This window comes from Streptomyces abyssomicinicus, assembly GCF_008974245.1.
Taxonomy (GTDB): Bacteria; Actinomycetota; Actinomycetes; order Streptomycetales; family Streptomycetaceae; genus Streptomyces; species Streptomyces abyssomicinicus.
Genome location: NZ_BBZI01000005.1, coordinates 1,736,903 through 1,793,553, shown reverse-complemented (window position 1 = coordinate 1,793,553; position 56,651 = coordinate 1,736,903). Strand labels below are relative to the sequence as shown.

Annotated in this window: 52 protein-coding genes and 3 pseudogenes (1 of these 55 cut by a window edge); 32 read left to right on the top strand and 23 right to left on the bottom strand. The window is 70.3% G+C overall.

Translation table 11 applies throughout. The annotated features are described in order from the left end of the window. Positions 1-340: 340 nt before the first annotated feature. On the top strand, positions 341-1,171 hold the full coding sequence (locus tag GBN72_RS07645) for a hypothetical protein (RefSeq protein ID WP_151770792.1): 831 nt from the start codon (positions 341-343) through the stop codon (positions 1,169-1,171). A gap of 507 nt (positions 1,172-1,678) precedes the next feature. Continuing rightward, on the top strand, positions 1,679-1,828 hold the full coding sequence (locus GBN72_RS34015; protein WP_164540436.1) for a hypothetical protein: 150 nt from the start codon (positions 1,679-1,681) through the stop codon (positions 1,826-1,828). Between the two features lie 146 nt (positions 1,829-1,974). Here the strand turns inward: GBN72_RS34015 and GBN72_RS07635 are convergent, their stop codons facing one another. Together GBN72_RS07635 and GBN72_RS07630 are read right to left on the bottom strand one after the other, a co-directional pair. Further along, a complete protein-coding gene (locus tag GBN72_RS07635) occupies positions 1,975-3,081 on the bottom strand; it encodes a hypothetical protein (RefSeq protein WP_151770790.1) in 1,107 nt (368 codons plus the stop codon). 798 nt (positions 3,082-3,879) lie between these two features. Beyond that, a complete protein-coding gene (locus GBN72_RS07630; RefSeq protein ID WP_151770789.1) occupies positions 3,880-4,686 on the bottom strand; it encodes a HEAT repeat domain-containing protein in 807 nt (268 codons plus the stop codon). A 3,729-nt stretch (positions 4,687-8,415) separates the two neighbouring features. Between GBN72_RS07630 and GBN72_RS07615 the strand changes: the two genes are divergently transcribed. Further along, on the top strand, positions 8,416-8,721 hold the full coding sequence (locus GBN72_RS07615; RefSeq protein ID WP_151770788.1) for a hypothetical protein: 306 nt from the start codon (positions 8,416-8,418) through the stop codon (positions 8,719-8,721). A gap of 158 nt (positions 8,722-8,879) precedes the next feature. Here the strand turns inward: GBN72_RS07615 and GBN72_RS07610 are convergent, their stop codons facing one another. Further along, positions 8,880-9,971, bottom strand: coding sequence for a tetratricopeptide repeat-containing glycosyltransferase (locus GBN72_RS07610; protein ID WP_246212304.1), 1,092 nt, complete (start codon positions 9,969-9,971; stop codon positions 8,880-8,882). 205 nt (positions 9,972-10,176) lie between these two features. On the opposite strand from GBN72_RS07610, the gene GBN72_RS07605 reads away from it, so the two are divergent. Then, positions 10,177-10,455, top strand: a complete 279-nt coding sequence (locus GBN72_RS07605) for a cupin domain-containing protein (RefSeq protein WP_246212360.1) — start codon at positions 10,177-10,179, stop codon at positions 10,453-10,455. 817 nt (positions 10,456-11,272) lie between these two features. Next, complete coding sequence (locus tag GBN72_RS07595) at positions 11,273-11,863, top strand: DinB family protein (RefSeq protein ID WP_151770786.1); 591 nt, start codon at positions 11,273-11,275, stop codon at positions 11,861-11,863. 98 nt (positions 11,864-11,961) lie between these two features. Here the strand turns inward: GBN72_RS07595 and GBN72_RS07590 are convergent, their stop codons facing one another. After that, complete coding sequence (locus GBN72_RS07590) at positions 11,962-13,104, bottom strand: FAD-dependent oxidoreductase (protein WP_151770785.1); 1,143 nt, start codon at positions 13,102-13,104, stop codon at positions 11,962-11,964. 137 nt (positions 13,105-13,241) lie between these two features. Here GBN72_RS07590 and GBN72_RS07585 point away from each other — a divergent pair, with 137 nt between their 5' ends. From GBN72_RS07585 to GBN72_RS07575, 4 genes are all read left to right on the top strand, one after another. Continuing rightward, positions 13,242-13,850: a TetR/AcrR family transcriptional regulator gene (locus GBN72_RS07585; RefSeq protein ID WP_151770784.1), complete on the top strand. Its 609-nt coding sequence runs from the start codon at positions 13,242-13,244 to the stop codon at positions 13,848-13,850. An 82-nt stretch (positions 13,851-13,932) separates the two neighbouring features. Continuing rightward, positions 13,933-14,070, top strand: a complete 138-nt coding sequence (locus GBN72_RS34010; RefSeq protein ID WP_164540434.1) for a hypothetical protein — start codon at positions 13,933-13,935, stop codon at positions 14,068-14,070. Between the two features lies 1 nt (position 14,071). After that, the gene (locus tag GBN72_RS07580; RefSeq protein ID WP_246212303.1) at positions 14,072-15,316 is read left to right on the top strand and encodes a S1 RNA-binding domain-containing protein; all 1,245 of its coding nucleotides are present in this window, start codon (positions 14,072-14,074) and stop codon (positions 15,314-15,316) included. Between the two features lie 453 nt (positions 15,317-15,769). Next, the gene (locus GBN72_RS07575; protein ID WP_151770783.1) at positions 15,770-16,669 is read left to right on the top strand and encodes a hypothetical protein; all 900 of its coding nucleotides are present in this window, start codon (positions 15,770-15,772) and stop codon (positions 16,667-16,669) included. A 23-nt stretch (positions 16,670-16,692) separates the two neighbouring features. Here GBN72_RS07575 and GBN72_RS07570 read toward each other — a convergent pair whose 3' ends face one another. Then, positions 16,693-17,613, bottom strand: coding sequence for an oxidoreductase (locus GBN72_RS07570; protein WP_151770782.1), 921 nt, complete (start codon positions 17,611-17,613; stop codon positions 16,693-16,695). A 67-nt stretch (positions 17,614-17,680) separates the two neighbouring features. On the opposite strand from GBN72_RS07570, the gene GBN72_RS07565 reads away from it, so the two are divergent. Both GBN72_RS07565 and GBN72_RS07560 read left to right on the top strand, forming a co-directional pair. Beyond that, on the top strand, positions 17,681-18,346 hold the full coding sequence (locus GBN72_RS07565) for a helix-turn-helix domain-containing protein (protein WP_151771011.1): 666 nt from the start codon (positions 17,681-17,683) through the stop codon (positions 18,344-18,346). 263 nt (positions 18,347-18,609) lie between these two features. Continuing rightward, entirely contained in the window at positions 18,610-19,773 is a 1,164-nt protein-coding gene (locus tag GBN72_RS07560) for an esterase-like activity of phytase family protein (RefSeq protein ID WP_246212302.1), read from the top strand. Positions 19,774-19,951: 178 nt separating this feature from the next. Here the strand turns inward: GBN72_RS07560 and GBN72_RS07555 are convergent, their stop codons facing one another. Genes GBN72_RS07555 through GBN72_RS07545 form a run of 3 tightly spaced genes read right to left on the bottom strand, consistent with a single transcriptional unit; the run spans position 19,952 to position 22,328 of the window. Further along, positions 19,952-20,539 carry a TetR/AcrR family transcriptional regulator gene (locus GBN72_RS07555; protein WP_151770781.1) on the bottom strand — a complete coding sequence of 196 codons (588 nt, stop codon included), beginning with the start codon at positions 20,537-20,539 and terminating at the stop codon, positions 19,952-19,954. A 5-nt stretch (positions 20,540-20,544) separates the two neighbouring features. Then, positions 20,545-21,366, bottom strand: a complete 822-nt coding sequence (locus GBN72_RS07550; RefSeq protein WP_151770780.1) for an ABC transporter permease — start codon at positions 21,364-21,366, stop codon at positions 20,545-20,547. After that, positions 21,363-22,328, bottom strand: coding sequence for an ABC transporter ATP-binding protein (locus tag GBN72_RS07545; protein WP_151770779.1), 966 nt, complete (start codon positions 22,326-22,328; stop codon positions 21,363-21,365). Before GBN72_RS07545 ends, GBN72_RS07550 begins: the two co-directional genes overlap by 4 nt. Before the next feature lie 446 nt (positions 22,329-22,774). Here GBN72_RS07545 and GBN72_RS07540 point away from each other — a divergent pair, with 446 nt between their 5' ends. Further along, positions 22,775-23,626: an SAM-dependent methyltransferase gene (locus tag GBN72_RS07540; protein ID WP_151770778.1), complete on the top strand. Its 852-nt coding sequence runs from the start codon at positions 22,775-22,777 to the stop codon at positions 23,624-23,626. 354 nt (positions 23,627-23,980) lie between these two features. On the opposite strand, the gene GBN72_RS07535 is transcribed toward GBN72_RS07540, so the two are convergent. Continuing rightward, the gene (locus GBN72_RS07535; RefSeq protein WP_151771009.1) at positions 23,981-24,310 is read right to left on the bottom strand and encodes a hypothetical protein; all 330 of its coding nucleotides are present in this window, start codon (positions 24,308-24,310) and stop codon (positions 23,981-23,983) included. A 663-nt stretch (positions 24,311-24,973) separates the two neighbouring features. Between GBN72_RS07535 and GBN72_RS34585 the strand changes: the two genes are divergently transcribed. Next, positions 24,974-25,738: a hypothetical protein gene (locus GBN72_RS34585; RefSeq protein ID WP_174887076.1), complete on the top strand. Its 765-nt coding sequence runs from the start codon at positions 24,974-24,976 to the stop codon at positions 25,736-25,738. A gap of 154 nt (positions 25,739-25,892) precedes the next feature. Here GBN72_RS34585 and GBN72_RS07520 read toward each other — a convergent pair whose 3' ends face one another. Beyond that, the gene (locus GBN72_RS07520; RefSeq protein WP_151770777.1) at positions 25,893-27,038 is read right to left on the bottom strand and encodes an MFS transporter; all 1,146 of its coding nucleotides are present in this window, start codon (positions 27,036-27,038) and stop codon (positions 25,893-25,895) included. Positions 27,039-27,076: 38 nt separating this feature from the next. Continuing rightward, a complete protein-coding gene (locus GBN72_RS07515) occupies positions 27,077-27,646 on the bottom strand; it encodes a Chromate resistance protein ChrB (RefSeq protein ID WP_151770776.1) in 570 nt (189 codons plus the stop codon). Between the two features lie 792 nt (positions 27,647-28,438). Between GBN72_RS07515 and GBN72_RS07510 the strand changes: the two genes are divergently transcribed. The 3 genes from GBN72_RS07510 to GBN72_RS07500 are packed head-to-tail and all read left to right on the top strand — an operon-like array spanning position 28,439 to position 30,488. Then, complete coding sequence (locus GBN72_RS07510; protein WP_151770775.1) at positions 28,439-29,320, top strand: DNA topoisomerase subunit B; 882 nt, start codon at positions 28,439-28,441, stop codon at positions 29,318-29,320. After that, positions 29,317-30,087, top strand: coding sequence for an SDR family NAD(P)-dependent oxidoreductase (locus tag GBN72_RS07505; RefSeq protein WP_439959735.1), 771 nt, complete (start codon positions 29,317-29,319; stop codon positions 30,085-30,087). The genes GBN72_RS07510 and GBN72_RS07505 overlap by 4 nt, the downstream gene beginning before the upstream one ends. A gap of 29 nt (positions 30,088-30,116) precedes the next feature. Further along, on the top strand, positions 30,117-30,488 hold the full coding sequence (locus tag GBN72_RS07500) for a MerR family transcriptional regulator (RefSeq protein WP_164540432.1): 372 nt from the start codon (positions 30,117-30,119) through the stop codon (positions 30,486-30,488). Positions 30,489-30,567: 79 nt separating this feature from the next. Here GBN72_RS07500 and GBN72_RS07495 read toward each other — a convergent pair whose 3' ends face one another. Together GBN72_RS07495 and GBN72_RS07490 are read right to left on the bottom strand one after the other, a co-directional pair. Then, positions 30,568-31,671 (bottom strand): alpha/beta hydrolase family protein, encoded by a 1,104-nt coding sequence (locus GBN72_RS07495; protein WP_246212301.1) that lies wholly within the window; start codon positions 31,669-31,671, stop codon positions 30,568-30,570. A gap of 341 nt (positions 31,672-32,012) precedes the next feature. Then, positions 32,013-32,522, bottom strand: coding sequence for a hypothetical protein (locus tag GBN72_RS07490; RefSeq protein WP_151770771.1), 510 nt, complete (start codon positions 32,520-32,522; stop codon positions 32,013-32,015). Positions 32,523-32,909: 387 nt separating this feature from the next. On the opposite strand from GBN72_RS07490, the gene GBN72_RS07485 reads away from it, so the two are divergent. Next, positions 32,910-33,197, top strand: coding sequence for a hypothetical protein (locus GBN72_RS07485; RefSeq protein ID WP_151770770.1), 288 nt, complete (start codon positions 32,910-32,912; stop codon positions 33,195-33,197). Between the two features lie 252 nt (positions 33,198-33,449). On the opposite strand, the gene GBN72_RS07480 is transcribed toward GBN72_RS07485, so the two are convergent. Beyond that, positions 33,450-34,826: a serine hydrolase domain-containing protein gene (locus GBN72_RS07480; protein WP_151770769.1), complete on the bottom strand. Its 1,377-nt coding sequence runs from the start codon at positions 34,824-34,826 to the stop codon at positions 33,450-33,452. A gap of 102 nt (positions 34,827-34,928) precedes the next feature. On the opposite strand from GBN72_RS07480, the gene GBN72_RS07475 reads away from it, so the two are divergent. Further along, positions 34,929-35,624, top strand: a complete 696-nt coding sequence (locus tag GBN72_RS07475; protein ID WP_151770768.1) for a TetR/AcrR family transcriptional regulator — start codon at positions 34,929-34,931, stop codon at positions 35,622-35,624. A 273-nt stretch (positions 35,625-35,897) separates the two neighbouring features. Here GBN72_RS07475 and GBN72_RS07470 read toward each other — a convergent pair whose 3' ends face one another. The 3 genes from GBN72_RS07470 to GBN72_RS07460 form a co-directional block, all read right to left on the bottom strand. Continuing rightward, positions 35,898-36,500 (bottom strand): hypothetical protein, encoded by a 603-nt coding sequence (locus GBN72_RS07470; protein WP_218042020.1) that lies wholly within the window; start codon positions 36,498-36,500, stop codon positions 35,898-35,900. Between the two features lie 217 nt (positions 36,501-36,717). Next, a complete protein-coding gene (locus GBN72_RS07465) occupies positions 36,718-36,909 on the bottom strand; it encodes a helix-turn-helix transcriptional regulator (protein WP_151770767.1) in 192 nt (63 codons plus the stop codon). Next, on the bottom strand, positions 36,906-37,244 hold the full coding sequence (locus tag GBN72_RS07460; RefSeq protein ID WP_151770766.1) for a hypothetical protein: 339 nt from the start codon (positions 37,242-37,244) through the stop codon (positions 36,906-36,908). The genes GBN72_RS07465 and GBN72_RS07460 overlap by 4 nt, the downstream gene beginning before the upstream one ends. A 523-nt stretch (positions 37,245-37,767) precedes the next feature. On the opposite strand from GBN72_RS07460, the pseudogene GBN72_RS34790 reads away from it, so the two are divergent. The 4 genes and pseudogenes from GBN72_RS34790 to GBN72_RS07440 all read left to right on the top strand — a co-directional run. After that, positions 37,768-37,905, top strand: a pseudogene (locus tag GBN72_RS34790) (IS21-like element helper ATPase IstB); the annotation flags it as partial. A 135-nt stretch (positions 37,906-38,040) separates the two neighbouring features. After that, a complete protein-coding gene (locus GBN72_RS07450; protein WP_151770765.1) occupies positions 38,041-39,417 on the top strand; it encodes a tetratricopeptide repeat protein in 1,377 nt (458 codons plus the stop codon). A gap of 282 nt (positions 39,418-39,699) precedes the next feature. Next, the gene (locus tag GBN72_RS07445) at positions 39,700-41,178 is read left to right on the top strand and encodes a Gfo/Idh/MocA family protein (RefSeq protein ID WP_151770764.1); all 1,479 of its coding nucleotides are present in this window, start codon (positions 39,700-39,702) and stop codon (positions 41,176-41,178) included. Positions 41,179-41,231: 53 nt separating this feature from the next. Beyond that, a complete protein-coding gene (locus GBN72_RS07440) occupies positions 41,232-42,173 on the top strand; it encodes a beta-sandwich domain-containing protein (protein WP_151771008.1) in 942 nt (313 codons plus the stop codon). Between the two features lie 66 nt (positions 42,174-42,239). Here GBN72_RS07440 and GBN72_RS07435 read toward each other — a convergent pair whose 3' ends face one another. Then, positions 42,240-43,052 (bottom strand): DeoR/GlpR family DNA-binding transcription regulator, encoded by an 813-nt coding sequence (locus tag GBN72_RS07435; protein WP_151770763.1) that lies wholly within the window; start codon positions 43,050-43,052, stop codon positions 42,240-42,242. Positions 43,053-43,331: 279 nt separating this feature from the next. Here GBN72_RS07435 and GBN72_RS35105 point away from each other — a divergent pair. The 8 genes and pseudogenes from GBN72_RS35105 to GBN72_RS07395 all read left to right on the top strand — a co-directional run. Continuing rightward, positions 43,332-43,499: pseudogene (locus GBN72_RS35105) on the top strand (carbohydrate ABC transporter permease); the annotation flags it as partial. A gap of 56 nt (positions 43,500-43,555) precedes the next feature. Then, positions 43,556-44,506, top strand: coding sequence for an SIS domain-containing protein (locus GBN72_RS07425; protein WP_151770762.1), 951 nt, complete (start codon positions 43,556-43,558; stop codon positions 44,504-44,506). Continuing rightward, on the top strand, positions 44,499-45,197 hold the full coding sequence (locus tag GBN72_RS07420; protein ID WP_151770761.1) for an ROK family protein: 699 nt from the start codon (positions 44,499-44,501) through the stop codon (positions 45,195-45,197). The genes GBN72_RS07425 and GBN72_RS07420 overlap by 8 nt, the downstream gene beginning before the upstream one ends. Further along, entirely contained in the window at positions 45,178-46,020 is an 843-nt protein-coding gene (locus GBN72_RS07415) for a class II fructose-bisphosphate aldolase (protein ID WP_151770760.1), read from the top strand. The genes GBN72_RS07420 and GBN72_RS07415 overlap by 20 nt, the downstream gene beginning before the upstream one ends. A 211-nt stretch (positions 46,021-46,231) precedes the next feature. Next, positions 46,232-47,257 (top strand): DMT family transporter, encoded by a 1,026-nt coding sequence (locus GBN72_RS07410; RefSeq protein ID WP_151770759.1) that lies wholly within the window; start codon positions 46,232-46,234, stop codon positions 47,255-47,257. Positions 47,258-47,260: 3 nt separating this feature from the next. Further along, on the top strand, positions 47,261-48,196 hold the full coding sequence (locus GBN72_RS07405; RefSeq protein WP_151770758.1) for a LysR family transcriptional regulator: 936 nt from the start codon (positions 47,261-47,263) through the stop codon (positions 48,194-48,196). Positions 48,197-48,484: 288 nt separating this feature from the next. Then, positions 48,485-48,625 (top strand): annotated as a pseudogene (locus tag GBN72_RS07400) (response regulator); the annotation flags it as partial. Positions 48,626-48,794: 169 nt separating this feature from the next. Beyond that, positions 48,795-50,246, top strand: coding sequence for an FG-GAP and VCBS repeat-containing protein (locus GBN72_RS07395; protein WP_246212299.1), 1,452 nt, complete (start codon positions 48,795-48,797; stop codon positions 50,244-50,246). A gap of 319 nt (positions 50,247-50,565) precedes the next feature. Here the strand turns inward: GBN72_RS07395 and GBN72_RS35100 are convergent, their stop codons facing one another. Further along, entirely contained in the window at positions 50,566-50,715 is a 150-nt protein-coding gene (locus GBN72_RS35100) for a DUF5946 family protein (RefSeq protein WP_246212298.1), read from the bottom strand. A gap of 186 nt (positions 50,716-50,901) precedes the next feature. On the opposite strand from GBN72_RS35100, the gene GBN72_RS07390 reads away from it, so the two are divergent. Beyond that, positions 50,902-52,263: an MFS transporter gene (locus tag GBN72_RS07390; RefSeq protein ID WP_246212297.1), complete on the top strand. Its 1,362-nt coding sequence runs from the start codon at positions 50,902-50,904 to the stop codon at positions 52,261-52,263. Positions 52,264-52,430: 167 nt separating this feature from the next. On the opposite strand, the gene GBN72_RS07385 is transcribed toward GBN72_RS07390, so the two are convergent. From GBN72_RS07385 to GBN72_RS07375, 3 genes are all read right to left on the bottom strand, one after another. Then, positions 52,431-52,649, bottom strand: a complete 219-nt coding sequence (locus GBN72_RS07385; RefSeq protein WP_151770756.1) for a hypothetical protein — start codon at positions 52,647-52,649, stop codon at positions 52,431-52,433. Between the two features lie 33 nt (positions 52,650-52,682). Beyond that, positions 52,683-53,945, bottom strand: coding sequence for an MFS transporter (locus GBN72_RS07380; protein WP_164540430.1), 1,263 nt, complete (start codon positions 53,943-53,945; stop codon positions 52,683-52,685). 144 nt (positions 53,946-54,089) lie between these two features. Further along, a complete protein-coding gene (locus tag GBN72_RS07375) occupies positions 54,090-54,671 on the bottom strand; it encodes a hypothetical protein (protein WP_151770755.1) in 582 nt (193 codons plus the stop codon). A gap of 522 nt (positions 54,672-55,193) precedes the next feature. Here GBN72_RS07375 and GBN72_RS07365 point away from each other — a divergent pair. After that, the gene (locus GBN72_RS07365; protein ID WP_164540428.1) at positions 55,194-55,547 is read left to right on the top strand and encodes an Imm51 family immunity protein; all 354 of its coding nucleotides are present in this window, start codon (positions 55,194-55,196) and stop codon (positions 55,545-55,547) included. 903 nt (positions 55,548-56,450) lie between these two features. On the opposite strand, the gene GBN72_RS07355 is transcribed toward GBN72_RS07365, so the two are convergent. Beyond that, positions 56,451-56,651, bottom strand: partial view of a hypothetical protein gene (locus GBN72_RS07355; RefSeq protein ID WP_151770753.1) — the 3' end only. 831 nt of this gene lie beyond the right edge of the window; the window shows 201 of its 1,032 coding nt (coding positions 832-1,032); the start codon falls outside the window, past its right edge; it ends in the stop codon at positions 56,451-56,453.

Here is a 56,651-nt window from a genome sequence, read left to right as displayed (position 1 = left end):
AGGTCGACGAGGACGCGCCTTGGGTCCGCAGGCATCCGTGCCGTTCTGGAAGGACTTTATCGGCTGAGACTGCCATCAGCTGGCGTCGGGCGTGGATGATCTCTGCCGTGCCTGGTGTGATCACGGCCTCGAAGCCGTCCTGGACAACCCGTTCATCGGCATGGCCCCGCGCCAGTTCAACCGGGTGGTGCGTGCGCTGCGGCCCGAACAGCGACCGGCTCGTCCACACCGCCCCAAAGTTCGTTACGGGACAGCTACGTGGGACACGGCCCAAATCAATCGAGGAGGGCCAGGCGGCTACGTTCCAACAGCGCATGGCACGAAGGAGAAGGAGTGAGTGATGAGCCTACTGGTGAACGTGTCCCTTGACACCGAGTCCCCAGAGGGCGTGGGGGGTGCGTTGGCGGCATGGTTCGACGCGGCTCTTTCCGGGCCGCTGGCAGAACTCATGGGCGCGGTGCGCGCGGGGAGCGCGTGGCTGTCGGCTGAGAGTCAAACGACGGAGGACGAGCCAGCCAAGAAATTCGCTGTCGAGGCCGATGGCTGGGAGGTCATGCGCTCGGAGTTGCTGGACGTCCCGGAATGTGCGGATGTGATGTTCTTTCGTTATGGCCGGGAACGTCCGTCGGCCCATGTCGAGGGGTCCAGCATCATGTTCCGCAGGCCGAACATGAACTTGCAACTCTGGCTCGGTGACGAGGAAGCACCTTACACGAAGGTGGCGTTCTCCTCGGCCGTGGTCTACTTCCTTGTCGGGGTGCTGGATTCCGTGAATCCCGCCTTCGGCTCCGTCGTGGTCGATGAGCCGATCACGGAGGAGGCGAACCTGGACGCGGTGCTTCGGCGGAAACTGTGGCGGTCGGTGGCCGCAGCCCGCCGACAACTACGCGGTTACTCATGGATCACTGTGTGTCCCGGGGAACTCGCGGACAAACTGGGCGGGGTCTCGTATCTCCAACACTCGGGCGCCTTCCATAAGGTGATCCCGCTTTCTGCCGGCGGTGTTGTCCTGCAAGCGTCTCCGACCCCTGCTGGATATATCGACGGCGTCATGCGCCGTGTGTTCGACGTACTGGCTCCAGTACTCCCCGGGGGGACACCGTGGTTCGAGCCGGCCCGGCCCAAAGTTCGGTACGTGCCGGAGGACGCCGCGTCGCGGGGCGGTCAGTAGCACACTGGCGTGCCCACGTTCGGCGTGACGGCCCCCCAACCTTGTTGGTTGGGACGTCAGGCTCGCACCGCTTCAATAGAGCGTCACTGATCCTGGCCACCAGGCAAGCAAAAGGGGAACACGGTGGGGCTCATACTTTTCCCCGGAGACGGCGACGTGACCAGCCCTGACGCCTCCTGGTCCTACACCGGCTTCCACATGTTCAGGCAGTGGCTGGCCGACACATTGTTAGGAGGCGTTCGGCCCTGCGTTCGTAGCGCCGGGAGGGGGGTGGGGTCACGGCAAGATACCTCCAGTCCCGAGCTGGATGCCGGGGCCTGTGCGACCGACCCCCATGGCCGCGAGTCCCTCACGATCTCCGTCCGGCCCATCGAGGCCGTGATCGTATCTCGGGCCACTGACAACACGGCCGGTCCGAGGACCGACGGCTGCTGAACGTGGACGCGTGCTGACGGGAGCCGGAGCGTGGCGAGGTCTGCGCCCTCCGCGTATGGATGCTGCGCCAAGATGACAGCACGACCGGGGGAAGCGGAGCGGCCGCTGTTGCTGCGCGAGCTTGATGATCCGGAGTGGCTGACGTGGCCGCAGCCCTACCGTGGCGAGACCGGGGCCGACCTCGGTGGTCTGGCGGCCCGCCTCGATGACGACTTGGGCTGACTTGCCGCGCCGGCCCACCATGCAGGCCGCAGCCCGGCCTTCGCCGGCAATGCAGGGGAACTGGTTGCTTACGAGAAGGCACGGGACAGCAGGTATGGCGGGCGCACCGGCTTGGCGGAGGCGGAAGCCCCCTTCGATGACGGGCTCTAGAAGTGGCCGGCCGAGGCGCTTCGCGTGAGGTTCTCGAGGATCGTGCGCACCCATGGGCTGCGCACGGCTGGTAGCCGGACCAAGGTGTGATGGAACGTTGTCCGGTCGGCTTGGAACAGGTGGTGCGGGAGCAGCGGGAGCGGGTCGTCGCGGAGGACGTCCTGGGCTATGCGGCCCGAGGCGGGAACCGGCAAGCTCGGTTCGGGAGAGACCAGCCACAGCCACACCCCCAGCGGCAGGGGCACCAGGTATGCCGGTGCGGTCGGGCCGGCAGGGGTCCAGGTCCGGCCCGTCTGGGGATGGACGGGGACGAGGAGGATGTCGACGCCCGCGTCCGGAGAGGGCTGTCCCGGTCCGGCCAGGCCGGCGCGCCGCTCCACGGTGCCTGCCGGCAGCAAGGCGTCGAGCGCGCGTTGGAACACGTCCGCGGCCAGGCCGTCCGGAACCTTCACCGACTGCCCTTGGGACGCGATGAGCAGGTGGGCGAGCGCATGGCCGACTGCAGCCTCCCATCGCGGACTCCACGACCAGTAGTGGTTCGGCCCCAGCCGTCCTCCCCACGTGGCGATCGGCTCGAACGGGGGCGTTTTCTCCCCCTTCTCCGCCAGTTCCGTCCAGGAGAGGGGCGCGGCGTGGACGCCGTCGACGGGGACGCGGTGCACGACGTCCGAGTCGAGTCGCACCATCTGCCAGAGCGAGCAGTCGTCGATCCTGGTCGCAACGGGGAGGTCGCATGCCTCGCAGGCCATGTTGGGACCGTCGGCCCCGTCGAGACCGCAGCAGGCACCGCCACGCTTCTCGGGAATCAGCCGGGTTCCACGGATATCACCGGGCGCGATGACACTCGCCCCGGGCGTGCCGTCGGACAAGGCGTGGACCGGGGCGTAGATGCCGCGTGCCTCAGCCTCCACGGGATCGATCTCGTCCCACAGCCGCCACGGCCCTCCCCAGGGATCCGGGTCCACGGCAAATGTCCCGGCCTCCATGAGCACCGGAAGCTGCGCCCCGTTCCCGTACTGCTGACGGGCGTGGACCGGCAGCGAGACCTGGGACAGCGGGGTGGTCAACTCGGCGCCACATCCCGCACACACGAAAACGAACAAATGTCCTCCGCCTGTGAAATAGCCACATCTTCGCAGGTCACCGGTGGTCAGCCAATGTGTTTTCCCATCCGTTGCGGGACGGCGGGTGCCGAATGCGCGGGCGGGCCGCGGGACGCGGTCGAGTCGTGTTCACGGCTCCTACCTGGGTTTCCGGCCGATGAGCCCTGCGAGCGACGGAACAGGTTCCGGCTACTCGATGAGCGGAATCCGGGTTGTCGCACCCACGCTCGAAGGAACGCGTCGAGCCGCACGCGGCAGGCCACGGACCGGTCATCGCGGGCCACGACGCCCGGGAGACCCTCGTCGAGGCTCTCCGCGTGGATACTCAGCGTGTGCGGTCCACAGGCGATCACCGAATCCACGGATATGCGAACGGCGTCCAGGTCGAGCAGGCCGTGACCGACCCCGATTCGGTTGTCGTGAAGGCGCGGAGCACGGCAGGTCGGGCCGCGTGTCCAGTGCAGGCCGGGTGGACACCCCGCATGGCAGGGACCACGGGAGCCTCCAGGGCCCGGCAACCGAACCGGGGGGGGAGACCCTCACGACGGCTTGCGCTACGCGGCGCCGTCTCTGCGTCAATGGCTGTGGACATGGGCGGATGGAGGGAACGTGTGGGACGAGGCACTGCTACAGATCAAGAACAACGTCAACAACAGACCGTGACCCACGCGGCGATCTCCATGCGCAGGAAAACGCAGAGACCCTGCGCCCGGGACAGGGCGTCTCCCCTCCCCCGCCGGTGAAGGAGCACCGCCCGAGGGAGGTGTCGGTGTCCATGGATCGCACTACGCCTGCGGCCTACGACAGTGCCTTGGCCGCCTGTTCACGGACGTACCGATCCGGGTCGTCGGCAAGCCGGTTGAGAACCCGCGAAGTATCAGGACGACCCCGCTCCTCCTGGGGGAAGTGCCCCAGAGCGATCGCCACCCATGCCCGCACCCGAGGTCGCTGATCATCGGCTAGAGCGCGAATGTGCGGCAGGGTCTCGGCACGTGCCGCATATCCCAGGGAACCCAGTGCGGAGACCCTCACTTGCTCCGAAGGGTCAAGCAGCAGCCCTACCAGCACCTCGCCGGCCGACGCCGTACCGAGACTGCCCAGCGTGCCGGGCACCACGCTCCGGATCCGCTCGTCGGGATCAGCCGCGGCACGCGTCAGCATCGGGAGGTCGGCGGAGTCGGGGACGAAACCGAGCAGCCATATCGCAGTGCGCCGCACACCGGGGTCGGCATGGTCCGCCCATGGGACGAGGAACGCCCGTGCTGCAGCCGGGTCCTCCCTCGCAAGCACGTGGAGCGTCGTCGTCAGGCTGTCCTGGTCGTCGCCCAGATCGCGGGAGTAGGCCTGGACAAGGGCAGGCAGCGCCGCGCGGCCGACGGTCTCGGCCAGAACGCCGGCGAGCACAGCGCGGGCGTACCAATTCCTTGCCTCCCCCGCGGCGGTCAGGTGCTCCTCCAACCGGGGCAGCAACTGCGGCTCCCAGGAGGCGACGAGCGCCTTCTCCACCTCATGCAGGGCATCCAGGTCGGAATCCTGGTCCGCGAGCCCAGCAGCGAGATCGTCGAGCCGCGCCCCGGCTGAGCTCACCGATCGCCTGCTCTCCATCCCGCCCCCTCCTCGACCGATCCGCCTGCAGCCTGCAGCGTACGGGGCATCGACGACAACGCTGGGAGGAGTTGGACCAGGCCCGACCCAGTTCTCCTCGTCCGCCTCGAGATGGACGGCCCTGACTCTCCACCGGCCCGCGGGCAGCGGAACAGGCGCCCGTTCGGGCAGCCGCCTTCCGGATAGGGGATGCGCAGATCGGCACCGCCTCCACGGAGTCCGTGAGCACGGCCGGCCCGCCCGAAGTGCTCCCCTCGGACGTCCGGCCGTGCTGGTTGCCATCTGGTTGCTGGCCTTTCTCGCCCTCGCAAGGCTCCCCAGGCACGACGGAGGGGCGGGGATCGGTCAAGCGCTCCAGGTTGCCGGGCAGCGGGGCCAGTTGCTCCGGGTCGCGCAGCAACGCCTGATCACGCGGTCTGCGATATCTCCGGACGCCGGTGTTCCGTGACCGCTCGGAGGAACCGCCGGAACCGCTGTCGGCGCGAGTTGGGAGGTCACGGTGCCCGACGGTGCCGCAATGGCGTCGGCTGGTGACGGCGCGCCAGCCGTTGAGGCATTGGAGGCGTTCAGACACCCTTTCAGCCCCTTATTTCTGATTATTCCTATTTACATGCATCAAGGTAGCCATCACCTTCACTCGAAGTGGGAGCGTGCATGAAGCGTCATGTAGGACCGGGACGGATCGGCTGGATGAGGGGAGCGCTCTTGACGAGCGTCTCCAGTTCTCTGCTGTTGTCCGCACTCGCCGGATCAGTCCAGGCCCTCATCCCTGTCCCCACCGGACCCCCACCTCACCACGCCGGCGATCACCGGGGCGACCACCACAAGGGGCATGGTGGGGGCTGCCGACACACCGGCTGCGACGGGCACAACGGCCCTACGGGCCCGGCGGGCCCCGCCGGTCCGGCCGGTCCTGCCGGTGCCACCGGACCGGCGGGGCCCGCCGGTCCGACGGGTCCTACCGGTGGCGCGGGACCGGCTGGGCCTGAGGGTCCTGCCGGCGAGACGGGTGACGCGGGTCCGGCCGGACCCGAAGGCCCTACCGGTCCTCCCGGCCCAGCAGGCGGCCCCACCGGCCCCACCGGCCCTGAAGGCCCCCAGGGCGATACGGGCCCCGGGGGTCCAGCAGGTCCCCAGGGCGCGACCGGCGACACAGGTCCGGAGGGGCCGACGGGCGCGACAGGCCCTGAAGGCCCTGAAGGCGCGACCGGTCCCGAAGGCGCAACGGGCCCGTCCGGCCCGGAAGGCGCCACCGGGCCCACAGGTCCGGAAGGTCCGGAAGGTCCGGAAGGTCCGGAGGGTGCTACGGGGCCGGAGGGGCCTGAAGGCGCCACCGGTGCGACCGGTGCGACGGGGCCCGAAGGCGCCACCGGGGACGCAGGACCGACAGGCCCCATCGGCCCAGAAGGAGCCGAAGGCGCCACCGGCGACACCGGCCCGGCCGGCAGCACAGGCGCGGCCGGCCCGACGGGCCCTGAAGGAGCCGAAGGCGCCACAGGGCCAATGGGTCCAGAGGGCCCCGAAGGCGCGACCGGTCCCGAAGGCGCCACCGGACCCACAGGACCTGAAGGGCCAGAAGGCCCAGAGGGCACCACAGGACCCGAAGGCGCCACCGGCGACACAGGACCGACAGGCCCAACCGGTCCCGAAGGCGCAACCGGTGCAACGGGCGACACCGGTGAAACGGGCCCAACCGGTCCTCAAGGACCCGAAGGCGCAACCGGAGCCACGGGAGCCACGGGACCGGAGGGCGCCGCTGGCGCGACCGGTGACACAGGCCCGACCGGCCCTGAAGGACCCGAAGGCGCAACCGGAGCCACGGGACCCGAAGGACCGGAAGGACCACAGGGCACCGCCGGCGCAACCGGCGACACCGGTGAAACGGGCCCAACCGGTCCTCAAGGACCCGAAGGCGCAACCGGTGCCGTCGGACCGGAAGGACCACAAGGTGTTACCGGCGCGACCGGGCCAGAGGGACCCGAGGGCCCGGAAGGCGCTACGGGGCCGGAGGGTGCGACCGGTCCCGAAGGCACCACCGGAGCCACAGGCCCCGAGGGATCGGAAGGACCGCAGGGCGCCGCTGGCGCAACCGGCGCCACCGGTGACACAGGACCTACGGGCCCCACCGGACCGGAAGGACCCGAAGGCGCCACCGGCGCGACCGGTGACACAGGCCCGACCGGTCCAGAGGGACCCGAAGGCGCAACCGGAGCCACAGGACCGGAAGGACCACAGGGCACCACGGGACCGGAGGGACCTGCAGGCCCCGAAGGCACCACCGGCGACACAGGTGCCACGGGTCCGGCCGGTCCCGAAGGACCCGAAGGCGCCACCGGCGATACGGGACCCACGGGCGCGACGGGTGACACAGGACCCCAGGGACCGGAAGGACCACAGGGCACCGCCGGCGCAACCGGCGACACCGGTGACACAGGTCCGATCGGCCCCCAGGGACCCGAAGGCGCGACCGGCGCGACGGGCGTCACAGGACCGGAGGGGCCAGAGGGCGCCGCGGGCGCAACCGGTGCCACAGGACCGACGGGCCCCACCGGACCGGAAGGACCCGAAGGCGCCACTGGTGCGACCGGCGAAACAGGTGCCACAGGTCCGGAAGGGCCAGCGGGTGCGACCGGTCCCGAAGGTGCAACCGGTGCAACCGGCGCCACCGGTGACACGGGCCCAACCGGTGCCACGGGACCGGAAGGCCCAGAGGGTGCCACCGGCGCGACGGGTCCCGAAGGCGCAACCGGTGCCATCGGACCGGAAGGACCACAAGGTGTTACCGGCGCGACCGGTGACACGGGCCCGACCGGTCCAGAGGGACCCGAAGGCGCAGCCGGAGCCACAGGACCCCAAGGACCGGAAGGACCACAGGGCACCACGGGACCGGAGGGACCTACAGGCCCCGAAGGCGCCACCGGCAATACGGGACCTACAGGCGCATCGGGTGACACAGGACCTACCGGTCCGGAAGGAAGCGAAGGCGCAACCGGAGCCACGGGACCTGAAGGACCCGAGGGCCCTGAAGGCGCCACCGGCGCGACCGGGGCCACGGGACCTAACGGTCCTGAAGGACCGGAGGGCGCAACCGGAGCCACCGGCGACACGGGAGCCATCGGTCCAGAGGGACCCGCGGGCGCAACCGGTGCCACAGGACCGACGGGCCCCACCGGACCGGAAGGACCCGAAGGCGCCACTGGTGCGACCGGCGAAACAGGTGCCACAGGTCCGGAAGGGCCAGCGGGTGCGACCGGTCCCGAAGGCGCAACCGGTGCAAGCGGCGCCACCGGTGAAACGGGCCCAACCGGTGCCACGGGACCGGAAGGCCCAGAGGGTGCCACCGGCGCGACGGGTCCCGAAGGCGCAACCGGTGCCACGGGGCCAACCGGCCCCACCGGTCCGCAAGGAGCTGAAGGCGCGACCGGACCGGCAGGTGCGACAGGCCCCGAGGGACCCGCGGGCCCCGAAGGCGCCACCGGAGCAGCCGGCGCAACCGGCGACACGGGCCCCACCGGTCCTGAAGGACCCGAAGGTACGACCGGAGCCACCGGCGCCACAGGACCGATCGGCCCTGAAGGCCCGGAGGGTGACATCGGTCCCGCAGGCCCCACAGGCCCCGCAGGTGCAACGGGCGCCACAGGTGGAACCGGACCTGCAGGCGCCACAGGCACTTCCGGGCCGACCGGACCGACGGGACCCACGGGTCCGACCGGCCCCGCCGGGGGGCAGATGTTCTACCAGAACTTCGCCGGCCAGCAGAACGTGGGCCCGAATCAGACACAGTTGGTCAACGTGCCCAGCTGCCCGGCCGGGTCACAAATGATCGACTTCGGCGGGTTCCTCGGCACGGGGGACACCACCTCCGAGTTCCGTGGCACGAACGGGTTTACCGGCGGAGGACAGTTGGAGATCAGGAACTCGGGATCCACGACTGTGAGCGTGACGACCTGGACGCTCTGCGGTTCCTCCACGCCCATCGCTGCGGACGCCGAACCCCCGCTCCCCGGCCCTGCCGCGGAAGGGGAGGCGGGCTGACCTGACGGTCGCGTGCGGCGCGGGCGCCGCGCGTCCCTGGCCGAGGTCCGGCCGGGACGCGTGGGGCCCGCCACGTACGCCGCACTTGCCTGTCACGCGAGCCAGCAGCGCGGCTGCGCGGCACGCGCCGAACGCACCGGACGTGCCGCCGCGTACCGTCACCTGCCACGCTTCGCCGCGAGCGCCCGGTTCGCCTCCGCGTGACGCCGGTAGTCGTCCGGAAGGTCGGGGAGGGCCAGCAGCCGCTCACTCGCCTGCTGCGAGGCTCGCGTGTCGCCCACCCAGTACGAGGTGATCGAGAACTCGAAGAGGAGCCCCCAGCTGTAGACCCACGGCTGGACGAAGAGCCAGTCGGCCGGCGCGGCCCGGTTCACGCCGGCCGCCGCGAACGCGTGCGCCGCCTGGTAGTGGCCGCGCTTGCGCAGTCGGGCGGCCAGCTCGTAGCAGGCCTCCAGCCGCTCGGGCCGCGCCTGCCAGGCGCGTACCAAGGTCTCCATCGCCCGCGGCCACTCCTCGTCACCCGCCGCGGCCCGCAGCACTCCGGCCTGGAGCAGCGCGTAGTAGACCTCCTCCTCCCATCCACCCATCGCCGCCCGGCGCTCGTACAGCGCGATCGCCTCCTCCCGCTCGCCCAGGTCGCGCAGTGTCTGCGCGAGATAGAAGACGGCCCGGGAGGAGTCCGGGTCGCGACCGAGTTCGCGGCGGAGCAGGACGGCGTCGCGCGTGAACTTGTCGGAGCGGGACCCGCCGTCCGCCCGGTGGTCGACGACCAGCGCATCGAGGTCGACGGTGGTGTGATCGGCATCGACCGTCAGGTACTCGTGGGTGGAACCCTCGTACCGCCAGGGCATGTCCGCCCTGACGAGACGTTTGACGCGGTACTCGAGCGGGCCGGCGTGGCGCAGCATGTAGGCGTCGGCGGTGAGTTCGGGCAGTGGGGCCTCGCGGCGGAGGACCATGTCCGCGTCCAGGAGGAGGAGGTAGTCGGCCTGGCCCCGGGCGCGACGGAGGTTCGCCGTCCGGTTGTGGCCGAAGTCGACCCACGGTTCCTCGTGGAGTTCGCCGGGAATGTCGTCGAGTACCTTGCGGACCAACTCCTGGGTGCCGTCGGTGGACCCGGTGTCGTCGATGATCCAGGTGTCGATGAGCGGACGTACCGCTTCCAGACACCGCTCGATGACTCCGGACTCGTTCTTCACGATCATGCAGAGGCAGATCGTCGGCCTCTGTCCCTGGTTCGGCCGTGTCATGACACGCTCCCACCGCTCCTGGTTACCGTGCCCGGGAGTCTGACGGGCCGCAGGAAAGGGATGCGGGAGACGCGGCCCGGAGGCCACCCGATCAGGGCCGGGCCAGGACCCGTCCGGCCCAGCTGCCCAGCTGGACGGAGGAGCCCCAGGAGTGCCTCCGCGGCCACTCGTCCTCGTTCTCCGCAGGTCGGGTGAGGGCGGCGGCATCCCTCCAGCCGGGCACGGTCACGGGGCAGATCCGCTGGGCCAGACCGTCTTCGTCACCGAAGGCGTCGGCCTGTGCCAGCGCCGCGGTGGACCCGTCGAGGTCATCCGGCCCGGGGGCCGCGTGCTGTTCGAGGCCGACGAGGAGCACTGGCACGGCGCCGCCCCGAACCGGCTGATGGTCCACCTGGCCATCGACGAGGGCGACGCCGACCACGACGTCGTGCACTGGCTGAGCCCCGTCACCGATGCCGAGTACGCCGCCGCCCCGGCCGTCTGACCTCGCGCCCGTGCCCCGCGCCGCTGTCTGCGCGGCGGCCCTGGAGGTCTTTTCCCCTGACCTGCCGCGCGAGCTGGACACCTCCGGTGTCCTCGGACCGACCGCGGCCGGGACCGGGGCCGGGGCCGGTGACATCCCGCCTACGGCTTCACCGGACAGGTCGTCCTCGTCACCGGCGCCGACCACCGGGCCCGTTCCTCGCATGACGGCGTCCCTCAGAGGACCCCGCGAGGCGAGGCCCGGCCGGTTCGCCCCTCGGGCAGCGCTGATATGAAGGTTCAGTGGTTGATCGGGGTCAGCGGATCCGGCCGGGACAACGTCTCGGACAGCGGCAGCCCATCCCTGACGGCAGCAAGCCGACGCGCGCGCAGTTCGGCGCGCGTCCGCGGACGGAACTTCGGCTCCCTGCCGCACCCACAGGCCGAACGCCCCTCATAGCGCAGGCCTTCAGCCAGCACCGCGGCTACCACGGACCATCCGCGCACGTCCCGCCTCGGTGGCGGAGCGAAGTCGTGACCAGCGCAAATCAGGGACCTGCCGCAGTTCGGGCAGCCATGCTTCCGCTCCGGATCGGCATGCCGCTTGAAGCTGACACGACACGACACGCACGCGTGGTGCAGCTTGTAGGAAGCCGTGGCATAGACGCACACCAGGCGACCGTACCGAGCCGTCCCCTGAACGGGCCACTCCTTATCCTTTCCACGAATCGCCTCGTCCGGCTGCCAGTGACTCCGACCGGCGGAATCGGTGTCCACGGGCTTCCAGGTCATCGAGAGGCCTTGAGACCACGAGCAGCCCCATGGCAGGCTCATGCCGCATGATCGACGACTTCGCGAAAGAGACCTTGCACGGGAGACTGCGGCGGGACCGCAAGGCGCTGCTCTGGAAACTCGACGGCTTGTCCGAATACGACGCCCGCCGGCCTTTGACCGCGACCGGGACCAATCTCCTCGGTCTGGTCAAACACGTGGCCACCGTCGAGGCCAGGTACTTCGGCGAGGTCTTCGACCGCCCTTCCGCGGAACCGTTGCCCCGGTGGCAGGACCACTCCCACGGCAGTGATCTGTGGGCGGCCGAGGACGAGACCCGCGAGCAGCTCATCGGGTACTACCGGCGCACGTGGGAACACGCGGACGCGACGATCGACGCGCTTTCCCTCGACGCCCCCGGCCACGTGCCGTGGTGGCCGGAGCCGCAGCCGAACACGAACCTGTTCGCCGTCCTGGTCCACGTCCTCGGCGAGACGAACCGGCATACAGGGCACGCCGATGTCCTGCGCGAGGGCCTCGACGGCCGGACCGGGATGCGCCCCGAATACGAGGAGCAGATCGACGAGGAAGCCCGTGCGGCCCACTGCGCGAAGATCGAGCAGGCCGCCAGGTCGGCCGCACCCGTCGCGGCCGAGTGAGCGCGTGATGCGCTGGTGTCCGTTCGCTTCGGGGTCAGCCCGACGCATCAGGAGTGGGTGACCGCGAAACAGGGGCTGTCCACGTGCGGGGTGTGTGCTCAGTCGGCGTCGAGATGGCTGGGGTCGAAGGGCTCGTCGGACAGCAGGCCGGCGGCGGCGCCGTCGAGGGCGCTCTGCATCTCGGTGGAGCGGGGCAGCATGGTCTTCTCGTAGGCGCGGATGGCGTCGGCGACCGTGTCGTGACCCGCGACGGCGAGGGCGAGTTCGCAGGCGTCGAGCATCGCGAGGTTCACTCCGACGCCGAGCGGGGGCATGAGGTGGGCGGCGTCGCCCAGCAGGGTGACGGTGGGGTCGGACTCCCAGGTGTGCGGGACGGGCAGGGCGTAGAGCGGGCGGTCCAGGTAAAGGCCGTCGTTGTCGGTGAGGAGTCGGCGCAGGCCCGGTGACCAGTCGCGGTAGCGGTCCAGGAGCAGGGTGCGGATCCGGTCGGTGTCCTGCTCGGTGAGTCCGGCCCGGGCCAGCCAGTCGGCGGGGCCGGCCTGGATGATGTAGACGCGGATGTGCCCGCCGCTGTTGCGCTGGGCGAACAGGCAGCGGTCGCCGTCGGCCGCCATGGCACTGCCGAGGCCGACGATTTCGGCGATCTCCGGGTGCCGGTCGTCGACGTCGTGGAACCACGCTTCGAGGTAGTTGACGCCGATGTGCCGGGGGATGGCGGAGGAGTGGACGCGCCGGACCTTGGACCATGCGCCGTCGGCACCGATGACGAGGTCGGCCTCGACGACGGTGCCGTTGGCGAAGTGCAGCCGCCGGGGACCGTCGGCGGGACCTTCGACGCTCTGCAGGGCGTGGCCCCAGCGCACCGTGCCGGGGGTGAGGGCGTCCAGAAGGAGGTCGCGCAGCTGGCCGCGGTCGATCTCGGGGGCGGAGAGCTGGCCCTCGGCGGGCTCGTGGTGGAAGCGGAGGTTTCCCGTGGCCGCGTCGAACTGCCGCATCTCCTGGCCCTCGGGGCGGGCGAGGCGGAAGAACTCCTCCAGCAGTCCGGCTTCTTTCAGGGCGGCCTGACCGTCGTCGGGGTGCAGGTCGAGGGTGCCGCCCTGGTTGCGGTCGTCGGGGCCGGACGCGCGGTCGTAGACGGTCGCGGCGACGCCGTGCACCTGGAGGACGCGAGCGCAGGTCAGGCCGCCGGGGCCGGCGCCGATGACCGCGATGCGGGGCGCGGGCGTGGGCGTGATGGTCATGGTGGTGCTCCGTTCCTGTGGTCCGGCATGGGGGGCGGGCAGCTCCAAGGGCCCGCCTCAGCAGAAAAGCACACCAGAGAAATAAGTGCAACGAGTTCACTTTTTTGGTCGTTCCACTGATGGTGTAGCCTGTCGCCATGCCCGATGACGGAGACGTCGCCGCCGCGCCGATGGGGCGCCGCGAGCGCAAGAAGGCAGCCACCCGCCAGGCGATCGCCGACGCAGCCCTGCGCCTCTTTCTCGAGCGCGGCTACGACGACGTCGGCATCCGCGAGATCGCGGACGCGGCCGATGTGTCCACCACCACGCTGTTCAAGCACTTCTCCGGCAAGGAGGCCCTGGTCTTCGACCGGCAGGACGAGAGGAAGGCCCTCCAGCTCGCCGCGGTACGGGAGCGCCCTCAGGGCCAGTCCGTCCCGGCCGCCCTGCGTGAGCACGCCCTGCGCAACCGCCGGCTCCGCCCTGGCGACGAGCCCGGCGTCACCGCCTTCCTGGAACTGGTCAACAGCACTCCGGCCCTGCTCGACTACCAGCACGCCACGTGGCTGGAGAACACGGCCGCCCTGGCCCAGGTCATCGCCGAGGAGAGCGGCCTTCCCGCGGACGACCCGGCCTGCACCGCCCTCGCCCACTTCGCCCTCGAAGCACCCCGCGCCGCCCGCCGGCACCACGACAGCACCGAAGCCCTCAACCGCGCCTTCGACCTCCTCGAGAACGGCTGGCAGAGCATTGCCTCACAGGCGTGACAACCGGTAGGCAAAGGTGACTCCGTATGCCGCCCCGCCCGTGCTCATGGAAGCGAGGGCACGATCTGTGTCGGAGCAACGCATGGTCCAGCAGCACCAATCCGGCGAGCACATCGTCGCCGACCTCGTCGGCCCCTCCCTCATCCGCGCCACCGTCGCCCACCGCCTCCTCGAACACCACCAGAACGTACCCGCGCCTTCGACCTCCCGCGGACAGTGACGTGCTGCCCTACGTCCACCGAGTCACCAAGTACGACCCCGCCGACCGCGATCAGCACGGCCACTACACCGGCACCGAGCCCGCGACCAGCGATCACGGACCGGTCGAAGCCGCCTACCTGGAGGCCATCGCCGCCTTCGCCCAGGAGACCGGTGTCGAGCAACTGGCCATCCGTGAGCCGCAGCTCGGCGGCTTGGCCCACTTCGGCCTGGAAGCACCGGTCGACGGTTACGGCCTGGCCGACCTATTCCCGGCCGGCCCCACCGGATTCCACGACGGTGCGCTGGTGCCGGTCGCCGCGGGCCTGGAACTCGTCCGGGTCATGCTCCGCGACAGCGGCGCCTGGTGCCGCCTGGAGGCAGAGGGAGCGTTCACGGTGCACGTCGGCTGGGACCAGTACCTCTACATAGGCAGCAGCCGCCCCTGCGAAGCCGCGCTGACCCGCACCCGCGCGCTCGGGCTGTTCCCCGAACGCCTGGAGAGGTCGCCGTACGACTTCACCCCCGAGGAACCCGCGTACGTGCAGCGCCCGGCCGACGCCGACTTCTGGGCCCGTCTGCACTGGACCGTCAGCACCCACCGCGCCGTGTTCCTGCAGGAGTCCTTCGCCTCCAACACTTCCCGCTGGCACCGCCTCACCCGCGACAACGCCGAGACCGTGCGCGCCCAGCTGGTCCCGCGCTCCCAGTTGGCGGTCTGGCCGGACCTGCTCACCGACGTCGACACGGCTCTGGCGTCGCTGCCCGACGAGGGCCTGGTGGAGATCGTCCTGGAGGACGAGAACGGGCAGATCACCAGCACCGTCGCGGACGAGACCCAGTTCGAGGCAGTGACCTCCCGGCTCGTCAGCGCGCGTGCTGCCGGCACCCTCTCCGTGTATGCCGGTGAGGATCTCCCCCTGTTCACAGCGGTGCTGCCCGACAGCGACGGTGTTCTGCGCGCTCGCTGGCAGACCGAGCCGACGCCCAGCGACCGGGACTGGGCCTTTCTGAAGACCCTGCGGCGCGGCAGGCTCGTCACCGGCACGGTGACGGGCATCGCCGGCTTCGGTGTCACCTTCGTGGACATCGGCGGCTTCACCGCGGTGATCAACATTCCGGAGCTGTCCCGGCGTCCGTTCCATCACCCGTCCGACGTCGTCAGCGTCGGCCAGGAGATCACGGCCGAGATCGTCGACGTCGACATGGTCCGGGAACGGGTGTCCTTGTCGCTGCGAGCGGTACAGGAAGACCGTGGCCGTGGGTAGCACGACGGACCAGGCAGACGGGCAGCGGACCGGTCACCGAAAGCGTGCGAGGCTCGCCGCGGTACAACAGGGGGTCGCGTCGGAGCCAGGAGGCGCCCAGCGCGGCGGGTCGAACTCATCGAGCGCGCGGTCGAGGTGCAGCGGACGGTCCACAGGGTTCATTGTTGCTGGAACGGGATGAGAATCCTCTGACTCAGGTCACTTGACCGGCTCACGCTTGCTGCGCACGCGTGTTCACCATCGGCACGGCCGGTCCGCTCGCATCGGTGGTGCGTCAGTGAGAACCATGGCGCACTCGAGGCCGGCTGCCCGGCATGGTGGCAGACTTCGCCAAGTGGACTGCTGCATACGGCCGTTGGCGGCAGACGTGGGGAGACAAGGCGGCCGGCGGGGGTGGTGTCCGGTGTCATACCCATCGAGCGGGGCGGCGGGTTCCCTGTCATGAGCGGCGGCATGGCATGGATCGCCGCCGGCTGGCTGATCGCGTTCGCAGGAGTCAACGCGGCGCTGTACGCGGCCTGGTGGCGGCGCACACGGGACGAGCGCACGTTCCTGAAGGACGTCCTCGCAGCGGGTGTGGATCCGATCCAGGCGGCGTGGTGGCTCGGCGCCTCGTGGGACGGCGCGTCGCCACAACAGCAGGGCTACGCCGCGCAGGTGGCCGTCCGCCTGCTGGTCCTGGCCGGCGACGCCGAGGTCGACGAGACGGGCCGGATCACGGTGCGGCGCGGACGCCTCGGCACGCAGAAGGACCCGGTACGGGCAGCGCTCGTGACAACCCTGCGCCGGCACGAGGGCACCACGGTGTACGAGCTGCTGGAGGACTCCCGCTTCGCGCGGTTCCGCAAGGTCCTCCGGTCACGTCGTCCGCCGCTGCGCAGCATGTTCGGCACATACCGCACCCGCTCGCTGACGGCCGCCCTCGTCACTGCGTTCGGCCTGTCCCTGCACGCGATGATCGCGCGGTGTCCGGTGCCCGTGCCCGGACTTCCCTCCAGGGATCCGGGCATGTGGACGACCGTCTGGATACCGCTGTGGGCCGTGCTGGCCGCCCTCGCGGCGATCTGGCCCGCCCGTACGGCCCGCCCCTGGCCCCGCTTCACCCGTCACTGCCGCGCCGCCGTCAACCGGGCCCTGGCCGGCGAGGACAGCATCACTCGCCACCGGGTGGCCGTCGTCAGCTCGTCCACGCCGTCCGACCGGCGCACACCTCCCAGGACAACAAGCTCACGCCCGGCGGACAGCCCCAGCCGCAGCGGCCGTACGACCCCCCGGCACGACCTCGACGACACGGCCGACTCGGACACCCATGACGGCGGCTCGGACAGCGGCGACTTCGGCGGAGGCGACTGAACCCACCCGACCACCCCCGACCGTCATCGCGGCTCCCCCGCCCCGCTGCTGGAACCGTCCGGAGCGGGACATCGAACAGGACCGTCTGGAACCCCCTGGCCGCGTAGGTCGCTGAGGTCCTGGTCGCCGAGTTCGAGGGCGTGTGCCGCAAGGTTCTCCTCCAGGTGTGCGAGTGAACCGGTACCCGGGATCACCAGTACCGTCGGGGAGCTCGTCAGCAGCGAGGCGATCGCGACCTGCGCCGTGGTCGCGCCCAGACGTGCTGCGACCTTGCGGAGCCGTTCGGCGTCGAGCGGGCTGCTGCCGACTCCGCCGCCGAGCGGGAAGTACGGCACGTACGCGATGCCCGCTTCCTCGCACTCCGCCAGCAGCTCCATCCCGCTGGTGTGCCGGTTCTGCACGGCCGCGACGGGGGCGATCGCCCGGGCCTCGGCAAGCTGGGCGGCGTCGACGTTGCTGACGCCCAGGTGCCGGATCAGCCCCTCCGCACGGAGCTCCGCCAGGACCGCGAACCGTTCGGCGATCGACTCATGGCCCGGCCCGGTCATTCCGCCCACCCGCAGATAGACCAGGTCGAGCCGGTCCAGTCCCAGACTGCGCAGCTCCGCCTCGATCAGGCCACGCAGTTGAGCAGCCGTCGCCTGCCCACTCGGCACACCGTTCGGTCCCGGTAACGGCCCCACCTTGGTCGCGATCACCAGGTCGTCACGGTAGGGGGTCAAGGCAGCACGGATCAGCTCGTTGGCCCACACCGCGTCCCTGCCGTAGAAGCCGGCCGTGTCGATGTGGTTCACCCCCAGCTCCACAGCCCGGCGGAGCACCGCGATGCCCGTCTCGGGATCTCTCGCCGGACCGGCGAAGGTACCCATCGCCAGGCGCATCGCGCCGAATCCGAGTCGATCGACCGTCAGCTCTGCGCCGAGGGAGAACGTCTTGCTCGTCATGACGCTCATGGTGTCCGCCGGCACGACTCCCGGCGAGTTCGTGGCAACTTGCTGCCAGACTGACGGAATGGGGAGCGACGAGCTGTTTTCGGTGCGGGGAGACGCAGAGCTGATCGCGCGCGCAGGTCATCTCTTCGCGTCCGTGCGGACCGATTTCCTGTGCGCCGCCCGGGACCTCAGGACCTGGTCGCAACCGGGAACCAGGGCCGCGGTCCGGAATCGGATGCGGGCGGCAGGTCCTGCTGCCGTCACCCCTCGCAAACTGCTCAGCCCGGTGGCACTGGCCGACGAGGAGGCCCGCGCCCACCTGCGGCTTGTGCGCAGCAGGGGCGCTCTCGTGCGGATCAGCCGTTCGCCTCTGCCGCACGAGACCATCCTCATCGACCGGCGGGTGATGATCCTCGCCGGCCAGGAGACCCCCACCGGACGGGAGTACATCGTGACGACGTCACCGGTCTTGGTCGAGGGCGTGCACTCGCTCCTCCGGGCGCTCTGGGACGCCGCCGTCGATCTCGAGACCTATCTACGCACAGACGTCCCGCACCTCGATGCCGACGGCCGCGTGATCCTCGAAGCCCTCGCTTCGGGGCTCACCGACGAATCGGCGGCCAGACGACTCGGCGTCTCACTGCGCACGTACCGGCGGCGTGTGGCCAGGCTGATGGCCGAACTCGAGGCCGGCTCCCGCTTCCAGGCCGGTTTGCGCGCCGGCGAGTTGGGGCTGCCCCGCTGAACCGTGGCGATCGCGACCTCTTCCCCCGGTCGCGGACGACGCCGATGCCGTGGGCACGTAGGGCCCCCGCGGCGCGGGGCCTCCGTCACGACGCGCAGTGCGCGGGTGGTCGTCAAGACGGTGAGGTTGCTCGCCGGGCGGGCTCCGACGACGACGTAGTCGCATTCCCGCGTCCGCTCCTCCGGTCGCCGCACGACCTCGACGGACGGGTCCTACCCGATCGGGTGACTGCGCCTCAGCCCGTAACGGGCGAAGATCATTGGGTGAGTTCTTCCCTGACGCGCCGCGCGTGCGCCGCAGCCCTGCTCCTGGCCTCGACCCTGACCCCCGCGGTGGCCGCCGCGCAACCGGACGATCCAGGTCAGGGGGCGGGGCGTGCCGTACAGGCCCGCCTGCTCGGCGAAAAGACCGTTCCGCACAAGCTCGCCTACCAGGACACCACGGTCGGCGGCCTCTCCGGCATCGACCGCAACCCGTGCACCGGCGAGTACGTGTTCATCAGCGACGACCGCTCCTACCTCCAGCCCGCCCGTTTCTACACGGCCAGGCTGGACGTGGACGCCAAGGGCGTGCACGCCGTCGACTTCACCGGAACCCACTCCTTCCTCCAGCCCGACGGCTCGGTCTATCCGGCGCCGACCCTGGGCGACGGCAAGGCCGTCGACCCGGAGGAGATCCGGGTCGACCCGCGCGACTGCACCTACTGGTGGGCGCAGGAGGGCGACCGGCCCAAGGTGGCCGGCCCGCCGGTCCTCCAGCCGTCCATCCAGCACGCCTCCACCACCGGCGGCCACCTCGGGCAGTTGCCGCTGCCGGCGAACTACGAGATCACGATGGAAGAGCGCGGCCCGCGCCGGAACCAGGCGATCGAGGCGATCACCTTCGGCTCCAAGGGCAAGGTGGTGACCAGCGCGATCGAGGGCCCGCTCCTCCAGGACGGCCCGGAGCCCGACGTGAACAACGGCGCGCTGGTCCGCGTCACCCAGCAGAACCGCGATGGCCGGGTGCTCGGGCAGTTCGCCTATCCGCTGGAGAAGATCTTCGCCGAGAACGACCCCGACAGTCCCTGGGGACCGGACACCGGAGTCCCGTCCATCCTCGCCTTCCCCGACCAGCCCAACCGCTATCTCGTGCTCGAACGCACCTGGGTCGCCGGCGCGGGCTACAAGGTCCGTCTCTTCGACGCCACCACGCGCGGGGCGACCGACGTGCGGGAGAGGGAGTCGCTGGCCGGACGGTCCGTCACGCCGATGAGCAAGAAACTCGTCGCGGACTTCGACACCCTGGGGCTCTCCGCCATCGACAACACCGAGGGCATGACGTGGGGCCCGGACCTGCCCTCCGGCGAACGGCTGCTGATCCTCGTCAGCGACGACAACTTCGCCCAGGAGGCGATCACCCAGATCGTCGCCCTCGGCATCCGCTGACGGCAGTCCCGGTCCTCGCGCATCCGACGCGACGAAGGGCGTCCGCCCGGGCGAAGCCCGCGCCCGGCGTCCATCGCCTGCATCGGGACCACCCCCGGCGACCGGTCGCAGAAGCAGGCTCCAAGGGCCGCCGTGCAGGCCGTGGGCCTGTACGGCGGCCGGTAGAAGCTTCAGCAGGTCAGGGGGTGTCCGGCCCGGCTCCTCGCAGGAAGAGGTCGACGACGTCCTCGGCCAGGCGGTCGGCGGAGGCCGGGGTGTGGTCGTCCTCCGGGGGACGGACGGTGGCGGCCAGCTCCAGGAACGCGGTGGCGAGGAACCCCGGGTCGGCTTCCCGTAGCTCGCCCGTGGCCACCGCCTGGGCCATGAGGTCGGTGACGGGCTGGATGAGGCCGCGCACGTATGCGTGGGAGACCTCGGCGCGCTGCTCGTCCTCGAGGTGACGGATCGCGTAGTAGATCTGGTTGCTGAGCGCGGAGTTGTAGGTGCCCTCGGCGTAGGAGGCAGCGAGTGCCAGGAGCTTGTCGCGCAGGGTGCCAGGGGTGGCGAGTGCACTCTGGAGGAGGGCCGAGGCCTCCCTGGTGTAGTGGTCGGCCACCTCCATGAACAGGGCGGGCTTTCCGCCGGGGAAGTGGTGGTAGAGGCTGGCCTTCTTCACGTCGACGGCTTTGGCGATGTCGTCGAGGGAGACGCCGAGGTAGCCGTAGTCGGTGAGCCGGCGGGCGAACTCGTCGCGGGCACGGGCGCGGGTGTCGGTCTGGCGGGGCATGGTGGTCAGACTCCTGTACGGGTACGGCGGGTCAGGGCGAGGTGGGCCGCGGCAGCGCCCACGACCAGGATGGCGATTGCGACGAGGGCGCCCGGCAGCAGGTTCTGCTCGTTCCAGGGCGCGGTGAGCAGGCTGCGCATGGCCTCCAGGGGCGGGGTGAGCGGGTTGATGTCCGCAGCGTGGGCCATCCAGCCGCCGAGCTGGTCACGCGGGACGAAGGTGGCGGTGAAGAAGGAGAGCGGGAAGAAGACCAGGGTCACGGAACCGACTGCCGAGCTGTTGCCGGTGTGGAGGCCGACCGCGGCGGCCAGCAGCAGGAACCCCGTCCCCAGCAGGACGGTGGCGCCGATGAGAGCCAGGAGGGCGAGGGCACCGGAGACGGGACTCAGGCCGAGCAGCAGGCCGAGTCCGGTGAGTGCAGCGGCCTGAGCGGTCAGGACGACGACGCCGGCCAGGACGGGTGCGGTGATGAGAGTCCACCGGCCGACCGGGGTGAGCCAGAGCCGTGCGTGATAGCCCGAGCCGATGTCGCTCACCAGCAACTGCCCTGCGGTGGCGCCGCCGGTGAAGGCGGTGGTGAGCAGGCACAGGGGCAGGACGACGTCGATGTAGCGGCCGCCGGGAGCCACGCCGGTCGTGACCGAGGACAGCTGCCCCTCGTAGATGATCAGGAAGAACGCGCTCGTGAGCAGTGGTGAGAGGAGCAGGGCGGGCGTACGGAGACAGGACCTCAGCGAGCGGGCGGTCAACGGTCCCAGGGCCGCCCACGACTTCGGGGTGGCGGACGGGCCCGCGGGGCCGACGACGGCGGTGGCGATCGTGCTCATGCGGCGGTGGCGCCTTCCGGTGTGAGGGCCAGGCGGAGGAAGACGTCTTCCAGGCTGGGTTCCTCGACGGTCAGGGATTCGGCGTGCAGGCCGACGGAGGCCAGGGTGAGCAGCGTCTCCCCGTCGGCTCCGGGGCGGGCGAGCCGGATGCTCACCGCGTGAGGGGCGGCTTCGGCCGTGTGGAGCTGCTCGCCCCTGGCTGTGAGCAGCTCCCGGGCCTGGCCGGCGGCAAAGGCATCGCGGAAGCGCAGGGTCAGGACGCGGTCGCCGGCCTGCTCCTTGAGGGCGTGCGGGGCGGCGGAGGCGATGAGGCGTCCGGCGCGGAGGATGCCGACGCGGTCGCAGAGCTGGTCGGCTTCTTCCAGGTACTGGGTGGTCAGCAGGACGGTGACGCCGTGGTTGGCGGACAGTGCGCGGATCTGGTCCCACAGACCCCGGCGGCTGGCCGGGTCGAGCCCTGTGGTGGGTTCGTCCAGGAAGAGGACGTCCGGGCGCTGGACCAGAGCGACGGCGAGATCGACCCGGCGGCGTTGGCCCCCGCTGAGCTTGCCGACCGGGGTGTCGGCGAACTCCTGCGCGTCGAAGGCGGCGAGAAGCTCGGCGCAGCGTGCGCGGGCCTGCCGGGCGGTGAGTGACTGGAGTCGCCCTTGCAGGCGCAGCAGTTCTCGGGCGGACATGAGGGGGTCGAGTGCGGTGCCCTGGAGGACGACCCCGGTGCGGCGGCGGACCGTCGCGGGGTCACGGGTGATGTCGGCCCCGGCGACCTGGGCAGTACCCAGGGAGGGGCGGAGCATCGTGGTGAGCATCCGGACGGTGGTGCTCTTGCCCGAACCGTTGGGGCCGAGCAGCCCGTAGACCTCTCCGGGGTTCACTTCCAGGTCGAGCCGGTGCACCGCGGTGCGCTCGGCGAAGTTCCGGCCGAGCCCGACGGCACGGATGGATGGGGCGGCGACGTTGCTCATGACCAAAACCTACCTATCGATAGGTAGGTTTGCAAAACGCGCCGCGATCGACCGGACCTCCAGCCACGCGGAGCACACGGGCGTCGGTCTTGTCGGCCGCCACGGCGAGGGGAACTGCTGTCCACCGTGAGATGCATGGTGCAGAGCCCGTCGTGGATGCGCCTATGGTTGCTTTCATGCGCCAGTAAGTCTGAAGTTCCCGTGCCCCGGCAGTCCGCCGGCCCCTGCGTGTCCGACGGGCACGCAGGCCCGGTCTGCCTGATCGGCATGCCGTGACCAGCAGGCGCCCCTGAGCCGCCCTGGGCGCAGTCGTCCTCGGCGCAGTCGTCCTGGGCGAATACCCGGCACTCCCCCGACAGCGTCGCGGGAGTCGCCTCCTGCCGCGCGCGGCATGCCGGCCTCCTTCTGCACCCTCCCAAACCTCCCAGAAATCACGGAAGTGCCGCATGTTCGAAGAGCTCTCAGCCATCAACGCCCGCCCCGCCGTCTACGCGGAGGTGACCACCCCGGACCTGTGGACCGACCCGCACATTTCCGCGCGGATGCTCGGCGCTCACCTCGACCCGCACGTCGACCTGTCCTCCTATCGGGCGGAGTACGTGGACCGGATCGTGGCCTGGATCATCAACCGCTTCGGTGTCGGCGCGGGCCTTCGCGTCGCGGATTTCGGTTGTGGCCCCGGTCTCTACACCACGCGCCTCGCCCGTACCGGTGCGTCCGTGACCGGATTGGATCTTTCCTCCCGCTCGCTCGACCACGCCACGTCACTGGCACGCGCCGAGGGGCTGTCCGTCCGCCATCTGCGCCAGGACTACCTCACCTACCGTGACGACGCTCGGTACGACCTGATCATCCTGGTCATGCGTGACTACTGTGCGCTGCCCCCGACCGGCCGGCAGGCGCTCCTTCGTACGGTCCGCGAGCACCTCGACGCAGGCGGTTCCTTCGTCTTCGACGTCGACTCCGCATCCGCGTTCACTCACGTGCGGGAGCAGGCGACCTACGCGCCGTCCCTCATGGACGGATTCTGGTCCGCCCGGCCCTATTTCGGCTTCCACAACACCTACCGGTACGAGAGCGAGCACGTATCGCTGGACAAGTACGAGATCTTCGAGGCGGACCGGAGAAGGACCTTCTTCAACTGGGTGCGCTACTTCACCCGGCGGGAGCTGATCGGTGAGCTGAAGGGAGCCGGTTTCGCCGAGGTCGAGGTCCTCGGCGATCTGACCGGATCGCCCTACGACAGCACGGCCCCGCAGTTCGCCGCCATCGCGACGACGGCGAGCAATACCGGCTGAGCTGCCGGCGCCGGGGCAGCGGGCACCTGACGGGCCTCTGGTCGGGGGCGGTGCGGGTGCTGCTCCGGCCGGGGCATGCCCGCGTGGTCAGGCGGAGGAGGCCCTCGCCGCTGACCACGCGGGCCGAGGACGAGGGCACCGCGTGGCCGACGATCAGCGTGCTCACGCCTGGTCCTCGTCACCGTAGGCGCCGGGGCGACCGCTGTCGGGAGCCGGGCATGCCCCCTCCCGTGCCCGTTTCGTCGCCGCCGCCGGCCACACACGACGCCGCCGCCCCGGCCGCCGGACACGCGGGGAAGCGGCGCTCCCCGGCGGCCGTCCAGGCCGGCGCGGGGCGGTGCGGGTCGCGTCGTCTCAGGAGAAGCGGACCGACCGCAGGAGCAGGCGTTCGGATGCTCGTGCCCCTGGGCGCAGGGTGTAGGTCGCGCCCTGGCAGTCGGAGTCGAGGAAGACGGTCGCCGTGGCGTCCGTCTGGTTGCTGGGCGCACGGCTGGGCGAGCCCGGCTCCGCTGCCGGCCCTTGCAGGTTGACGCATTCGCCGCTGGGCGGGTTGTTCAGGAAGCCAACGGCGTCGTAGCCCTCGGTGGTGGTGTAGGTGTAGCGGAACTGGCCGGCTGCCGCGGAGGCCGGGCCGGGGACGGCCACAAGGAGTGCGACGGCGCTGCAGACGGCACCGGCTGCCATGGTGAAGGAGTGACGCTTCACGGTGATCTCTCTCTCCCGGATTCAGGACAGTGCGGTGCTGCCCCCGCCCGGAAGGCGATAGACGCTGCGTCCCCCGAACGGGCACGCCGAATCGGTTCCTCCTACGGCAGTTGGCCCATCACGCGGGTCCTGCCCCGAGCCGGCCCCGCCCGGGCGCGTGCCAGCACCGCACGGAGCCGTCCCCAGGACCGGACATCGGTCGTCAGAGCCGTCTTGTGGCGAACAGGGTGGTCCCAGGCACCGCGTGCGCTTCCTTCCGCCCGGTCTCGGTGAACCCGACCTATGCCGGCACACGACGCGAAGCGGCAGCGAGCATCTCACGGTGTGCGAAGGCGCGGTCTCGAGCGACCGGGCCCTGGTGAGCCCGCGCGCTCGATCCCGATGCCGGCTGTCGTCCCCACTGCTCCGGCGACGCGCACCGACCTCCCCCGGGTGCCGGCCGACCGGCGGCAGGACGGCACGGCTGTCCGCGACCCGTACACGGTGCGATGTCCGTCCTGGTCAGCCCTCGGACTCGGTGATCGGACCGACCGTGACGTCGCGGGTGCTCGGGGGAAACGACGTTGCCCCGTCTCTGCCCCGGCGGTGCTTCCCGGCGTCGAGCCGTGCCCCTGATCATGATGGCCGGCCGAGGAGGGACGCATGCACGCACAGGCTTCATCGGAGGCGGAGTACGCCCTGGCGCGGTCGCGGCGCGACACCCGGCGCGGCGAGGCCTCCGCGGCCAGGGCGTCCGCGGACGGGGCGATGCTCGCCCTGCAGCGCACCGCGGGCAACGCCGCGGTCACCGCCATGGTCCAGCGCAGCCGCCACGAGCACGGTGACGGGTGCGGCCCGACCGGCTGCGGCGGGTCCGGGGTCGTGCAGCGCGCCAAGGCCAAGGACTGGAAGCTGGGGTCGACGAGCACCGAGCTCGCCGCGGTGAAGGCCAGCCACCCCGGCGATCCGTTGGTGGACACGCTGCACCACATCATTCCCAAGTCGCTCTTCCAGCCGTTTCTCGCCCTGCTGAGCCCGTCCCAGGTCCTCCAGATCACGACGGACCTGGCGCCCCTGGCTCCGGCGGCGTTCTCCTCGCCCAACACCGACAAGGCGCTCAAGAACCTCCCGGCCAACTTCCGCATCGGCCCCCGGCCCGAGGACAGGTCCGACGACCCTGGCAGCGGCCTCGACGTGAACACCACCGCGTCGGGCAGCACCACGCCCCGCTCCGAGCAGTTGGAGAACGTCTACAACTACATGGAGGCCGCCATCACCGCGGGAGCGGTGACCCAGACGGACTTCGACACCCTGTTCCTCGCCCCGATGATCGACGCGTGCACACAGCACGGGACGGCCATCAACATCGACCCGGCGCGCGCGACCTGGATCAACGATCCCGCCACGGGGAAGTACCACAAGCCCTGAGACCTCGAGAGGGCGTGGGCGTGGTGGGCACCCGCCCGGTCACCGAAGCCGAAGGGACATGGAGTCAGCCGGCCCGACTTCCCCAGGAGCCGGTGGCCTGTTGGGGAAACTCCCCTTCCGGAGCGGTCAGCACGACACAAGCATCTGCTCGGGGCTACTTCGCGGCCTGCGGCGCACGGGGGCGGAGCGCGAGAGCGAGCAGCGCCCCTGCTGCCAGCAGGACGGCGAGGGCCGCGTAGCCGAAGGTGAGGGTCGAGACGGTGGCGACCGCGGCGACGAGCAGAGGGCCGCCGGCGTCGCCGAGTTCACGGCCCAGCTCGGCCGATCCCATGGTCTGACCCATGCGCTCCTCCGGAGTGGAGGCGGCCAGGGCGGCGAAGCCGAGCGGGGTGATCAGGCCGGTGCCGGTTCCGATCAGGGCGGCGGCGAGCAGGACGCCCACCAGACCGGGCAGCATGGCGGCCGCGAGGCCGGCGGCGGTGATGAGAAGTCCGGTGAGCAGTCCGGTGCGTGTGGTCAGGCGCCCGGCGTCGAGGGCGCGCCCTGTCCTGGGCTGGACGAAGGCGGCGGTTGCGGCGAGTACGGACACGGCGGCACCGGTGGCCACGGTGCCGAGGCCCGCGGCGGCGCCGGAGACGGGCAGGAAGCCGACGCCGACGGAGAGGGCGGCGGTGGCGGCCGCGAGCGCCGCGGTCGGGGCGAGGAAGGCGCGGTCGGCGAGGCGGCGGGCGAGGTCGGCGACGGTCTGCCGCTTGCGCGGGAGGGGCGGCACGGCGGGCACGGCCAGTGCGGCCCACACGGCGACGGCGGCCGCGCACAGGGCCATGACCGTGAACAGCAGGCGCAGGCCGCCGGCCCAGACCAGGAGGCCGCCCAGGAGCGGACCGAGGGTGTAGCCGATCGACTTGTAGAAACCGTAGGAGCCGAACGCGCGCCCGCGCTTGGCGGCCGGATTGAGGCGGGCGACCATCGCGGAGGCCGACGGGGAGAACGCGGAGGCGGCGGCGCCCTGGCCGAGACGGGCGGCCCACAGCCAGCCGGGGCTGTCGGCGATCGCGTACAGCGCGGACGCGCAGGCGAAGGCGATGAGGCCGCCGAGGAGGACGGGCTTGCCGCCGATCCGGTCGGCGAGCGAGCCGAAGACGGGCTTGAGCAGGACCTCCGCCCCGTCGTACAGGGCGAGCAGTCCGCCCAGAACGATCAGGGAGGTGACGGCGTCCTCGGAGAAGCCGCCGAGGTTGGCGGCGATGCCATGGGCACCGAAGGCGGTCGTGAACCCGGCCGCGTACAGAGGCCACATGGCCTGTCTCGGAGCGGCCGGAGCTATGGGATGAGTGGTCACGACACGCCCTCGTCGGTGGAGTGCAGCGCGCCGAAGACGCGCTCGGAGTAGTCCTCGCAGACGGCGGCACAGCGCTTGAGCCGCTCGGCGGCCTCGGCCGCTTCGGGGGCCCCGAAGACGTCCCGGGCGGTCAGGTCACGGTGCCAACGGCGCAGCCGCTCCAGGCTCTGTTCCTCTTCCTCCAGCTCGGCCAGGGTGAACTTGGCGATCCGGATCTCCTTGGCGATCTCCTCGTCGAACTTCCCGCAGTCCGCGAGGAACTCCGCCCAGTCCGCCGAGCGTGCGGCGGTGAACATCTCCCGGAAGCGGGCCGCGTCCTGCTCGGAACGGCCGGACGCCTGGAGCGTCAGGCCCTGGCCGCCTGCGGCGTCGGTGAGTTCGAGGGCGCGCCGGACGCCGTCCGCGAAGACGGGCACCTCGGGAACCGCCCAGACGCCCTGGCCCAGAGAGAGGGCTCCGATCTTGCGCAGCTCCCGCCACACCGCCACGCGGTGCCGGGAGGGGTCCGCGGGCAGCTTGATCACCAGGATCAGCCACCGGGTTGCCTGCTCAACCGTCTCCGTCACGCCTGAGAATGTATCAGGCGTTACATCAGGCGATCTCGTCCGCGAGGTTGAGGATGCGGATGGCGTCGCCCGACCCTCAGTTCTCCATGAATCGCCGGCGCCAATACCCGCACGCACTGAACGGAGTTGCCAGCACGTGGTGTGGGCCGAGGGAGACGGCCCTGCGGTCGAACTCGGCGTCCAGCCTGGCAACGAGCCTGCCGAGGTCAGCCTGAGCGCCATGGGGAAGCCACAGCAGCACATCCTCCAGGAGGTCTCGCGCCACCAGAGGGTCACAGCAGTCGCAGCCCAGCACCGGATCCGGCAGAACGCGCCCGGGTTGCCCCAGGTACCACCGGCACTCCGCCAGGGCAGCGGCCACAGCCCCCGGCCACAGACGCTCTTCTTCCAACTTCCGGATCGCTACGCGAGTCGCCGCGGAAACACCGCGGATCCGGCGAACCGGGACACCTCGTCCGGGCCGCCAACGCTCCGCGCGCAGCCCTTTCGGACGCCTACGCGGCATCAGCCTTTCGGATCAGCATGCCGTCATCCTGCCACGGCCCGCACTCACCCCCACGCGATCACGACTGTCGAAAATTGAGGCCTCCGGGCCGCTGGTGAACGGTGCCGTGCACGCCCTGGACGGGGCTGCGGCCGCGCTCCGGCGAAGATGCGCGACCCCTGCCCGCCCGCCACCGGACAGTCGCTCACACGCCCGCCCGCGGCATTGCCGGAAAGGCTCTGAACTGGTGTCTTCCTGAGATCCCCCTAGCCTGGGGAGTCCTGCTGGACCCCATCGGAGGGAACATCGTGCGTGGGGAAGCCACCAGGTACGACGCCAGCACCATCCAGGTGCTGGAGGGCTGGGAAGCCGTGCGGAAGCGGCCCGGAATGTACATCGGCTCGACCGGCGAACGCGGCCTGCACCAGATGGTGTTCGAGGTCGCGGACCGGCCGGTGCACGACGTTCTGAACGGCCGTGCCACCTCCGTCGGCATCACTCTCACGCCCGACGGCGGAGTCTCCGTCACCGACGACGGGCCGGGCCTTGCCGTCGACAGGACGGGGGCCGCCGGCGGCCCCGGTCCCGCGCTCGAAGCCCTGCTCACCCGCATGCGGACCGGGGTGCGAGCCGGCGGCGGTCACGACGTCATGCTCAGCTTCTGCGGCATGGGGCCCGCCGTCGTCAATGCCTTGTCGCACCGGATGACGGCCGAGGTGCGGCGCGAGGGCGTCCGATGGGTCCAGGAATACGCGCGCGGCGTGGCCGTCACCTCGCTCGCCGAGGCGGGGACGGCAACCGCGAGCGGGACCACCATTGCCTTCTGGCCCGACGCCGACATCTTCGGAGCAGCGGAGATCTCGTTCACCCAGTTGGAGGAGCGCTTCGGGGAACTGGCCTTCCTGCACCAGGGCCTGGCGATCTCCCTGACCGACCTGCGCCGCTCTGGCGCATCCCATTCGGTGCGGTTCCGGCACCCGGCCCTCCACAATCCCGCCTCCCGTCCCCCTCCCCCGCCTCACCCGCCTCCCCCGCCGCCGGCTGACCGGTGGTTGTCGCTGTTGCATCGGTGGCTCGCCGAGAAGCTGCCCGCCGTCGACGCGGCACCACGGGACGGTCGACCACACCCACTGATCACAGCTCACCATGCGCCGTTTGACCTTGCCGCTGGCGGCAGGGTTGAACGATGACCTGTATGGAAAGCAACTCCGCACCCCGGATCGGCACGGTCGTCGCCGTCACCGGCGCCGGCACCGGAATAGGCCGGGCCACCGCCCGCGCCTTCGCTGCCAAGGGCGCCCACGTCCTCGCCGTCGGCCGCCGGGCCGAACCGCTGCACGAGACCGCCGCCGGGCACGACCGCATCACCCCGCTGGCTGCCGACATCACCGCCGATGGCGGGCCAGGACTGATCGTCCGGACCGCGCTGGAGATGCACGGCCGGTTGGACGTGCTGGTCAACAATGCCGGCATCGTGCACAGCGGTGCCCTCGGCACGCTCACGCCGGAGATGATCGTGCCGCAGATCGCCACCAACCTGATCGCCCCCATCCTGCTGGCCCAGGCCGCGCTGCCGTCCCTGGAGGCGTCCGGCGGAGTGATCGTCAACGTGAGTACGTCGGTGGGGCAGCGGGCCTGGCCGGGCAGTTCCGTCTACGCGGCGACCAAGACCGCGCTGGAGCTGCTGACCCGTAGCTGGGCGGTCGAGCTGGCGCCTCGCGGGGTCCGAGTGGTGGCGGTCGCGCCCGGGGCGATCGCCACCCCGATCGGCGAGCACCAGGGACTGACACCTGAACAAATGGCCGCAGTGCGTGAGTGGCAGTTGGCACACACTCCGCTGGGCCGGATCGGCCGACCGGAGGAGGTGGCCTGGGCGATCACCCAACTTGCCGCGCCGGCCGCGTCGTTCGTCACCGGGGTGGTACTCCCTGTCGACGGTGGGGCGGTCGTGGCGTGATAGGAGTTGCACCCGGGAGGGTGGAACGGGTGCAGATCGGTGAGCTGGCCAAAGCGACTGGGGCGACCGCCCGGGCGCTGCGGCACTACGAACAGGCGGGGTTGATCACCTCGGAGCGGGCTTCCAACGGCTACCGCGTCCATGACGAGCGGGCGGTGGTGCGGGTCCGCAATATCCGCCACCTCCTGGCCGCCGGGCTCACCCTGGACGACGTGCGGATCTTCCTCCCGTGTCTGGACGGAGACGTGGCAACGGCGCCGCCGTCCGACAAGGGCATCCGGGTCGCAGTGGAGCGTCTGGCGGTTCTCAACGAACGTATCGCCGCCCAGACCGCGATCCGGGACCGACTCCGGAGCGCACTGCACCAGGCGACCAGTGACCGGATCCGGCCAGTGGCCTGACCGCCCATCTCACGGCGGAAGTCCGACGCGCCGACAGCACGGAGGTCCGACAGCACGGAGGTCCGGCAGCCGGCCGTACTCAGTCGACGAAGCGCACGTCCGGGTGGTCGGTGGCAGGCCCGTGCAGGAGGTCCTGGGGCCGGCCACGCAGGTGCTGGTCGAAGAACGCGGTGATGAAGGCGCGCTGTGCGGCGGTGCTGCGCCCGGGGTCCACCGTGCCGATGTACTGCTCGCGGAGCTGGGCCGGGATGTCCAGGCGCTCGTCCAGGGCCGGCACGAACGACTGGGCATCCGTGTAACTGAAGTGACTGCCCTTTTCGAGACTCAGATCGCGTTTCCAGCCCGTCGAGCGGTCCCAGAAGGAGCCCCAGGAGGGCTTGTTGAGGTGGGTCTGGCCGGCCTTCCCCATGAGCATGAAGGGACGGTCCAGTCCTTCCCGGGCCACGGGGAGGAATTCGCTGTCGCTGTACTGCAGCGTGCCGTCCATGTTGATGCCCGCGTCGATACGGCGATCCACGCGCATGGTCTCGGCCGCGGTGGCACCGCCGCCCGAATGCCCGTACATCCCGACCCGCTCCAGGTTCAGCGCCTTCCGCAGCCCTTTGGGCAGTCGGCGCCCCTCGGCGTCGGGATTGCGGCCGCTCCGCAGTACGGCGAGCTGGTCGAGGACGAAGCGGGTGTCGCGCATCCGGGTGTCCATGACCTGCTTCAGTGCCTCGATGCCGGACATCGGCTTCTGCAGCTCGACCCTGCCCCGGGGAAACTCCACCGCGGAAGCCTCGAAGGTGTGGTCCACGGTGACGACGACATAGCCGTGGCTGGCGAGCTCCACCGCCGTTGAGGTGCCGAGCGTCCGGGAGCTCTGCAGGCCCGGCGAGTACAGCACGACCGGCCTGCCCTCACGGTCGTCCACCGGCGCCATCACGGCCGCCTCCGTCCGGATGCCTGCCCAGTCGATCTGGCCGGGTGCGGCGAGCTGGAAGGAGCCGGACTCGTCCACCGCACGCGCGACGCCGGGAGGCATGTACGGCTGACGCGGATGTCCGCTCGCCCGGCGGGCCGGATACCAGATGCTGATCATCAGTTCCCTGGCTCTGTCGGTGGCCCAGGGGTCGCGCCGGTCGCCGTCGACGAGGTGAAGTTCGGTGCTCCCCACCGGGTACTGCCCCGACGATTCCGGCAACTCGAACCGAATCCCCGCATCAGCAGCGGGCGAGGGCGGAGTGGAAGGCGCGGCGGCAGCGGCAGCCCCTGCCGTGACGACCAGGCACAGGGCGAGAGACATGGCGGTGTTCACGACCGGTTGGATTCGCATGGCGACCAATCTCCGCCCGGGCGGGTGCCCGGAACATTCGCCGGCAGACGGACGCCACCCTGGTTCCACCCGAGTGACTTCTCGGCACCTCGTCAGGGTCGGCCGGGCACGGACGAGACCGGGACGCACCACGTTCGTCGGCCGCGCCGTGCCGGGAGGGCAGCGGATCCTCCCTGGCCGACGGGGACTCGCGGGTCGGTCTGTGTGCATCAGGCGGGCGTATCCGCCGGTTCGGCGGGAACCGTGGGGTGGTTCGCGAGGCGCCGGGCTTCGGCCATGACCTCGGCATCGACCTGAGCCGCTGCTTCGCCGCCCTCTTCGAGCATGCCGTACTCGTCATCGAGCTCCGCGAGTCGCTCGGTCAGAGGCAGCTCGTGCCCGTGGCGCCGGTGCATTCTGGAAGTGAACTCCCACGGTTGCAAGTCGCCGGCGAGCATGCGCCGCGCGAGCGCTCGCACGGCGGCTTCCTGGCCGGCCTCGCCGCCGACCGGATGGAAGGTGAGGCCGAGTTCGGCGAGTGCCGGGGGAAGCAGGTCGTGGACGTCGTAGTCCGCCTCGGCGCGGGTGCAGGCGGCGAGGATCCGAAGGCTGGGGGTGTCGAGTCCGGCGACCAGCGCGTCGCAGGCGGAATCGACGACCTCGCTCGCACTGATCTCCCCCACACTCCAGAGGGCGGCATGGTCCTGGAGAGCGATTGCTGCCGCTTCGGTCGACGTCACTCGTCCATGATTCCCTTCGCGGTGCGTCCCGGTCGAGCGGATTGGGTCGAAGGTGCTGTTCAGCGGCCTGTACCGGCAGCCGTCCCAAAGCCTCGGTCACCTTCACGCGCACGCTGCCCTCTCGTGTCGGCTGATGTCGGCCCGCACGCGGTGACGCAGGCTGCCGGCACGCGGTGACGCAGGCTTTCGAGTGATCGGTGCCCGGAGGCCGTAGCGACGGCGTCGCCCAGCAGGTTGTGGCGTGCATGCGCACCGGGGATCGCGAAGACCGTCACCGTCGTCGCCGCGGCCGTGGCACTCCTGGCCGGGGTGGCCACGGACGCCGGGGCGGACGTGCGGCATGGGCCGTGCGGGAGCGCACGCCAGCCCAGGGACCGGGTGTGCCTGATGGCGGAAGACCCGCGGGGCCCGCTGCTGTTCCTGCACATCGAGACCCGCGAGGGACACGACTGGGGATGGACGGACGGGCTGGTCGCGGACGGCGGGCGCCTCTGGATGGAGACCCGCCACAGGGGCAGGACCACCCGCAAGTTCCGCCGCCAGGGACCGAACGACGGCACCTCCGCCATGACCCGGCTATCGACTCCGGCGGTGTACGACGGCCCCGGTTACCAGGCCCGCGCCTGCGCCGACGGGCCCCGCGGCCGCCGGAGGACCTGCACCCACTGGTACTGATCCGCCGGGCACGGTCCGCAGGGGCACCGACGGGGAAGGTGGCCGGGTCGGCTCCGTCCAGGATCGCGTTCGTAGCGTGCTCGCGGGCTTCCCGCGGCCCGATGTCCGGCGCTCCGGCTCGGCCGCACGGGTCTTGCGTCCTGTGCCCATGAGCCGGCTCGGTGGTCCACGGCCCGACGCCGACGACGGGGCTGTCCCGTTGCTCATCGTTGGCCCGTCTCGGCGACGCGGGATGTCCCTGCCCGCGCCGGATCAGGATGCTTCCTCGACCCGGCTGAAGAGACGGCCGGCGAGGTCGACACCTGTGACCGCGCCGTCGGCGTCACGGGAGAAGTAGCCGCGCTGCCCTGTGAGGCCGCCGTCGGTGACGATGTACTCGTCGCCGTCACCGGGGAGGAAGCCGATGGGCGCGGCCGGGTGGTCCGGGGGCATTTCCTCGTCCGACGCCTCGCGGATCTCCGGCTTGATCCCGACCGCCAGGGTGAGACGGGTGCCGTCGGTGGCGATGTCGAGGTTCATGGCGTCGATCTCGTAGCGGCCGACGACCTGTTGGGCCTGCCCCTCGTCGTAAGGGAGCGGCTCGGGCGTGTCCTCGACGACGCCGAGGTAGTTCTCGAGCGCCCACCGCACGACGGACTGGTTGAAGGAATGGCCGTGCGGGCCGGCGTTCGCCAGGGAGACCACCGCGAAACCGCGCTCGGGCACGATGAGCAGCTCGGCGAACTGGCCGTTGCCGGAGCCGCCGTGGCCGATCCCGTGCAGGCCGTCCAGGTCGCGCAGGAACCAGCAGATGCCGAAGCCGTCGCCGAGCGTGCTGGCGCGCAGCCCGACCGTCTGCTCCCGCATGCGGTGCAGCTCCGCGGTGGGCAGCACGCCCTCGCCGTCACCGAGGTGGAAACGTGCCCAGCGCAGCAGATCGCTCACCGAGGAAGCGAGGCCGCCGCCAGGGTTGTCGCCGCGCGCGCCCTCCTTGAACGCCCCCCAGGGCCGGGCGGGGCGCAGTTCGCCGTCGTCGCCGCGGTTGTAGCCCACGGCGAACTTGCGGACCATCACCTCGGACAGGCCGTACACGGTGTCCGCGAGGCCCACCGGGTTCAGGACGAGCGAGGCCATGGCCTGCTCGAAGGGCTGGCCCGTGACCTTCTCGATGATCCGCCCGGCCAGGTTGTAGCCGGCCTGGCTGTACGAGGCACGTGCGCCGGGAGGTGCGATCAGCGGCAACTGCGGCAGCTTCGCCACGAGCCCGGCGAGGGAGCGGTCGCCCTCGCCGTCGTCGATCAGGTTCCAGTCCAGGCCCGCGGTGTGGTTGAGCAGGTTCAGGACGGTGATCTGCCCTGCGGCCTGCTCGTCGGCGAGTTTCAGCTCGGGGACGTAGCGCCGCACCGGTGCGTCCAGGTCCACCTTCCCCTCGGCGACCAGGCGCATCAGTGCGGTCGCCGTGAAGGTCTTGGACACCGACGCCACAGGGAACAGCGTCTTCTCGTCGGCCGGCAACGGGTTGCCGAGGCTGGTCACGCCGTGAGAGGCGTATATCTCCTGACCGTCCAGGAGTACCCCGACGGCGACGCCCGGCACGGCGAACTCCGTGGCCTGCGTCGTGACGAACTCTGACAGCTGGTCCTGCGACATGGCTCCCCCTTCGCGCACTTGAACTAAGTACGAGTGCAACGTAGACCACGACTTGAACAAAGTGCAAGAGAGAATGAACTAAGTGCAAGTAAGGTGTTGGCCATGGCGCGAGACACACTGACCGCAGACCGGATCATCCGTGCGGCGATCGGGCTGCTCGACCGCGAGGGAATGGACGGCCTCAACATGCGGAGCCTTGCGCAACAGCTCGGCTCGGCCGCCACGGCCGTCTACTGGCACATCAAGACCAAGGACGACCTGGTCCGGCTCGCCGGCGACGCGATCTGGCACGAGGTCGAGCTGCCCGATCTCGACGCCACCGACTGGCGCACCGCGGCCACCGCCCACGCCGGCGGCATGCACGCGATGCTCACCCGGCACCCCTGGCTCGTCCAGGCCTTCGGCAGCCACCTCTTGCACGGCCCCGGCCAGGCCCGGCACAACGACCTCGGCCTCGCCATCTACGAGAAGGCGGGCTTCACCGCGGACGACGCGGATCGGGCGGCCGCCACCGTGTTCACCTACGTTCTCGGCAGCGCGCTCGGGCCTGCCGCGCAGGTCTCGCTGAACCGCCGTCTGAGCAAGAACGGCGCGAACGCCGAGCAACTGATGGCCGACGCCATGACACGCGCCACCGAGACCGCCAGGCAATTCCCGCGCCTACGCGAGCGCCTCGACACCCCGGCCGCCACGGAGTACGCCGCAGCGCCCGACAACACCTTCGCTTTCGGCCTTCAGTGTCTCCTCGACGGCTTCGAGGCCCGCCTCACCGCCGACCGCACCGGCCCGCGCGGGTGACCCGCGCCGGACAACTCCCGCACGTACAGCCCACTGCCCCTCCCCGGCCTGGGGGGAGAGGCATGCCTCGAGGGCACCCGACCGCCGGCGCCTCCGCCGAGGCCGTAGAACGCCTGGCCGTCGCCGCCCACCTCACCGGCGCCTGGTCTCCTGCCAGGCGTGGTTTAGTTCGGCCGCCTCCTGGCGCATGCCCTGCCACTGGGATGCGGTGAGGCGCGCGGGATGAGGTGGGCACGGCTCGATCATGCCTGAGCCGCGCCAGGACGGTCCGGCTCAGGGAGCCAGTGCTGCCGTCACCCGGGTGAGGCGGTCCGCCGGCATGGCGAAGTCGTTGGCGGGGTTGCGGAACGAGTAGCGGCCGTCGTTGATCCGTTGACCCTCCTCGTTCATGGTCCAGCGCGTAGGGCCACAGGGACCTTGGCCTTCCAGCAGAGCGGCCGCAAGCTGTTCCGGGTCCTCAACGGCGGTTCGGGCGCGCAGTGCTGCCGCCAGGCGTTCGGCGGCTACGGCGGCGTCTCCGAACGCGGGTAGCAGGAGCAGCAGGCGACTGTCCGGGTCGGTGGTGGAGCCGCCGCCCAAGCCGTTGTCCGCGGCTGCCGCCAGCTCGGGCCAGGCCAGGCCGGGTCCCATGAAGTGGCCGTCGTCGTTGGCGAGCAGTTCGGCGCGTTCCCAGTCGGGGTGATGCAGGGTGTAGTCGGTACCCGCGTCTCCCTCAAGGTTGCGACAGATGATGTGCAGGCGGCCGGCGGTGACCGGGACGGTGAAGGTGGGCCAGTCCGCGCGTCCGGACATCCGGCGATGGAAGTCCTCCGCAGCGTCGTAATCGGCACCGAGCAGGAGCTCCTCGGCCTCCTCGCTGTGCACACAGGTGCCCAAGCCAGAAGAGGGGTTCCTCGAGAAGTTCGGGAAGGTGGGCCAGAGGGCCGCCGTCGTAGCCCGGGATCCGATCCGGGTGCGTGCCTGCGCTGTTCGTCACACCGCCCATCATGCCGCTGACCTCTGTCATTGCCCGCAGGAGGCCGACGACGACGTGGTCCCCGGAACCCAGGCACGCAGGAACGCAGGAACGCAGGAACGCAGGAACGCACTGGGCTCAGTCGTCGAGAAAGAGCTCTTCGATCCTCATGCCGAAGAGCTTGGCGAGACGGAAGGCGAGGGGGAGGCTGGGGTCGAACTTCCCTGTTTCGATGGCGTTGACCGTCTGCCTGGAAACGCCTGCACGCTGAGCCAGGTCGGCCTGCGTCCAGCGCCGTTCGGCGCGAAGGTCCGTGATGCGGTTCTTCATCGGTACCGGACCTTGCCGACGACGAAGGCAATCATGAAGACGACTCCCATGAGCGCGGGGAGGGCGGCGATGTCGACATCGCGGGCGACGAGGTCGGCGGCGTCCGCAACAACGTAGGAGAACCCGACGACCCACCCCACGCCGAGGGTGACCGCCAGCGCGTCCTGCATGATCTTCCGTTGCAGCTCATCGAGCGCGCGGAGGAAGCGTATGAAGGCGACGATCCAGCCGACGCCGACGGCGAGATTGACGGCAACGGCGGCCCAGCTCGCCACCCGCTGGGGCGGATCCCACAGCAGTTGCGGGCCGAACTTGGCCAAGGCGAGGGTTGCCACCCAGGCGAGTGTCCAGAGCACAAGCCGAGTGGTCGCCTTGATCTCGTTATGCGCTTGCACGGGCGCCGTCCTTCGATGCGATGTAGCGATGTCAAGTGGACTTGACACGCTACGAAGCGCCACGCCTCGATGTCAAGCGTGCTTGACATCGAGCACGTCGGGTTCATCCAGCATGGCCGTAGTCGGTTTCGGCGGGGCGAGCTCAGCCTGATGCCTGGCCCGGCGGGTCCGGGGCAGGCTGTGTTCGAGGTAGGAGCCCCTCGCCCCCGGGGGGCCGATAACCTGTCCGACCTGGTCGGCGAACAGGAACTCGCCGCTTTCCCCTTGCCGGCTTCCGCTGACATGCCGGACAGAAACGTCCCGCTCGGGATACAGCGAGTCAACGGTCTGCGCCTGCGAGTCGGCCTCCGCCTGCGATGACCTGCGGTCTGGCCTCGGCCACCGGCACACCTTCCTCGCACCTGAACGGTCAAGGCAGCACCTGGAAAACCGGGGTGCCACCGCGAGAACCAACTAGGACCCCAAGGCCGTCACCGACCCACAGCTCTGCGCGGCCATCGTCGACCGACTCACCTTCAACGGCACCTTCATCGAGACCGGCAGCGAGTCCTACCGGCTGGCAACCACCCGTGCGCGCTCTGAACAACAGCAGGTCAGCTGAACCGCCTCCGAGGACTTGACCGACATCTCCAGGCACTTCAAGCCGGAAGAGTTGCCGGCACTGGCCGACATCCGTTCTTCGTTTTCGCCTACGCAGCCAACGGTGGTGTCGGCGACTGCTTCTACGCTTCCGGCCGTGAACACAGACGAACTTTCATGGCAGGTCAGCAACTACGGTGGGCTTGCTCCCGTGAAAGTCACTCGCCTGCTGGAAGACGGTCACCTGGACCTGGTGATTCGGGCGGCACGGGAACGCGGCGAGTGGTTCTGCGCGGAGCGTGCGGTGCAGGAACTGTGCCGGTCGGGTGAGTTCGGGCCGGCGCTGGAGGTGATGGAGCCGTTCGTCGCGACCGGGTGGCGCGCAGCTCTGTGGGTGAAGGCGGAGATCCTGCTTCGAGCGGGCCGGGTGGATGAGGCTTTGGATCTGGTGCGCCCGGACGAGGAGGGCCGTGATGCACAGGCCGTGTGCCGGAACGTCGCCGAGCTGCTCGCCAGGGCAGGGTGTGTGGATGAGGCCATCAACCTGCTCGAGCCGCACCTGGGTGAGTCGTGGATCCGGGCGGTCCTGGTGGAGATCACCCATGGCAAGGGCCGTGACGAGCGGGTGCTGGAGCTGATCGCCCCGCACGCCGAAGCCGCACGGCGAGCCCGCGCCGAGGGCCGATGGGACCACTCCCCCTCGGAGGCGCAGGAGCTCCAGGCTCAGGTGTTGGAGCGCGCGGGCCGCGCCGACGAGGCGATCCGGATCCTCGGTGAGGACGTGGCCGGGCGCCGTTTCCTCTCGGAGAACACCCTCACCGCCTACGCTGAACTACTGGCACGCCACGGCCGTCTCGACACACTGCGCACGTTGGCCACCGGACAGGACGCACGCACCCTCCTGCACATCTACGCAGGTGCCCTGCGAGACCACGGCCGGACCCAGGAGGCCGAGACGGTGATGCGTGAGGCCATCGCCGCCGACGACTGGGTCGGCCACCGGGCCTGGCTCTCCTCGGCCTTGTTGCGCGACGGCCGGCTGGACGACGCGATCACCGTGGCCGAACCCGGCTTCAGCTGGTACGACTGCTCCAACCTCCTGGCCCCACTCGTCCACCCCCTCCATGACCGGCCCGCGGAACTGCTCCACCTCTTGGACCATCCCCTCACCGTGCCCCACCACGGCCACGAGGAGTTCCGGCACGAGTGGCGGGCCTTCGCGCTGGCCCAGCTCGGCCGCGTCGAAGAAGCCATCGCTGTGGTCGAAGCCCACCCCGATCCGTGGACCAACCCCCGCATCGTCAGCGCAGGTCTCCTCAGCACCGCCGGCCACCTTGCTGAAGCCGCGGCAGAACTGCGGGCCCTGGGCACCGTCGAAGCACGTCAGGCCCTGTTCGACATCCTGGTCCGGCAAGGGCGGGCAGCCGAGGCAATCACCATCCACCCCACAGTCGCCGAACAGCGTGCAGCCGAGGAAGAGACCGATTCCGCCCCTCTTGGGGAGGACGGGTACTCCGTGGAGCCCCCCTTCTAGTGTGGCGCTGTCACGCCCGCATCAGGAGCGAGGCGGAAGTGACTGTCGCTTGGAGAACTCGGCAGTCCTGTCGTACCGGGTGCCGACGCCACGCCACGGGTCGTGTTCTTGCTGGTGCCGCCGCGTTTCCCGACCCGGGAGGCCTTCCGGAGCCTTGACGCGCCTCGTTTGCTTGTTTCTGATCGAATACCGGGTTCTTCGAGCATCTATTGACAGGTGGTGTCGACGCCACCACAGTCGTCCTCGCCAGTGATGCCCGTCGCGGATCAGAGGAGCTTCTTCATGCCCGAAATCCCCGCAGTCTCACGCCGTTCGCTCCTGGGAGGGGCTCTGGCCACGGGGGCGGTGGCGGTCGGCGCCGGCACCGCCCAGGCGAAGCCCGCCGAACCGGGCGCGGCACTGCAAGCCCCCACCCCCAGGCGCAGCAGGGGCCAGAAGTCGATGATCGGCGTCCCCTACGACGTCCATGAGACCGTCCGCGTCGGCGTGATCGGCATCGGCAACCGCGGGAGCGGCATGGGCGAGGGCTGGGCCGTCGTGCCGGGCTGCCGAGTCACCGCTGTCTGCGACATACGCGAGAACCGTGCGAAGGCCCTGGCGGACCGCATCGTCGCCCTGGGCGAGCCCCGCCCGGCCGAGTACGGCGGCTCCGAGGACGCGTACACGCAGATGCTGAAGCGCGACGACATCGACCTCGTCTACATCGCCACGCCCTGGGAGTTCCACCACCGTCAGGGCAGGGACGCGCTGCTGGCAGGCAAGCACGTCGTCGTCGAACTGCCCATCGCCACCGAACTCGACGAGCTGTGGGATCTCGTCGACACCTCCGAGCGCACCCGCCGGCATCTGATGCTCTCGGAGAACTGCTCCTACGGCCGCAACGAGCTGGCCATGCTGAAGATGGCGCACGAAGGGCTGTTCGGCGACGTCACCAACGGCCACGGCGGGTATCTGCACGACCTGCGGAGCCTGCTGTTCTCCGACACCTACTACACCGGTTCCTGGCGTCGCCTGTGGCACACCCGCAGCACCGCGTCCTTCTACGCGATGCACGGCCTGGCTCCGGTCGCCGCCGCGATGGACATCAACCGCGGCGACCGCATGACCGTGCTGCGGGCCACCGCCACCGAGCCCAAGGGCCTCGCGGACTACCGGGAGCGGTTCGTCGACAGGTCCCATCCCTCGTGGAAGGAGACCTACATCAACGGTGACCTGGTCACCTGCCTGATCGACACCGCCAAGGGCCGCGTCATCAGGGCCGAGCACGACGTCAGCTCGCCCCGCCCGTACAGCAGGATCAACAGCCTGGCCGGCAGCCGCGGCATCTTCGAGGACTACGCGGGCACGTCGTCGACCGGGGGACGGATCTACGTCGAGCCGGACCACAGCGGGCATTCCTGGCGCGACTTCGACTCCTACCGCAAGGAGTTCGACCACTGGCTGTGGAAGAAGATCGGTGACGACGCGGCGAACAACGGCGGCCACGGCGGCATGGACTACGTGCTGCAGTGGCGCACCGTTCAGCTGATGCGCGCCGGGCTCGTGCCCGACATCGACGTCTACGACTCCGCTTCCTGGTGCTCACCCGTACCGCTGAGCGTCAAATCCCTCGCCGCGGGCGGCCGTCCGGTGGAGGTCCCCGACTTCACCCGCGGCTCCTGGGTGAACCTGCGCATGGGCCTGGACTCCCGTGAGACGAACATGCCGCCCGTTCGCCTGAGTCCCCTCTCCCGCCCGACCGGCAGAAGGAGCAGTCCGTGAGAACCGTCCGTGTGTTCAGATCCCTCGGCGCCGCAGCGGTCGCAGCGTTGGTCATGATCGTCCCGGCGCCCGCCGCGGCAGGCGCCGAACCTCCGCCTGAGCCCGTTGCCGCGCGGACCGAGGTGTCGATCTCGTCCGTCGACCTCGACGGTCCGGCCGTCTCGATCGTGAAGGTGACTGTCAAGAACGCCGGACCGCAGCGGATGCGTTCGCTGAGGGTGTCGTTCGCGGGACCTGTCGGCTGGGCCGTCCAGCCGGCCGTCGCCGGTGTCGCCGGCACCTTCGGGGTGGATGCCACCGCCGCCGCGGAGTTCCGGATCCAGGTGCCCGAGCAGCGCGACGGGTTCGCCCTGCGCACCTTCACCGCCACGGCCACCTACGCCGGTGGTGACGGTGCGGGGTCGGCGACCGCCACCCGGACCCAAACCAACGGCGCCCCGCTCGCGGACCTCGCGGCCGCCTACAACAACGTGGGCATCACCGACGAGGGCAACACCGGGCCGGGCGACTACGACGGCGAGGGCAACAGCTTTTCCGCACAGAAACTGGCCGCCGCCGGGCTGGAGCCGGGAGGCCGGGTCGAGGCCCTGGGCGCCGAGCTGACGTGGCCGGACGTGGCACCCGGCACCAAGGACAACGTCTCCGGTGCCGGTCAGGCGATCACCCTGAGCGGAAAGGGCAGCAAGCTGGTCCTCCTCGGCTCGGGCGTCACCAGCGGGGCCACCGGCACGGCCACGGTGTACTACGCCGACGGCACCAGCACCCGCGGCTCGTTCGGCTTCCCCAACTGGTCCTTCGACCCGGCCGACGCCCACGGCGCGACGCTGGTGGCCTCCGCGGACGGCCGCAACCGGCCGGACGGTTACGGGAACGCGGGCATCGCCTATCGGGTCTTCGCCCACTCCGTCCCGCTGGACCCGGCGAAGCAGGTCGAGTTCGTGGTGCTGCCGTCCAACAGGAACGTCCATGTCTTCGACATGGCCATCGCCCCCTGAACGACCGCGGCGGCGAACGCGCGGACAGCCTGGCGGCCCGCCCCGTGCGGGCCGTCGGCCTTCGCGTCAGACGGCGTGGACCTTGATACCGGCCTCGGTGAGCCGAACCGCCGTCTCGGCGGGGAGCGCGGAGTCGGTGACCAGGACGTCGACGCGGTCCAGCCCGCAGATCCTCGCGAAGGCGCGCCGGCCCATCTTCGAGGAGTCGGTGGCCACGATGACGCGGCGCGCCCGCTCGGTGAACAGGCGGCTGATGCTGGCCTCGTCCTCCTGGTGGGTCATCAGTCCCAGCCGGGGGTCGACGCCGTCGACCCCCAGGACCGCGACATCGAGAACGACCTCGTTCAGCACTCCCGCGGTGAGCGGTCCCACGAGTTCGTACGTCTGGGGGCGGGCCACCCCGCCGGTGACCACGATCTTCACCCGGGGACGCACCGCCAGCTCACCGGCGATGTTGAGCGCGTTGGTGACGACCGTGAGCAGCGGTGACGAGGTTTCGGCCGGGTCCCGGCGCTGCCGCTCGCCGCGGCTACCGCCCGTGCGCAGCGCCAGCGCCCGCGCCACCTCGGTCGTCGTGGTGCCGCCGTTGAGGCCCACCACGTCGCCGTCGGCGATCATCTCGGCCACGGCCGCCGCGATGCGCTGCTTCTCGGAGGCGTGGCGGGAGGATTTGTAGCGCAGCGGCAGTTCGTAGGAGACCCCGTGTGCGACGGCTCCGCCGCGGGTGCGGACCAGCATCTGCTGTTCGGCCAGTTCGTCGAAATCTCGGCGGATGGTCGCGGGCGACACGTCGAGCGCGGTGGCGGCTGCGTCGACGTCGAGCCGGCCTTCGGCGGCCAGCAGTTCCAGCAGCTTGCTCCACCGATCGTGCTTGGACATGTGTCGGGCTCCCTCGGCGTCGGTCCTGCGCTCTTGACACGTTAAGGGATGTCCGGGCCAGCACTGAACGAGAGAAGCGCCGCGCGTGAAGATGCTCGATCTTCGAGAGTCTGTTGCTGAAACGAACATTCCGTCGCCCTCCTCCTGCACCTTTCACGCCAGAGCCCTAGACCGCGAGCTCCTCCCTCCTGAATACTGCGGCGTAATCAATGCTCAGTGCTGCTTGAAAGGCGCTATTAACGATCAACTTCGTGCACACCTCCTCTTGGCGGCCTGTGCGAGAGCCAGCCCCTGACGGTCGGCATCAACAGCTTCGTCGGCAACTGCACCGTCCAGCGGAACTACCTGTTCGCCGCGTCCGTGATCGCGATCGTGCCGGTCGTGGTGCTCTTCGCCTTCATCGAACGCCATGTGGTGTCCGGACCCACCGCCGGCTCGGTGAAGTAGCCCGGCCCGCCGCACCGCACCCAGCTCCGCCCCCTCCGACGAAGGAGTGCACCACCATGTCCGCCCTCTCCTCCTCCCGCACCTCGGCCGAGATCGCCTCCCAGCCCGCCGTGTGGCGCCAGGCCGCTGCGTCGCTGCCACGCGGGAGCGACGCCCTCCCCCGGCGGGGGGAGCGCGTCGCCGTCGTCGGCTGCGGCACCTCCTGGTTCATGGCCCAGTCCTACGCCGTCCTGCGCGAGACCGGCGGTCACGGCGAGACCGACGCCTACGCGGCCTCGGAGTTCCCGTACGGAAGGCACTACGACCGCGTCCTCGCCATCACCCGCTCCGGCACCACCACCGAGGTCCTCGACCTGCTGCGGCGCGTGAAGGGCACCGTGGCCACCGGCGCCGTCACCGCCGACCCCGCGACCCCCGTGATGCGAGCGGCCGACGCCGTCACCGTCCTGGACTTCGCCGACGAGGAGTCGGTCGTCCAGACCCGGTTCGCCACCGCCAACCTCGCACTGCTCCGCGCCCATCTGGAGGCGGAAGGCGCCCTGCCCGCCGGCGTCCGGCCCCTGGACGCCGCGATCCGCGACGCCGAACGGGTCGTCCTCGAACCCCTCGGCACCGCCGTTCTCGGCGCCGAGCAGTTCACCTTCCTCGGCACCGGCTGGACCTGCGGCCTGGCGCTGGAGGCCGCCCTGAAGATGCGGGAGGCAGCCGGCGCGTGGACCGAGGCGTACCCGGCGATGGAGTACCGGCACGGGCCCATCAGCATCACCTGTCCGGGCCGGGTCACGTGGGTGTTCGGCGAGCTCCCGGAGGGACTGGCCGACGACGTCGCCCGGGTCGGCGGCACCCTGGTCGCGGACTCGGCCGCCACGCCGGCCGCCCTGGACCCGCTCGCCGACCTTGTCCGTGCCCAACGCCTGGCTGTCGCACTCGCCGAGGCTCGCGGCTACGACCCCGACCGACCCCGCAACCTCACCCGGTCCGTCGTCCTCCAGGACGGCCATGCCTGAGGGACACCGCGGGTACGACTGCGTCCTTGCCCTCGACGTGGGCGGCACCGCGCTGAAGGCCGCGCTCGTCGGCCGGGACCTCGCTCTCGTGCCGGAGCGGCGCCGCACGACCCCGCGGGCCGAGGGCGCCGACGCGGTCGTCGACGCGATGACCGAGACCCTCTGCGGCTTCGCCCGCCGGGCCGCCTCCCTGGACCTGACCGTCCGCCGTGCGGGCGTCGTGGTCCCCGGCGTCGTGGACGAACAACGGCGGACCGTGCTCCACTCCGCGAACCTCCGCCGGCATGACCTACCGCTCGCCGATCTCCTGGAGGCCCGCACGCGCCTGCCCGTCACCCTCGGCCACGACGTCCGGGCGGCAGGGGCCGCCGAGTGCGCGCTCGGCGCGCGTGCCGTCGTGGTTTCGTCGGGCCCCGACGGCCTCCAGGCGCTCACCCCGGACGGCGGCCGGCGCGCCGCACCCCCGGAGCGGCTGGTCGGCAATCCCACCGGGGCGGGGGACGCCGGTGTCGCCGCGCTCGCCACGGGGCTCGCCGACGGCCGACGCCGGCCGGACATCCTGCGCGAGGCCGTCGCCCTGTCGGCCGCCGCCGTCCCCTGCTCCGTGGCCAGCGACTTCGACGCCGCCACCTGCCGACGTACCCGCCCCGACGTATCCGTGGAGGCCATTCATGCCCCTCACCCCCACTGACGCCATAGTCGCTCCCGCCTCCCGGTCCGGTGCGGGTGTCGGGGCGTTCAACGTGGTGCAGCTTGAGCACGCCGAAGCCATCGTGAGCGGGGCCGAGGCCACGGGGCTGCCCGTGATCCTCCAGATCAGCGAGAACACCGTCCGCTACCACGGCGCGCTCGCACCGATCGGCCTCGCGTCCCTCGCGATCGCCCGCGCGGCCCACGTCCCCGTCGCCGTCCACCTCGACCACGCGGAGTCCGTGGATCTGGTGCGCGAGGCCGTGGAACTCGGCTTCACCTCCGTCATGTTCGACGCCTCCAGACTCCCGTTCGAGAAAAACCTGGCGGCGACCCGGGAGGTCACGAACCACTGCCGTGCTCGTAACGTGTGGGTGGAGGCGGAGCTCGGCGAGGTCGGGGGGAAGGACGGTGCGCATACTCCGGGGGTACGCACCGATCCGCAGGAGGCACGCGCCTTCGTCGCCGCCACCGGGGTCGACGCCCTGGCCGTGGCGGTGGGCAGTTCCCACTCCATGGTCACGCGGGACGCCGTCCTCGACTTCGCACTCATCACCCGGCTGGACGACGCCGTCGGCGTCCCGCTGGTCCTGCACGGCTCGTCCGGGGTGGCCGACGCAGCACTCGTCCACGCGGTCGATGCCGGGATCACCAAGGTCAACGTCTCCACGCACCTGAACAAGGATTTCACCCGGGCCGCCCGGACCTGCCTGGAGGCACACCCGGACGTCGTCGACCCCCGCGCGTACCTGGGCCCCGCCCGAGACGCCGTCGCCAAGGCGGTGGCACACCTGCTGCGGGTGCTGCGCGGCGGGCACGGCTGAGGCGCGTCGCACCTGCAAGCCGTCGGTGGCCGAGGGGACAGCGTGCTCCACCGCCGCAGGCCGATGTCGCCGAGGTCTCCGTATCACGGCCAGTGGCCCCGGACAGGGCCTGCGCCCCTTCCTCGACCCGACGCCCCGGATAAGCGCGACTAACGGTTTCTGTCGCAAAGACTAAATGGAACTTCTCGTTCCGGGCGAGGATGCTGGACGCATGCAGCCACGCCTCCTTTCCTCTCATTTCTTCGCCCTGACCGGCACTGTGGTCCTGTGGGCCTCGGCCTTTCCCGCCATCCGGGTCGGGGTCGACGGTCTGGGAGTGCAGGCTCTGTCCTGTCTACGGATCGCGATCGCTGCCGTTGCACTGCTGCTGGTGGCGCCCTTCGCCAAGGTCCGCGTTCCCCGGTCCCGCGATCTGCCCATGATCGCCTTGTGCGGGGCGACCGGCATCACCGCCTACCAGCTCCTGCTCAACTGGGGCGAGGTGAACGTGGCAGCCGGTACGGCGAGCCTGTTGATCGCGATCGTCCCCGCCTTCAGCGTGCTGCTGGGAAGCCTGTTCCTCAAAGAGCGGCTGAGCCGCGACATCGTCCTCGGCAGCGTCGTCGCGCTCGCCGGCGCGGCCATCGTCAGCATGGCCAAGGGCGCCGGCGGGTTCACCGTCTCCGCCCTCATCGTCCTGGCCGCCGCCGTCGTCCAAGGCGTGTACCACGTCGCCACCAAGCCCCTGCTGCGTCACTACACCGGTCTGGAGGTCGCCACCTATGCGATGGTCGCCGGCACGGTCTTCGCCCTGCCGCTGGCCCCCGCCACCTGGCACGCGACCCTGCAGGCACCGGTCGACGCCTTGGCCTCCGTGCTCTACCTGGGCCTGCTTCCCTCCGCGCTCGGCTTCGTCATCTGGGCCTACGCCGTCGCCCGACTGCCGCTCGCCACCTCCACCGCGGCCCTGTACCTGGTCGCGCCGGTGGCCCTAATCATCTCCTTCGTCTGGCTGGGCGAGGTACCCCACTTCATCGAGCTGGTGGGCGGAGCGGTCAGCGTCGCGGGAGTGATCATGATCAACCGGCGCGACCCGGCACAGCGCCGCAGCGGAGAGCGGGGAGGTGCCACCGGCCGTCCGGCGGCCGGTCAGCCCGTGGCCACACATGACCAGAACACCCGCCGCGATCCGCACCGCATCGCGGAACCCGTCTCCGGCCCCGGCCCCGGCCCCGGCCCCGGCCCGATCAAGGAGTAGCCCGTGCTCGACGTACGACGCCTGCGCATCCTCCAGCACCTCGCCGCGTACGGAACCGTCGCGGCCACCGCGGAGGCCCTCCACCTGACCCCACCAGCGGTCTCCCAGCACCTTGCCGCCCTGCAGAAGGAGGCCGGCACACCGGTGGTGGAGAAGCAGGGACGCACACTGCGGCTGACCGCAGCCGGCGAACTGCTGGTGGCTCACGCCGAGATCATCCTTGCGGAACTCGCGGCAGCCGAGTCCGGCCTGGCCGCCCTGCAAAGCGGTCGGCGCGGCATCGTGCGGATCACCGCCTTCGCGTCCGCCGCTCGCACCCTCATCGCGCCCCTGTGGCAACGCCTGGCCGACATCGACCCCGCCCCCGAGCTGTCGCTGCGGCTGTCCGTGCAGGAACCCGACGAAGCTCTCGACGAACTGCACAAGCGTGCCACCGACCTCGCCCTGGTCCACAGCTACACCGTGCTGCCACGCACCTTCTCCGCCGCCTACGAGCAGGCTCTCCTCATGGAGGAACCGGTGCTGCTCGCCCTGCATCCCCGCCAGGCCGGCGAGTGGGATCTGCAGCCCGGCCAGCCGGTGGACCTGTCCCGCACGGCAGACCTGCCCTGGCTCACCCCAGGACCGGAAACCTCCTGCTACGAAATGATCCAACGCGCCTGCGGCTCGGCGGGCTTCGTCCCGGACATCAGGACCCGCAGCAGCGACTTCGGCGTGCTGGCGGCCCTGGTCGCCGCGGGAGCGGGCACCGCCCTCATCCCTCGCATGGCACTACCCGACACCACCGAGTCCCTCAGCCTCCACCCCTTGCTCCACCCCGTCTCCCGGTCCGTCTTCACCGTCAGCCGCGCAGGAACCGGTAAGCGTCCCGACCTGCGGCGCGTACTGCAACTGCTCCACGACCCAGCCGCGAACCCCGGCACCGAGCGACTCGCATGAACGGTCCTTCGACCGCCCAAGATCGGGCGTGCACGGGTCTGCGGCTCCCTGAGTTCCGCCGGGTCATGGGCGGCGGCCGGTGCCGAGGTCCTCCCTGCGCCCGCGGCGCCCGACGTGCCAACCTGTGAAGAGCGAAATCAGCCGTGTGCGTCAGCTGCTGTTCCGAGCCATTGTCCGGCAACGTTGCGCGGCAACACGGCGGCAGCGCATAGCTCTTCGCCCCGTCCACCACGCCCTTCCTCCGTCTGATCCGACGGCAACATCTGTTGCCGTGACGCCTCCTCGCTCGCGATGGGCGCGGACCCCGAGCACACCGCCCGTGGCTACGCCGCCGGCGCAGTCGACTACATGAGCAAGCCCTTCGATGCCTGGGCCCTGCGCGCCAAGGTCGCCGTGTTCGCCGCAATCCACCTTGAACGTCGAGTCTGACTCGGTACCCGGTGCCGAGTCGGAGGGGCCCCGGCGGCATGAGGCCCGTGTGCCGCGCCGGTGTGCCGCCGGGCGGCCCCCTCAGCAGCCGTACAACCATCGGACGAAGGTGCGAGTCATATCGCGCACGTCAGCTTTCACGTCCCGCGCCATCACCCTGGAGCCTGCCTTGCGTCCCACTCGCACCGCCGCCGTCGCGGCCGTCCTCGCGGCGGCGGTCACCGGACCCTTCGTGATCGCCCCACCCGTGGCCGCCGCACCTGCCAAGCTGTCCGACGACTTCAACGGTGACGGCTACCGGGACCTCGTCGTCCTCGGCGGCAAGTTCCGTACCGACCAGCGGCTCACCGTCGTCTACGGAACCTCTTCCGGGCCCGGCAGCCGGGTCCAGACCATTCACCAGTCCTCCCCCGGCATCCCCGGCACCGTCGAGCAGGACGACAGGTGGGGCGAGTCCGCCACCACGGCCGATCTCGACCGCGACGGATACGCGGACCTGATCGTCGGAACGCCCTGGGAGGACGTCGGCACGGTCACCGACCAGGGCGGACTGACCGTGATCTGGGGCTCCGCCAAGGGGCTCGGCTCCGGCACCTACCTCAGCCGCCCCATGGAGAATCCGGACGAGCACCCCGGCCTCCACTTCGGAAACGCCCTCGCGGGGGGCGACTTCGACGGCGACGGCGACATCGACCTCGTCGCGAGCAGTCTCAGCGAGGCGGGCGTGGTCCTGCTCAAGGGCCCCTTCACCCGGTCCGGCGGATACGAGGGCTACGAGACCCTCGGCGGCGACTATCCCGGCCTGCTGAGCACGAAGGTCCTGGTGGCGGGGCCGGTCACCGACGACGCGGCCACCGACCTGTACATCCTCGGGGGCCAGCTCCGGGACGAGGAGGACAGCCAGCGCGCCTACTTCCACCGGGGCGGTGCCGACTTCGCCTCCTCCGCCGCTTCGGTGCCGATTCCGGAGCCCTCCCCGCTGGACGACGGCCCCGGCCTGTCCGACGCCGCCATCGGCGACTTCGACAAGGACGGCTACGGTGACCTGGCCGTGGGGCGGGGCGTCGAGGGCGACGGGTGGAACCCCGGTTACGTCTTGGTGCAGTACGGCGGCTCCGCCGGGCCCGACACCGGCCGTGCGCTGGTGAAGCTCACCCAGGACACCCCGGGGATACCCGGAACCTTCGAGAGCGGCGACTACTTCGGCCACTCCGTCGCCGCGGGAGACGTCAACGGTGACGGATACGCCGACCTCGCCGTCGGCACCCCGGGCGAGAACATCGGCACGGTACGCAACGGTGGCGCGGTCACCGTCCTGCTCGGCGGTGCCCGCGGACTGTCCGGCACCGGGGCCCGGGTCTACGACCAGGACACCTCCGGCGTCGCCGGAGCCGTGGAGGCCAAGGACGCCTTCGGACGGGCGGTCTCCCTCGTCGACCACAGCCGCGACGGACGTGCCGACCTGGTCGTCGGAACCGACGAGCGGGCGGGGGACAGCACCGGCATGGTCCACCTCCTGAAGAGCTCCGGCTCACGCATCACCGGCACCAACTCCCGTCACTACACGGTGAACACCCTCGACCTCCCCTACGACACCTTCGGATATCGCCTCACCCGCTGAAACCGCGCTTGGGGGAACTGGTGCGCCTCGTGGGCCTGTTGGGCCCGCTGGGCCTGCCGGGCCTGTTCATGGACAGCAGCCCGGAGATGAAGGTGCGGTTCAGGGACGCCAGTAGGTGCCGAACACGCTTTGGAGATCGTGCCCGAGCTGAAGGACCAGCGTGAGGCCGTCCGTGTGAAAAAGCCGCTCGGGGAAGACGGAGAAGCCGGCCTTCGTCCAGGGCGGCCGGCTCCGGACTCGGACACCGGCACAGCGACGACCTCACTGCTGCCAGAGAGCAACCTCGCGTCCCCATGCGTGGTCATACCGACGCGACCTCTCACCTGATCCTGCGAGGCCGTGGCAGCACGGCCCATTTCGAAGGCCAGTACGATGCCTGCCGCGAATGGTCCGATGCGAGCAAGGCATGGAACAGCTCGTCACAGGACCGCGGGTTCGTCGGCGCACCGCACTCCGCGCAAGGTTCCATGCCTTCTCCTTGGCCCTCGAAGCAAGCCTGGTGAGACTCCAGCCTGACCAGCCCTGAGACGTGATCTTGGAGGTAGGGCCGGTGGGGAGACGGGGACGGCCACCGGTGATCGCGGAACACCCAGAGGTTACCGGGCCCTCCTCACCGACCTGAACCGGAAGAGAAGCCGTCGGCAGAAAAATTCAGGTGACCGACGAGAACGGTCCTTCTTACGATCGGGCGCTGCCCAATCGTGCCCTCCTGTCTCTGAACGGCTCCCGCATGAAATCCTTGATCCCTGGCGTGCTGCGTGATGAACCGCAGTTCGCCCGCCTCTTCATCGGGCAGTCCCTGTCGGTGCTGGGCGACCGTGTGTCATTCGTGGCCGTGCCCTTCGCCGTGCTCTCGGTGGGCGGGTCTGCCTCTGACGTCGGATTGGTGACGGCCGCCGGGCTGGTGCCCATGCTGCTGTTCACCCTGGTGGGCGGGGTGTGGGCGGACCGCTTTCGGCGGCATCGCATCATGCTGGTCTCCGACATGGTGCGGTTCGCCGTGCAGGGGCTCATTGCTGTACTGCTACTGACCGGTGTTGCCGAGGTTCCGCATCTGGCCCTGCTGATGATGCTGTTCGGCACGGCGGATGCGTTCTTCATGCCCGCTTCCATGGGACTGATGCCGCTGGTGGTCGGGCCGGAACGGCTGCGTGAGGCCAATGCGCTGCGCGGGTTCGTCCAGTCGTCCGGGCTGGTGCTCGGTCCGGCCCTGGCCGGTGGACTGGTCGCACTGGCCGGCCCCGGCGGTGCCCTGGCCCTGGACGCCCTGACCTTCGCCGTCAGTGCCGCGTTCCTGGCCCGGCTGAAGCCTCGCGAGACGGCGTCCGAGACAGTGCGGGGCGCTGCCCGCGGGACCTTCTTCGCGGAGCTGCGCATCGGCTGGGTTCAGGTGCGCAGCCGGACGTGGGTGCTGTCCGGCCTGGCCGCCATGGCGGTCTACCACGTTGTCGTGCTGCCGTCGGTCTTCGTGCTGGGACCCGTGCTTGCCGAGCGTGAATGGGGCGGTGCGGCAAGCTGGTCCGTGGTGGTGGCAGCCTTCGGTGTCGGGGCCATCGTCGGCGATGTGTGCGCCTACCGGCTCAAGATCGCGCGGCCCATGGCCCTGGCCGCTGCGGCGCTGGCTGTGGCCTCCTGTCAGGCGGTCATCATCGGCTCCGGTGCATCACTCGTCTTGATCGCGGTGCTCGAAGCGGTCACCGGCGTCGCTGTTTCCCTCTTCTTCGTCCTGTGGGAGACGGCGCTGCAGACACACGTGCCTGAGAATGCCCTGTCCCGCGTGAGCTCCTACGACCACCTGCTGTCGTCCGGACTGATGCCGGTCGGCCTGGCGCTCGCCGGCCCCGTGTCTGAGTCATTCGGCGTGCGGCCCACTCTGTACGCGATGACGGTCATCGCGGTTCCAGCCACTCTGGCGCTTCTCTGTGTACCGGCCATCCGACGCCTCCCCGCGCATGCCCCGGGCACTGCGACCGGCGGTGGCGGCGTCCACGCTGCCTCAGAGGCCGGCCTTCCGTAAGCAGGAATGGTGGGGACGCGTCACTGATCACGCGGCGAGCGCGAGCTCACCGGCGTGGTAAGTCGGCCACCTTGTTGTCCGCGGACAACAAACGTCTGCAACGCCTCCACTGCGTATCGGTCAACGACACACCTGGCCTGACGAACGGATGATGCGACCGAACCGGCTCAGGCGCCGCGATGGTTCTGCGGCCCGGTGGAGAGCGCGGCCCTGCGGGCGGCTGCGGTGAGCCTGGGCCCGATCGAGCCGTCGTTGGTGAGGTCGGCGCGGTAGGCCAGCGCCGCGGTCAGGTAGCGGTGGACTCTCTGGCCGTACCGCCAGCGGTAGCTGCGGTAGACCTCGTCGGAACAAGGGGCGAGGCCACTCCCGTCGCTGGCGCTCCACATGGTGAGGCGCCGGCTCGCGCCCCGTCGCCGGAGTCAGTCCGCGGTCTTCGTGAAGTCCAGGTCGGCATGGCGGACGGCGTGGGAGGCGGTGGAGACCGTGGCGCCGAGCATGCTGATGCAGCCGAAGAGGAGGAACGTGGGGCCGGCACCCCACACTTCCACCAGGAGGCCGAAGACCGGGAACATCACCGGGGTGATGCCGACCGCGCTGAGCGCCTGGACGGCGGCGACCCGGCCCTGGAAGGCGAGGGCGGTGTTGGCCTGCATCAGGGCCAGGGCCAGACCCCCGCAGAGGCCGGAGACCAGGCCGGAGACGAGCGCCACGGCGACCGCGAGGGCGAGGTTCGGCATGACGCCGATCAGGCCGATGCCGGCGGAGGCGACGAGCAGGGTGATGTTGTGCCAGTGGCCGGCCCGGGGGAAGCGGCCGCGCACGACGAGCAGGAGCGAGGTCGTGCAGACGCCGACGCTGAGGGCGGCGTTCACCCAGGCACCGCCCGAGGGGCCCCAGCCGCGTTCCTCGGCGAGCACGATGACGCCGATCGCCATCGGCGGGATGCAGCCGATCATGGAGAGCAGTCCGGAGAGGACGAGCGGGCCGACGACCGGCTCGTGGCGCAGGTAGACGATGCCGTCGACCAGATCGCGGCGGGCGGTGGAGTCCGCCGCGGGCTGCTCATCGGGCGGCAGCGGTGCGAGCCGAACCGCCACCAGGAGGAGCAGCGAGAGGGTGAAGAGGACGCCGGTCACGGCGAACGCGGCGGCGGGGCCGCCGAGCCCCATCGAGAACCCGGCGAGCGGCGGACCGGCGATGTGGCCGGACCGCTGCACCAGATTGCGCAGGCTCTGCACCCGCATCAACTGGTCGCGGCCGGTGAGCCGGGGCGGCATGGCTCCGACCGCCGGCATGAACAGGGCGTCCACGACGCCGAAGACGAGGGCGAGCGCGACGAGCAACCAGAGGCCGGGCGTGCTGAACGCGAGGGCTGCGGCGGCCGCGAGGATCACCACGGCCCGGACCGCGTCGGAGGAGATGACCACCAGGCGCGGGCCGAACCGGTCGGCGATCACACCGCCGCCGAGCATGAGGATCGCCCGGGGTATCGCGCCGACCGCCATCACCAGGCCGACCTGGGCCGGTCCGGCCACCTTCTGCGCGGCCCAGCCGAGCGCCACGAAGTAGGCGGCGTCGCCGACCACGGAGAACGTGTAGGCGACGAGCCAGCGCAGGACGTTGCCGTCCCGGTGCACCGGGGTGGAGGGGGCGACGGCCACGGCGGAGGCGGGCGGGGCCACTTCGTCAACGGGTTCATCTGCTCGCGAGGTCACAAACGCGCATGGTTTCCCACAACGTCGGCCCCTACAACTGAGTTACCGGCCGGATGCCATGGCCCTCCGGCGGCGGACCGGGGCCGCCGCCGTCAGCCGCTACTTCGGGGATCAGTAATCGCAGGTGCGGTACGTGCAGAAGTCGACCTCCACGACTCCGGGGAGCCTGGCGATCTCCTCCTTGAGCCTGTCCCGGCTCCGTCCTTCCGAGAAGTCTCTTGGCATACCTACGTGAAGTTCGAGCCGCCCGGTGTACTCCTCGCTCACCTCGATGCTGGTGGCTCCGAAGTCACGCAGATGCTCCTTGCGCTCGTTGAACTCACGGTCGTGGAACCGCTGGGTGGAGTCCAGCGTCGCCTTGAAATACGGGGGCGGTTCGTTCTCCGGATCGGGTGCGAGAACGATCAACGCGAACACCGCCACAGTCGCAAGGGGTGCGGTCACCGCAAACCATCCGCCTGGGCGGCTGCCGGCGTCCGCAAAGGCGGCAACCAGCAGCAACAGGGCTGCCGGAATGAACAGGAACATGCCGATAACGGCACCGATCAATGCCCAGGTCAACAAGCCTGTCCCGATGACGAGGCAAGCACGGGCGCATGCCTTCGCCTGCTCTCGCAGCACCAACGGCACGGCGGCCGGTAGCGCGCTCAAGACGAACAGCCAAGCCAAAAATGGGGCGATCACGAGCCCCAAGGCCGCCGCACCCCCTGCCATCACGACCCCCGCCACGACCCATGACCGCTGCCGAGCGGACATCTCCTGATGTATCCCCATTGCGCCCCCCCACCCCAGAATATTTGAACGCGTTCAAGTCACTCTACGGGAAGGCACCGGAAGACCGGAAAGCCATCGATCCCTAGGACGCTCGACCGAGTTGAGGGTGACCACGACTGAACATGACTGGAACGATGACAGCAGCTACGGCGACGCAGTTCAGAGGGCCGGGCGAGCAACACGGTTCGGCTGGGTGGCGATCGCCGGCGCCACAGGGGTGCTCGGCAGCGCGTTCCTCGTCATGGCTGTTGTCTGCGTAGTCGCAGCCATCGGATGCATATACGTCGTGCCTCGACGAGCGGAACGTCCGGTTCGCCGTCACGTAGACCGATACAGCCAGGGCGGCGTGCGGAGGCTGGACGAGACGTGCACCGATCCCCGGTTCTGCGCGGCCGGGCCACCCGCACCAGCTTCGGCCACGGCCACCTCTACCATCGCCGCATGACCGATGCATCAGCTCTGGCCCCGTTCCGCCTGGACGAAGGCTGCGAATCCGATCCCTCGCACTGCCTCTACTTCGTCGAGATGGACCAGGTCGCCGACGTCTTCGAAGAGCACGACGCGGAAGGTAACGGTCACGGCTGGGAAGGCTTGGCCGAGTCACCGGTCCACTCCCGCATGCCCGAAAGCGCCGACAAGATCCACTTCGGATCAGAGAGCGACACCTTTGTTGTCACGAGCCCCGACCTCAAGGCCCTCACGGAGCTGGCTGTCCTGCTGCACTCTGCCTTCCACAACCGCGAACTCCTCAGCCACTACATCCAGACGGCCGACCCACGCTTCCTCGACCGATAAGACCCGCGGCTGCCCGGCAGGGCTTTCGAATTGACGCTCCGCCAGGTGCTTGTCGTCCGATGTCGTGGTCGACGGTGGATGGTGTTGGTGCTGGTCATGCAGACCGATGCATCGTTCTGGGACTCGCCGGCATGCGAGGGGCCAATGATGTGGACGTCGAGCTGGCTCACCCGGCACCCCACGGCCCGGGCCGAGGAGGACACCGCCGGCCCGAAGCATGTCTTGGCCCGCTGCCCCCGAACTGGACACCCACGACGAGCGAGTTAGGTGTGCCGGGCAGCGAGTCGGGTTCTGGCAAACTGACCAAGTGAGCGGGAATGTAGGGGCGTCCGGCGACCGGTTTCGAGATCGACGCGAACGCAAGTACGGATATGACTTTCTCGATGAGGTTCTGGTGCACTGTCCTCGGTGTGACGGGTGCGCCACTGTCACGCCCCACCCCGAGACCCCAGCAGATGAGAAGGCTGCCGGCTACGGGAGCCTGGATCTCCGTCGGCGGCTGCGATGCACGGGGTGCGGCTTCTTCGAGGATCGGAAGGTTGACTCCGCTGTCGTGGGCAGCCCTGTCGATCCTTACTTCCAGCGACCGGTGTGGTTGCGGACGAGCTGCTGTGGACACGTCCTGTGGGCCTATGACGTGCGTCATCTCGATCTGCTGGAGGCCTACGTGAGGGCCAAGCTTCGTGAACGCGGAGAGCTTGTGCCTTGGGCCCCGATGAGTCTGGTTGAGCGGCTTCCCACCTGGTTGAAAGCCGCGAAGAACCGGACCGAGGTCTTGCGGATGATCAGGCGTTTGCGTTCCTCACTACCTGCTGGCGGGTGATCGAACGCGCGGTGGTCACAGCTCGGGCACGGCCGACGGCGTCCATCCCTCCCATATGCAGGGGCCGGTCTCACCGCGGGCTACTGGATGCTCCAGCGGTGCGGGTGGTCGGGACCGGTGGGGCAGGCGAAGACGTTGAGTTCGCCGAAACGGCCCACGGTGACCTGGGTGGGGGTGGCGGCCCGATGGGTGGGCAGGTCTCGGTCCTCAAGCGGCTTCCAGCTGCCGCTGCCGCCGTCCCATTCCGAGCTGTCGATGGTCAGCAGCAGATGCATCGGCGT

What these genes read in the sequence shown, in the direction of transcription:
- GBN72_RS07595 (WP_151770786.1), top strand. Translation starts at nt 11,273, where the DNA reads ATGATCGACGACTTCGCGAAAGAGACCTTGCACGGGAGACTGCGGCGG.
- GBN72_RS07475 (WP_151770768.1), top strand. Translation starts at nt 34,929, where the DNA reads ATGGCGCGAGACACACTGACCGCAGACCGGATCATCCGTGCGGCGATC.
- GBN72_RS07590 (WP_151770785.1), bottom strand. Translation starts at nt 13,104, where the DNA reads ATGACCATCACGCCCACGCCCGCGCCCCGCATCGCGGTCATCGGCGCC.
- GBN72_RS07630 (WP_151770789.1), bottom strand. Translation starts at nt 4,686, where the DNA reads ATGGAGAGCAGGCGATCGGTGAGCTCAGCCGGGGCGCGGCTCGACGAT.
- GBN72_RS07435 (WP_151770763.1), bottom strand. Translation starts at nt 43,052, where the DNA reads ATGTCCAAGCACGATCGGTGGAGCAAGCTGCTGGAACTGCTGGCCGCC.
- GBN72_RS07480 (WP_151770769.1), bottom strand. Translation starts at nt 34,826, where the DNA reads ATGTCGCAGGACCAGCTGTCAGAGTTCGTCACGACGCAGGCCACGGAG.
- GBN72_RS07420 (WP_151770761.1), top strand. Translation starts at nt 44,499, where the DNA reads ATGCCTGAGGGACACCGCGGGTACGACTGCGTCCTTGCCCTCGACGTG.
- GBN72_RS07410 (WP_151770759.1), top strand. Translation starts at nt 46,232, where the DNA reads ATGCAGCCACGCCTCCTTTCCTCTCATTTCTTCGCCCTGACCGGCACT.
- GBN72_RS07645 (WP_151770792.1), top strand. Translation starts at nt 341, where the DNA reads ATGAGCCTACTGGTGAACGTGTCCCTTGACACCGAGTCCCCAGAGGGC.
- GBN72_RS07585 (WP_151770784.1), top strand. Translation starts at nt 13,242, where the DNA reads ATGCCCGATGACGGAGACGTCGCCGCCGCGCCGATGGGGCGCCGCGAG.
- GBN72_RS07570 (WP_151770782.1), bottom strand. Translation starts at nt 17,613, where the DNA reads ATGACGAGCAAGACGTTCTCCCTCGGCGCAGAGCTGACGGTCGATCGA.
- GBN72_RS07610 (WP_246212304.1), bottom strand. Translation starts at nt 9,971, where the DNA reads ATGACACGGCCGAACCAGGGACAGAGGCCGACGATCTGCCTCTGCATG.
- GBN72_RS07575 (WP_151770783.1), top strand. Translation starts at nt 15,770, where the DNA reads ATGGCATGGATCGCCGCCGGCTGGCTGATCGCGTTCGCAGGAGTCAAC.
- GBN72_RS07545 (WP_151770779.1), bottom strand. Translation starts at nt 22,328, where the DNA reads ATGAGCAACGTCGCCGCCCCATCCATCCGTGCCGTCGGGCTCGGCCGG.
- GBN72_RS34010 (WP_164540434.1), top strand. Translation starts at nt 13,933, where the DNA reads ATGGTCCAGCAGCACCAATCCGGCGAGCACATCGTCGCCGACCTCGTC.
- GBN72_RS07365 (WP_164540428.1), top strand. Translation starts at nt 55,194, where the DNA reads ATGACCGATGCATCAGCTCTGGCCCCGTTCCGCCTGGACGAAGGCTGC.
- GBN72_RS35100 (WP_246212298.1), bottom strand. Translation starts at nt 50,715, where the DNA reads ATGGAACCTTGCGCGGAGTGCGGTGCGCCGACGAACCCGCGGTCCTGT.
- GBN72_RS07415 (WP_151770760.1), top strand. Translation starts at nt 45,178, where the DNA reads ATGCCCCTCACCCCCACTGACGCCATAGTCGCTCCCGCCTCCCGGTCC.
- GBN72_RS07550 (WP_151770780.1), bottom strand. Translation starts at nt 21,366, where the DNA reads ATGAGCACGATCGCCACCGCCGTCGTCGGCCCCGCGGGCCCGTCCGCC.
- GBN72_RS07520 (WP_151770777.1), bottom strand. Translation starts at nt 27,038, where the DNA reads ATGTGGCCTCTGTACGCGGCCGGGTTCACGACCGCCTTCGGTGCCCAT.
- GBN72_RS07445 (WP_151770764.1), top strand. Translation starts at nt 39,700, where the DNA reads ATGCCCGAAATCCCCGCAGTCTCACGCCGTTCGCTCCTGGGAGGGGCT.
- GBN72_RS34015 (WP_164540436.1), top strand. Translation starts at nt 1,679, where the DNA reads ATGACAGCACGACCGGGGGAAGCGGAGCGGCCGCTGTTGCTGCGCGAG.
- GBN72_RS07565 (WP_151771011.1), top strand. Translation starts at nt 17,681, where the DNA reads ATGGGGAGCGACGAGCTGTTTTCGGTGCGGGGAGACGCAGAGCTGATC.
- GBN72_RS07440 (WP_151771008.1), top strand. Translation starts at nt 41,232, where the DNA reads ATGATCGTCCCGGCGCCCGCCGCGGCAGGCGCCGAACCTCCGCCTGAG.
- GBN72_RS34585 (WP_174887076.1), top strand. Translation starts at nt 24,974, where the DNA reads ATGCACGCACAGGCTTCATCGGAGGCGGAGTACGCCCTGGCGCGGTCG.
- GBN72_RS07555 (WP_151770781.1), bottom strand. Translation starts at nt 20,539, where the DNA reads ATGCCCCGCCAGACCGACACCCGCGCCCGTGCCCGCGACGAGTTCGCC.
- GBN72_RS07385 (WP_151770756.1), bottom strand. Translation starts at nt 52,649, where the DNA reads ATGTGGAGCGCCAGCGACGGGAGTGGCCTCGCCCCTTGTTCCGACGAG.
- GBN72_RS07465 (WP_151770767.1), bottom strand. Translation starts at nt 36,909, where the DNA reads ATGAAGAACCGCATCACGGACCTTCGCGCCGAACGGCGCTGGACGCAG.
- GBN72_RS07615 (WP_151770788.1), top strand. Translation starts at nt 8,416, where the DNA reads ATGTTCTACCAGAACTTCGCCGGCCAGCAGAACGTGGGCCCGAATCAG.
- GBN72_RS07485 (WP_151770770.1), top strand. Translation starts at nt 32,910, where the DNA reads ATGGCGGAAGACCCGCGGGGCCCGCTGCTGTTCCTGCACATCGAGACC.
- GBN72_RS07540 (WP_151770778.1), top strand. Translation starts at nt 22,775, where the DNA reads ATGTTCGAAGAGCTCTCAGCCATCAACGCCCGCCCCGCCGTCTACGCG.
- GBN72_RS07425 (WP_151770762.1), top strand. Translation starts at nt 43,556, where the DNA reads ATGTCCGCCCTCTCCTCCTCCCGCACCTCGGCCGAGATCGCCTCCCAG.
- GBN72_RS07505 (WP_439959735.1), top strand. Translation starts at nt 29,317, where the DNA reads ATGACCTGTATGGAAAGCAACTCCGCACCCCGGATCGGCACGGTCGTC.
- GBN72_RS07535 (WP_151771009.1), bottom strand. Translation starts at nt 24,310, where the DNA reads ATGGCAGCCGGTGCCGTCTGCAGCGCCGTCGCACTCCTTGTGGCCGTC.